Source organism: Alcanivorax sp. (genome assembly GCF_002726155.1).
Lineage (GTDB): Bacteria > Pseudomonadota > Gammaproteobacteria > Pseudomonadales > Alcanivoracaceae > Alcanivorax.
Genome location: NZ_PBSH01000030.1, coordinates 57,672 through 114,783 on the forward strand (window position 1 = coordinate 57,672; position 57,112 = coordinate 114,783).

General features: G+C 58.5%; 54 protein-coding genes, 1 tRNA gene and 1 other RNA gene (2 of these 56 only partly in view). 37 read left to right on the top strand and 19 right to left on the bottom strand.

Going from position 1 to position 57,112, the window contains the following annotated elements:
* A protein-coding gene (locus CL546_RS08755; protein WP_290494164.1) for a TetR/AcrR family transcriptional regulator crosses the window boundary here: on the top strand, positions 1–235 show its final stretch. 380 nt of this gene lie to the left of the window's left edge; only the last 235 of its 615 coding nucleotides appear in the window; its start codon lies beyond the left edge, outside the window; it ends in the stop codon at positions 233–235.
* A 47-nt stretch (positions 236–282) separates the two neighbouring features.
* Here CL546_RS08755 and CL546_RS08760 read toward each other — a convergent pair whose 3' ends face one another.
* Entirely contained in the window at positions 283–624 is a 342-nt protein-coding gene (locus CL546_RS08760; RefSeq protein ID WP_290494166.1) for a hypothetical protein, read from the bottom strand.
* Between CL546_RS08760 and CL546_RS08765 the strand changes: the two genes are divergently transcribed.
* Positions 605–1,960, top strand: coding sequence for a WS/DGAT/MGAT family O-acyltransferase (locus tag CL546_RS08765; protein WP_290494168.1), 1,356 nt, complete (start codon positions 605–607; stop codon positions 1,958–1,960). The genes CL546_RS08760 and CL546_RS08765 overlap by 20 nt on opposite strands.
* A 107-nt stretch (positions 1,961–2,067) precedes the next feature.
* Here CL546_RS08765 and CL546_RS08770 read toward each other — a convergent pair whose 3' ends face one another.
* The gene (locus CL546_RS08770) at positions 2,068–2,643 is read right to left on the bottom strand and encodes an outer membrane beta-barrel protein (protein WP_290494170.1); all 576 of its coding nucleotides are present in this window, start codon (positions 2,641–2,643) and stop codon (positions 2,068–2,070) included.
* Between the two features lie 223 nt (positions 2,644–2,866).
* Between CL546_RS08770 and CL546_RS08775 the strand changes: the two genes are divergently transcribed.
* The 13 genes from CL546_RS08775 (at position 2,867) to CL546_RS08835 (ending at position 16,378) form a co-directional block, all read left to right on the top strand.
* Positions 2,867–3,586, top strand: a complete 720-nt coding sequence (locus tag CL546_RS08775; RefSeq protein ID WP_290494172.1) for a YebC/PmpR family DNA-binding transcriptional regulator — start codon at positions 2,867–2,869, stop codon at positions 3,584–3,586.
* A gap of 6 nt (positions 3,587–3,592) precedes the next feature.
* Positions 3,593–4,087, top strand: a complete 495-nt coding sequence (locus tag CL546_RS08780) for a CinA family protein (protein WP_290494173.1) — start codon at positions 3,593–3,595, stop codon at positions 4,085–4,087.
* Between the two features lie 203 nt (positions 4,088–4,290).
* Positions 4,291–5,325, top strand: a complete 1,035-nt coding sequence (gene recA, locus CL546_RS08785) for a recombinase RecA (RefSeq protein ID WP_290494175.1) — start codon at positions 4,291–4,293, stop codon at positions 5,323–5,325.
* Positions 5,318–5,788 (top strand): regulatory protein RecX, encoded by a 471-nt coding sequence (locus CL546_RS08790; RefSeq protein ID WP_290494177.1) that lies wholly within the window; start codon positions 5,318–5,320, stop codon positions 5,786–5,788. The genes recA and CL546_RS08790 overlap by 8 nt, the downstream gene beginning before the upstream one ends.
* Before the next feature lie 224 nt (positions 5,789–6,012).
* Positions 6,013–6,780, top strand: a complete 768-nt coding sequence (locus CL546_RS08795; protein ID WP_290494179.1) for a sulfite exporter TauE/SafE family protein — start codon at positions 6,013–6,015, stop codon at positions 6,778–6,780.
* A 184-nt stretch (positions 6,781–6,964) separates the two neighbouring features.
* Entirely contained in the window at positions 6,965–9,565 is a 2,601-nt protein-coding gene (gene alaS, locus CL546_RS08800; protein WP_290494181.1) for an alanine--tRNA ligase, read from the top strand.
* A gap of 156 nt (positions 9,566–9,721) precedes the next feature.
* Positions 9,722–10,948: an aspartate kinase gene (locus tag CL546_RS08805; RefSeq protein ID WP_007150585.1), complete on the top strand. Its 1,227-nt coding sequence runs from the start codon at positions 9,722–9,724 to the stop codon at positions 10,946–10,948.
* Between the two features lie 211 nt (positions 10,949–11,159).
* Positions 11,160–11,348 (top strand): carbon storage regulator CsrA, encoded by a 189-nt coding sequence (gene csrA, locus CL546_RS08810; protein ID WP_035229872.1) that lies wholly within the window; start codon positions 11,160–11,162, stop codon positions 11,346–11,348.
* Between the two features lie 106 nt (positions 11,349–11,454).
* A tRNA-Ser gene (locus CL546_RS08815) sits at positions 11,455–11,544 on the top strand.
* A 181-nt stretch (positions 11,545–11,725) separates the two neighbouring features.
* Entirely contained in the window at positions 11,726–12,760 is a 1,035-nt protein-coding gene (pyrC, locus tag CL546_RS08820) for a dihydroorotase (protein ID WP_290494186.1), read from the top strand.
* Positions 12,761–12,765: 5 nt separating this feature from the next.
* A complete protein-coding gene (locus CL546_RS08825) occupies positions 12,766–13,800 on the top strand; it encodes a CobW family GTP-binding protein (RefSeq protein ID WP_290494187.1) in 1,035 nt (344 codons plus the stop codon).
* Positions 13,801–13,844: 44 nt separating this feature from the next.
* Positions 13,845–14,174: a DMT family transporter gene (locus CL546_RS08830; RefSeq protein ID WP_290494188.1), complete on the top strand. Its 330-nt coding sequence runs from the start codon at positions 13,845–13,847 to the stop codon at positions 14,172–14,174.
* 47 nt (positions 14,175–14,221) lie between these two features.
* Positions 14,222–16,378 (top strand): acetyl-CoA hydrolase/transferase C-terminal domain-containing protein, encoded by a 2,157-nt coding sequence (locus CL546_RS08835; RefSeq protein ID WP_290494190.1) that lies wholly within the window; start codon positions 14,222–14,224, stop codon positions 16,376–16,378.
* 58 nt (positions 16,379–16,436) lie between these two features.
* Here CL546_RS08835 and CL546_RS08840 read toward each other — a convergent pair whose 3' ends face one another.
* From CL546_RS08840 to CL546_RS08860, 5 genes are all read right to left on the bottom strand, one after another.
* On the bottom strand, positions 16,437–16,967 hold the full coding sequence (locus tag CL546_RS08840; RefSeq protein ID WP_290494192.1) for a DUF4282 domain-containing protein: 531 nt from the start codon (positions 16,965–16,967) through the stop codon (positions 16,437–16,439).
* A complete protein-coding gene (locus CL546_RS08845; RefSeq protein WP_290494194.1) occupies positions 16,961–17,998 on the bottom strand; it encodes a DUF2804 domain-containing protein in 1,038 nt (345 codons plus the stop codon). The genes CL546_RS08840 and CL546_RS08845 overlap by 7 nt, the downstream gene beginning before the upstream one ends.
* Positions 17,995–18,807, bottom strand: a complete 813-nt coding sequence (locus CL546_RS08850) for a DUF1853 family protein (RefSeq protein ID WP_290494196.1) — start codon at positions 18,805–18,807, stop codon at positions 17,995–17,997. The genes CL546_RS08845 and CL546_RS08850 overlap by 4 nt, the downstream gene beginning before the upstream one ends.
* Complete coding sequence (locus CL546_RS08855) at positions 18,807–19,367, bottom strand: PadR family transcriptional regulator (RefSeq protein WP_007149877.1); 561 nt, start codon at positions 19,365–19,367, stop codon at positions 18,807–18,809. The genes CL546_RS08850 and CL546_RS08855 overlap by 1 nt, the downstream gene beginning before the upstream one ends.
* 231 nt (positions 19,368–19,598) lie before the next feature.
* A complete protein-coding gene (locus CL546_RS08860; protein WP_290494198.1) occupies positions 19,599–20,288 on the bottom strand; it encodes a hypothetical protein in 690 nt (229 codons plus the stop codon).
* A 171-nt stretch (positions 20,289–20,459) separates the two neighbouring features.
* Here CL546_RS08860 and CL546_RS08865 point away from each other — a divergent pair, with 171 nt between their 5' ends.
* From CL546_RS08865 to CL546_RS08885, 5 genes are all read left to right on the top strand, one after another.
* On the top strand, positions 20,460–20,927 hold the full coding sequence (locus CL546_RS08865) for a YbjN domain-containing protein (RefSeq protein WP_039926142.1): 468 nt from the start codon (positions 20,460–20,462) through the stop codon (positions 20,925–20,927).
* Positions 20,928–20,946: 19 nt separating this feature from the next.
* On the top strand, positions 20,947–21,612 hold the full coding sequence (locus tag CL546_RS08870) for a 2OG-Fe(II) oxygenase (RefSeq protein WP_290494200.1): 666 nt from the start codon (positions 20,947–20,949) through the stop codon (positions 21,610–21,612).
* Positions 21,561–23,645, top strand: coding sequence for a hypothetical protein (locus tag CL546_RS08875; protein WP_290494201.1), 2,085 nt, complete (start codon positions 21,561–21,563; stop codon positions 23,643–23,645). The genes CL546_RS08870 and CL546_RS08875 overlap by 52 nt, the downstream gene beginning before the upstream one ends.
* 169 nt (positions 23,646–23,814) lie before the next feature.
* Complete coding sequence (locus tag CL546_RS08880; RefSeq protein ID WP_290494202.1) at positions 23,815–24,264, top strand: Hsp20 family protein; 450 nt, start codon at positions 23,815–23,817, stop codon at positions 24,262–24,264.
* Positions 24,265–24,545: 281 nt separating this feature from the next.
* Positions 24,546–25,064, top strand: coding sequence for a hypothetical protein (locus CL546_RS08885; RefSeq protein WP_290494203.1), 519 nt, complete (start codon positions 24,546–24,548; stop codon positions 25,062–25,064).
* 146 nt (positions 25,065–25,210) lie between these two features.
* On the opposite strand, the gene gap is transcribed toward CL546_RS08885, so the two are convergent.
* A complete protein-coding gene (gene gap / locus CL546_RS08890; protein WP_290494204.1) occupies positions 25,211–26,242 on the bottom strand; it encodes a type I glyceraldehyde-3-phosphate dehydrogenase in 1,032 nt (343 codons plus the stop codon).
* Positions 26,243–26,468: 226 nt separating this feature from the next.
* Between gap and ffs the strand changes: the two genes are divergently transcribed.
* The 5 genes from ffs (at position 26,469) to CL546_RS08915 (ending at position 31,077) form a co-directional block, all read left to right on the top strand.
* Positions 26,469–26,565, top strand: an RNA gene (gene ffs, locus CL546_RS08895) — signal recognition particle sRNA small type.
* A 144-nt stretch (positions 26,566–26,709) separates the two neighbouring features.
* On the top strand, positions 26,710–28,632 hold the full coding sequence (dnaX, locus tag CL546_RS08900) for a DNA polymerase III subunit gamma/tau (RefSeq protein ID WP_290494206.1): 1,923 nt from the start codon (positions 26,710–26,712) through the stop codon (positions 28,630–28,632).
* A gap of 106 nt (positions 28,633–28,738) precedes the next feature.
* Positions 28,739–29,056: a YbaB/EbfC family nucleoid-associated protein gene (locus CL546_RS08905; protein ID WP_007149395.1), complete on the top strand. Its 318-nt coding sequence runs from the start codon at positions 28,739–28,741 to the stop codon at positions 29,054–29,056.
* A 23-nt stretch (positions 29,057–29,079) separates the two neighbouring features.
* Positions 29,080–29,679, top strand: a complete 600-nt coding sequence (gene recR, locus CL546_RS08910; RefSeq protein WP_290494209.1) for a recombination mediator RecR — start codon at positions 29,080–29,082, stop codon at positions 29,677–29,679.
* A gap of 255 nt (positions 29,680–29,934) precedes the next feature.
* The gene (locus CL546_RS08915) at positions 29,935–31,077 is read left to right on the top strand and encodes an acyl-CoA dehydrogenase family protein (RefSeq protein WP_290494211.1); all 1,143 of its coding nucleotides are present in this window, start codon (positions 29,935–29,937) and stop codon (positions 31,075–31,077) included.
* Positions 31,078–31,225: 148 nt separating this feature from the next.
* Here the strand turns inward: CL546_RS08915 and CL546_RS08920 are convergent, their stop codons facing one another.
* Together CL546_RS08920 and CL546_RS08925 are read right to left on the bottom strand one after the other, a co-directional pair.
* Entirely contained in the window at positions 31,226–32,218 is a 993-nt protein-coding gene (locus CL546_RS08920) for a putative solute-binding protein (protein WP_290494213.1), read from the bottom strand.
* Between the two features lie 118 nt (positions 32,219–32,336).
* The gene (locus CL546_RS08925) at positions 32,337–33,422 is read right to left on the bottom strand and encodes a helix-turn-helix domain-containing protein (RefSeq protein ID WP_290494215.1); all 1,086 of its coding nucleotides are present in this window, start codon (positions 33,420–33,422) and stop codon (positions 32,337–32,339) included.
* A gap of 204 nt (positions 33,423–33,626) precedes the next feature.
* Between CL546_RS08925 and CL546_RS08930 the strand changes: the two genes are divergently transcribed.
* The 6 genes from CL546_RS08930 to CL546_RS08955 are packed head-to-tail and all read left to right on the top strand — an operon-like array spanning position 33,627 to position 42,593.
* Complete coding sequence (locus CL546_RS08930) at positions 33,627–34,394, top strand: hypothetical protein (protein ID WP_290494217.1); 768 nt, start codon at positions 33,627–33,629, stop codon at positions 34,392–34,394.
* 19 nt (positions 34,395–34,413) lie between these two features.
* Positions 34,414–36,039 carry a GH3 family acyl-acid amido synthetase gene (locus tag CL546_RS08935; RefSeq protein WP_290494219.1) on the top strand — a complete coding sequence of 542 codons (1,626 nt, stop codon included), beginning with the start codon at positions 34,414–34,416 and terminating at the stop codon, positions 36,037–36,039.
* Complete coding sequence (locus CL546_RS08940; protein WP_290494220.1) at positions 36,036–37,127, top strand: GNAT family N-acetyltransferase; 1,092 nt, start codon at positions 36,036–36,038, stop codon at positions 37,125–37,127. Before CL546_RS08935 ends, CL546_RS08940 begins: the two co-directional genes overlap by 4 nt.
* Positions 37,124–38,128 carry a hypothetical protein gene (locus CL546_RS08945; RefSeq protein ID WP_290494222.1) on the top strand — a complete coding sequence of 335 codons (1,005 nt, stop codon included), beginning with the start codon at positions 37,124–37,126 and terminating at the stop codon, positions 38,126–38,128. Before CL546_RS08940 ends, CL546_RS08945 begins: the two co-directional genes overlap by 4 nt.
* Positions 38,125–39,306, top strand: coding sequence for an efflux RND transporter periplasmic adaptor subunit (locus CL546_RS08950; RefSeq protein ID WP_290494224.1), 1,182 nt, complete (start codon positions 38,125–38,127; stop codon positions 39,304–39,306). Before CL546_RS08945 ends, CL546_RS08950 begins: the two co-directional genes overlap by 4 nt.
* Entirely contained in the window at positions 39,303–42,593 is a 3,291-nt protein-coding gene (locus CL546_RS08955; RefSeq protein ID WP_290494226.1) for an efflux RND transporter permease subunit, read from the top strand. Before CL546_RS08950 ends, CL546_RS08955 begins: the two co-directional genes overlap by 4 nt.
* 170 nt (positions 42,594–42,763) lie before the next feature.
* On the opposite strand, the gene gpmA is transcribed toward CL546_RS08955, so the two are convergent.
* A complete protein-coding gene (gene gpmA / locus CL546_RS08960; protein ID WP_039926133.1) occupies positions 42,764–43,510 on the bottom strand; it encodes a 2,3-diphosphoglycerate-dependent phosphoglycerate mutase in 747 nt (248 codons plus the stop codon).
* A gap of 220 nt (positions 43,511–43,730) precedes the next feature.
* Here gpmA and rnd point away from each other — a divergent pair, with 220 nt between their 5' ends.
* From rnd to CL546_RS08985, 5 genes are read left to right on the top strand one after another with little or no spacing between them, the layout of a single operon-like run.
* Complete coding sequence (gene rnd / locus CL546_RS08965) at positions 43,731–44,804, top strand: ribonuclease D (protein ID WP_290494228.1); 1,074 nt, start codon at positions 43,731–43,733, stop codon at positions 44,802–44,804.
* Positions 44,804–45,121, top strand: a complete 318-nt coding sequence (locus CL546_RS08970) for a YcgL domain-containing protein (protein WP_156790342.1) — start codon at positions 44,804–44,806, stop codon at positions 45,119–45,121. The genes rnd and CL546_RS08970 overlap by 1 nt, the downstream gene beginning before the upstream one ends.
* Entirely contained in the window at positions 45,114–45,572 is a 459-nt protein-coding gene (locus CL546_RS08975; RefSeq protein ID WP_290494231.1) for a YcgN family cysteine cluster protein, read from the top strand. Before CL546_RS08970 ends, CL546_RS08975 begins: the two co-directional genes overlap by 8 nt.
* Positions 45,573–45,622: 50 nt before the next feature.
* Complete coding sequence (locus tag CL546_RS08980) at positions 45,623–45,970, top strand: hypothetical protein (RefSeq protein WP_290494233.1); 348 nt, start codon at positions 45,623–45,625, stop codon at positions 45,968–45,970.
* Complete coding sequence (locus tag CL546_RS08985) at positions 45,967–46,419, top strand: HIT family protein (RefSeq protein WP_007148530.1); 453 nt, start codon at positions 45,967–45,969, stop codon at positions 46,417–46,419. The genes CL546_RS08980 and CL546_RS08985 overlap by 4 nt, the downstream gene beginning before the upstream one ends.
* An 18-nt stretch (positions 46,420–46,437) precedes the next feature.
* On the opposite strand, the gene CL546_RS08990 is transcribed toward CL546_RS08985, so the two are convergent.
* The 7 genes from CL546_RS08990 to CL546_RS09020 form a co-directional block, all read right to left on the bottom strand.
* On the bottom strand, positions 46,438–47,172 hold the full coding sequence (locus tag CL546_RS08990) for a class I SAM-dependent methyltransferase (protein ID WP_290494235.1): 735 nt from the start codon (positions 47,170–47,172) through the stop codon (positions 46,438–46,440).
* Positions 47,165–47,527 carry a PilZ domain-containing protein gene (locus CL546_RS08995; protein ID WP_039926129.1) on the bottom strand — a complete coding sequence of 121 codons (363 nt, stop codon included), beginning with the start codon at positions 47,525–47,527 and terminating at the stop codon, positions 47,165–47,167. Before CL546_RS08995 ends, CL546_RS08990 begins: the two co-directional genes overlap by 8 nt.
* A 5-nt stretch (positions 47,528–47,532) precedes the next feature.
* Positions 47,533–47,685, bottom strand: coding sequence for a hypothetical protein (locus CL546_RS09000; RefSeq protein WP_290494238.1), 153 nt, complete (start codon positions 47,683–47,685; stop codon positions 47,533–47,535).
* Positions 47,686–47,810: 125 nt separating this feature from the next.
* Positions 47,811–50,138: a TRAP transporter large permease subunit gene (locus CL546_RS09005; protein ID WP_290494240.1), complete on the bottom strand. Its 2,328-nt coding sequence runs from the start codon at positions 50,136–50,138 to the stop codon at positions 47,811–47,813.
* 184 nt (positions 50,139–50,322) lie between these two features.
* A complete protein-coding gene (locus CL546_RS09010) occupies positions 50,323–52,653 on the bottom strand; it encodes a TRAP transporter large permease subunit (RefSeq protein ID WP_290494242.1) in 2,331 nt (776 codons plus the stop codon).
* A gap of 195 nt (positions 52,654–52,848) precedes the next feature.
* Entirely contained in the window at positions 52,849–53,865 is a 1,017-nt protein-coding gene (locus tag CL546_RS09015) for a putative solute-binding protein (RefSeq protein WP_290494244.1), read from the bottom strand.
* 60 nt (positions 53,866–53,925) lie between these two features.
* Positions 53,926–54,954 carry a hypothetical protein gene (locus tag CL546_RS09020; RefSeq protein WP_290494246.1) on the bottom strand — a complete coding sequence of 343 codons (1,029 nt, stop codon included), beginning with the start codon at positions 54,952–54,954 and terminating at the stop codon, positions 53,926–53,928.
* A gap of 174 nt (positions 54,955–55,128) precedes the next feature.
* Between CL546_RS09020 and CL546_RS09025 the strand changes: the two genes are divergently transcribed.
* Positions 55,129–56,490, top strand: coding sequence for an ABC1 kinase family protein (locus CL546_RS09025; protein WP_290494248.1), 1,362 nt, complete (start codon positions 55,129–55,131; stop codon positions 56,488–56,490).
* Between the two features lie 192 nt (positions 56,491–56,682).
* Here the strand turns inward: CL546_RS09025 and CL546_RS09030 are convergent, their stop codons facing one another.
* Positions 56,683–57,112: the final stretch of a putative solute-binding protein gene (locus CL546_RS09030; RefSeq protein WP_290494250.1), read on the bottom strand. Its footprint extends 764 nt past the window's final position; 430 of the gene's 1,194 nt are visible here — the last part of the coding sequence; its start codon lies off the right edge, out of view; its stop codon occupies positions 56,683–56,685.

Below are 57,112 nucleotides of genomic sequence, written 5' to 3' on the forward strand. Positions count from 1 at the left end.
GCTATTTGATCCATCCTTTCGAGTGGCCGTCTCCGAGATTGAGCAAACCCTGATTGATGTCGTAGAGCGTGCCTGGCTGTTGGCGGGAAATCGGGCAGATGAGTTCAGCCCGCTTCATTATTCCGTTGTGGATGGCGTGTTTCGTTATCTGATGCAACGCCAGACGCTGGGCGATAGCCGGGATCAGGCTGAGCTGGCAGAGGCTATCCGGGTAGTCATGGACAAGCTTCTCTAGCGCTGCGGCTTTCACCCCCTGTTTTCTTTCCCTCTTCTATCATGCTGTCACGGCCCTTCTCCGTCCGTCTGACTATTCTGACGGAAACGCGGGTGGATTGATGAGCAGGGCGATTGATACCGAATTCCCCGTTCTTTCTCCCGCCGTTTTTGTGCTACTGCGCTTTCCAAGTTTTCCAGCGGCGGGTAGCCGGCGTGCGTCATATGGGCTGTCAGATTCGCCGTGTTGTCATGAACGGCTTGCTTTTGCTTACCAAATACAACTAATTCGCTAGTGTTTTTCTTCATGATGTGGCGATGATAGGGGTTTGCAGGAACCGTTTGGAAAGCGCTAATGGCGTGAAAAGCATAACAATAAGGAGCAGGGAGAATGGCCCGTAAATTGTCCATTATGGATTCCGGTTGGCTGATGATGGAAACCCGTGAGACCCCGATGCATGTGGGTGGATTGGCATTGTTTGCAATACCGGAAGACGCGCCAGCGGATTACATGGAAAGCATTTACCGCTATCTGGTAGAGGTGAACGGTATTTGCCGTCCTTTTAATCAGAAGATCCAGTCGCACTTGCCCATGCGCATGGACGCGGCCTGGGTGGAAGACAAGACGTTCGACATTGATTATCACGTGCGCCATTCCGCCTTGCCGCGCCCGGGGCGAGTGCGCGAGCTGCTTTCGCTGGTGTCGCGGCTGCACGCCCAGCGTCTGGACCCCAGCCGCCCATTGTGGGAGAGCTATCTGATCGAAGGGCTGGAGGGGAACCGCTTCGCGCTTTATACCAAGATGCACCATTCCATGGTGGACGGGGTGGCCGGTATGTACCTGATGCAGTCACGTCTGGCTAACAGTGCCGAAGATCGCCTGCCGGTGCCCTGGTCGGGCGAATGGGATGCGGAGAAGAAACCGAGGAAGAGCAGCGGCGCCCCTGCGGCAACCACGGGCATGAAAGGCACGGTGAGCAATCTGCGCCGGGGCAGTGGCCAGCTGGTGGATCTGTTGCGCCAACCCAAAGACGGCAATGTGAAGACCATCTATCGGGCGCCGAAAACCCAGCTCAACCGGCGAGTGACCGGCGCCCGACGCTTTGCGGCTCAGTCCTGGTCCCTGCCGCGGATCAAGGCCGCTGCCAAGCAGCATGGCGGTACAGTGAACGATATTTTCCTGGCAATGTGTGGCGGGGGGCTGCGGCGTTACCTGTTGAGCCAGGAGGCGTTACCAGACCAGCCGCTGGTGGCTCAGGTGCCGGTGTCGTTGCGCAGTGCGGACCAGGCGGGCGAGGGGGGTAATGCGATTACTACCGTACAGGTCAGCCTGGGAACGCATATCGCAGAGCCCCTTAACCGGCTGGCAGCCATTCAGGATTCCATGAAAGGGGTGAAGTCCCGGCTTGGCGATATGCAGAAGTCCGAGATCGATGTGTATACCTTACTCACCAATGTGCCGTTGTCGCTTGGCCAGGTGACAGGATTGTCCGGGCGGGTAAGCCCCATGTTCAATTTGGTGATTTCCAACGTTCCTGGGCCCAAGAATCCGCTGTACCTCAACGGCGCCGAAATGTTGGCTTCTTACCCTGTATCGTTGGTGCTGCATGGCTATGCGTTGAATATTACCGTGCTCAGCTACAAGGACAGCCTGGAATTCGGCGTCATCGGTTGCCGCGATACGCTCCCGCATATACAGCGCTTTCTGGATTACTTCGAGGAATCGCTGGTGGAACTGGAAGGCTGATCCGGTAACCGTTTGTTGAGGGTCGGGATTGCGCCTTTAAGGCCTTGTGGTTGAGTAGCTGCCTACGGGGTAGGCGCTACTCAACAGTGATGCAGGGCTTGGCGCTTTTAATCCCGGAAGAACCAGCGCACGCCAACCTCGTATTCAGTCAGGTCCAGATCATCGTAATCGCGCAGCGTGGCAGATAGCCCAACTTGCGGTGTGACTTTATAAATGGCTTCGATAAGCGAGGCGGTATCACGAAAGAGCACATCGGATTCGCCGATTTCGAGGCCGACCTGCCATTTATCGTTGAATTCGTGTCTGAGGCCGATGTGGTGGTACCAACCGCGTTCGGTAGAACCGTTTTGCAGCTCAAGTTCGTTGTGGTCTGAGCCCAGAAAAATCGCAGTTTGGGCGCTTAACGGATAATGAACGCCGAGACCAAGCACCGACCAGGATTCCTGCTGAGCGTTTTTTTCCGGCAACCGGACATTACCCGCATGGTAGCGACCGCGCGCATGGAGCCAGCCGAAAGCCGAGGCGCTGGCCTTTAATGTGCCGGAACTGCTGTCGCCGAAACCGGAGTAGTCCGTATTTTGTAGGGAGTAGCCGATGTCGACGTAGTCGAAAGTTTCTGAGGCTTGTGCTAATGGGCTAAAGAGAATGGCCGCTGCAAATGCAACGCGATAAAGGCTGTGCACGATGAAGTCCTTGTTTATTGTATTTATGCGGAGGGGAGGATAGCGGAAATGGTTTGAGGATGGGAAAGTAATTACCGGGTAGAGTGGCTATCCATCGCGTTTACCCTGTCAGAAAAGGTGCGCTTGTGGTCTGTGCGCTGCTTTCTCCCTCCTTCCCTTGTTCTTCTCTCCCTGATCTTCCCCTAAAATACCCGGCAACCAATCTCTCTGGAGCAAGATTCGTATGGGCCGCGCCTATCAAAACCGCAAAGAATCCATGGCGAAAACCTCGGATATGAAAGCCAAGGTGTACAGCCGTTATGGTCGGGAGATCTATGTCAGCGCGAAATCCGGCGGCCTGGACCCCACGGCGAACCTGGCGTTGCGCAGCCTGATCGATCGTGCCAAGAAGGATCAGGTGCCCGGCCACGTGATCGACAAGGCCATTGAGAAAGCCAAAGGCGGGGGAGGCGAGGATTACTCTCCGGCTCGCTACGAAGGCTATGGCCCGGGCGGCTGCATGGCGCTGATCGAATGCCTGACGGACAATCCGAACCGTACTTTTGGCGATGTGCGAATGGCCTTCACCAAGACCAAATGCAAGATCGGCACCCAGGGTACGGTGAGCCACATGTTTGACCACGTGGCCATTTTCGTCTTTGCCCACGAGGATGAGGACGCGGTGCTGGAAGCCTTGATGGAGGCAGATGTGGATGTCAGCGAAATCGAAGATGACAACGGCACACTGACCGTCTTCACACCCAATACGGAATACTTCAAGGCCAAGCAGGCGCTGACGGAAGCCTTCGGTGAACTGGACTTCGACGTGGATGAAATCCAGTTTGTCCCGCAGAGCTACACCACCATCAGTAGCGAAGATATGGAGATGTTCGACAAATTCATGGCCATGCTGAACGATCTGGATGACGTGCAGAACGTGTATCACAACGTGGATCTGGGTTAGCCGCACATGCCAATTCGTGACGAAGAGATACTCACCGCTGCACAAGCCCTGGCCGGGGCTCTGGCCGAACAGCGGTTGATATTGACCACCGCTGAATCGTGCACCGGCGGAGGCATTGCGGAAACCCTGACCGGTATTGCCGGCGCGTCCGCGTGGTTTGATCGGGGGTTTGTGACGTATTCCAACGAAGCCAAGCAGGAAATGCTGGGCGTGCTGCCGGCAACCCTGGACACCGCGGGTGCCGTCAGCGAAGCGACGGCGCTGGAAATGGCCCGGGGCGCGATTAGCCACTCCCGCGCCCATGTCAGCGTGGCGGTGACCGGTATCGCGGGGCCGGACGGGGGCACCCCGGACAAGCCGGTGGGCACAGTCTGGATTGCCTGGGGGCAGAAGCTGGGTTATGCCGAGGCCCGTTGCTTCCAGTTTGCCGGTGACCGCAATGCCGTCCGTCAGCAGACCATTCATGAAGCCATACTGGGCTTGAATGCCCGCCTCAAGTAGCCACAATCAGGCTATTCATCGTTGCCCCGCTAAGGCGGGCTTGCAGCAACAGTGATGTGGACAGAAACAGGGTGGTTGCAATGGACAGCCAATGCTGTTCATAATACTGTCCATATTGTCAGTGCTGGCCGAAAGGTCAGATAAGACAGATCAGATACGGTTGGCGTCAATGAATGACGCACCGCAAACGGAGAGGGGTCACAATGAGCGATAAAGGTAAGGCGCTGTCCGCCGCGCTGTCACAGATTGAGCGCCAATTCGGCAAAGGGTCCGTCATGCGCATGGGTGATCGCAAGCGCGAGCGCATGCCATCCATTTCTACCGGGTCACTGGGGCTGGACGTTGCCCTGGGGATTGGCGGGCTGCCGAAGGGGCGGATCGTGGAAATCTACGGCCCTGAATCCTCTGGTAAAACCACCCTGACCCTGAGCGTGATCGCCCAGGCCCAGAAAAAAGGCGCCACCTGCGCCTTTGTGGACGCGGAGCACGCACTGGACCCGGATTACGCGGAAAAGCTGGGTGTGAACGTGGATGATCTGATTGTTTCCCAGCCGGATACCGGTGAGCAGGCGCTGGAAATCACCGACATGCTGGTGCGCTCCGGCGCAGTGGATGTGGTCATCGTGGATTCCGTCGCCGCCCTGGTGCCGAAAGCAGAAATTGAAGGCGAAATGGGTGACACCCACGTGGGCCTGCAGGCCCGGCTGATGAGCCAGGCACTGCGTAAAATTACCGGTAATGTGAAAAACGCCAATACCCTGGTGGTGTTCATTAACCAGATCCGCATGAAGATTGGTGTGATGTTCGGCAACCCGGAAACCACCACTGGCGGTAACGCACTGAAATTCTATTCTTCCGTCCGTCTGGATATCCGCCGTATTGGCGCGGTGAAGCAGGGCGATGAAGTCACCGGTAATGAAACCCGGGTGAAAGTAGTGAAGAACAAGGTGTCCCCGCCGTTCCGGCAGGCCGAGTTCCAGATTCTCTACGGTCAGGGCATCAACCAGTTAGGCGAAGTGCTGGACCTGGGCGTTCAACAGGGCCTGGTAGACAAATCCGGTGCCTGGTACGCCTACAAGGGCGACAAGATTGGCCAGGGCAAGCAAAACGCCTGTGAGTACCTGCGTGAAAACCCGGCCATCGCCGAAGAAATCGAAACGGAAATCCGGGCTCGTCTGCTGCCGGATCCCACCTCAGAAGCGCCGGTTGAAGAGGAAGCCGCGGCTGACGATGAGTAAGGGAGATCCGCTGACGGAGGCCGAGCTGCGCCAGCGGGCGGTTGCCCTGCTGGCCCGGCGCGATCATGGCCGCCGCGAGCTGATCACCAAGCTGCAACAGCGGCTGGGTGAGCAGCCTGCGCTGGCTGAGGTCTTGGCCTGGTGTGAAGAACACGGCTTTATTGATGACCGGCGCTTTGCCGGTTTTTTTGTGCGCGCCCGTATTGAGCGTGGACAGGGCGTCTTGCGCATTCGGCAAGAGCTTCAGCTCAAAGGCGTGGAGAACGATGTGATCGCCGAAGCGCTGGAGAATGCGGAGGTGGACTGGTTCGCCCTCGCCAGAGAGGTCCGGGCCCGTCGATTCCGGTACTACCCCGCGGACCAAAAAGAAAAGGCCCGGCAGTTGCGCTTTCTGCAAAGCCGGGGCTTTGATGCCGAGCAGAGTTTTGCGGCGCTGGATACTTCGGAAGACGATCTGGACTAATCGCCACATTCCACATTCCACATTCCACATTCCACATTCCACATTCCACATTGCGCCAAGGTTTCCCGTTGAAAGCGGGCTGTGCTGAAGGCTGTTGCGCGACGATCTTGCTGTAGGCGCGACAGGTGGGGTCGACCGCGACTGCAAGGCCGTGCGCTCAATGCGTTTTGCTGGTGGGTGGAGCAGGGTATCCTTGCGTTTTATGAGCCCGGATTGGGAACCCCATGGAATACCTTGCAGATCCCTGGTTGGCGGCCGCGTTATTAGGCGCCGGTGTGCTGGCGGGGTTTATCAATCCCCTGGCCGGGGGCGGTGGTCTACTGATCCTGCCGTTGTTGATGCTCACAGGCATGGGCGCTGCGCTGGCTAACGGGACCATGCGGGTGGCGGTGCTGATTCAGAGCGTGGAAGCGGTGCGCCAGTTCAACAAACGGGGGACCATGCCGTTCGCCGCCCTGCCGGCGATTCTGGTGCCAAGCCTACTGGGCACCCTGGTGGGCGCCGTCGCTGCGGCGTTTCTTCCGGAAAGCATCCTCAAACCGGTTCTGCTGACGACCCTGGTGGTGGTGGCTTTGCTGATGGTGCTGCGTCCGGCGCAAATGTCGCCGGGGCCGGATGCGATCCCGCTATCCCCGAACGCGAGCCTGTCCGGGTGGCTCGGCCTGTTTTTGGCCGGTGCCTATGGCGGTTTTGTGCAGGCGGGCGTGGGTTTTGTACTGCTGGCGGTGCTGGTTGGGCAACTGCAGTACGACCTGCTACGCAGTAATGCCCTGAAACTGGCGATCACTGGCAGTTTTACCGTGCTTGCCCTGGGGATCTTCGTCGCCCGCGATCAGGTTGCCTGGTTGCCGGGGCTGGTCGTTGCGCTGGGTAGCCTGTTGGGTGTGCGGCTGGGTGTGGGGTTCGCGCACCAGGTTTCCCCCCGTGTACTCAAACGCATCCTGCTGGTGATGGTGCTGGCGGTATGTCTGGCGGCAGCGATCAAGGGCTAGAACCGAGCTATGAGGCGCCAGCGACTAGTTTTTAGCTGTTAGATTAAAGAAGGGCCGACTTCTGGTTTCGGGTTTTTCTCGAAGCTCGAAGCTAGTAGCTTGCAGCTTACTGAACCATCGCAACCGGGCCTTGAGGGCGCTATACTCGGCCCTCTCTGACAGCCAGCCAATGATTGTTTCTCCTATGAAGAGTGCTGAACTACGCCAGGCCTTTCTGGATTACTTCGCCAGCCAGGGACACACCAAGGTGCCGTCCTCCTCGCTGGTGCCCCACAATGACCCGACGCTGTTGTTTACCAACGCGGGCATGAACCAGTTCAAGGATGTGTTTCTGGGCCGTGAATCCCGGGATTACACCCGTGCAACCAGCTCCCAGCGTTGTGTCCGCGCCGGCGGTAAGCACAACGACCTGGAAAACGTGGGCTACACGGCGCGTCACCACACCTTCTTCGAGATGCTGGGTAACTTCAGTTTCGGTGATTACTTCAAGCGCGAAGCCATCAAGTTTGCCTGGGAGTTCCTGACCGGCACCCTGGGGCTGCCGGAAGAGCGTTTGTGGGTCACCGTGCATGTGTCCGACGATGAAGCGGCGGATATCTGGCTCAAGGAAATGGGGGTCAGCGCCGAGCGTTTCTCCCGGCTGGACGAAGACAACTTCTGGCAGATGGGCGATACCGGCCCTTGCGGCCCCTGTTCCGAGATTTTCTATGACCACGGGGCCGATGTGCCCGGTGGGCCGCCGGGTTCCGAGAATGACGATCTGGATCGTTACATTGAAATCTGGAACCTGGTGTTCATGCAGTACGACCGCCAGCCCGACGGCGAGTTGCAGCCGTTGCCCAAGCCCAGCGTAGATACCGGCATGGGCCTGGAGCGTATTGCGGCAGTACTGCAGGGCGTGCATTCCAACTACGAAATCGACCTGTTTCAAGCGCTCTTGAAAGCAGCGGCTGCGGCTACCGGTTGTAGCGATTTGGAAGAGAAGTCCTTGAGGGTGATTGCGGACCATATTCGCTCGGCAAGCTTCCTGATATGCGATGGGGTGATTCCGTCCAACGAAGGCCGTGGCTATGTGCTGCGCCGGATCATCCGTCGTGCGCTGCGCCATGGCCACAAGCTGGGACAGGACAAACCGTTCTTCTCAACGCTGGTGTCCTCCCTGGTCGAGCAGATGGGCGAGGCCTATCCAGAACTGGGCCGCGAGCAGGCGCGCATCGAGAAAGCTCTGTTGGCGGAAGAAGAGCAATTTGGCCGCACCTTGGCGGCGGGAATGAAAGTGCTGGAAAGTGCTATCGAGCAACTCGATGGCAAGGTACTGCCCGGCGACGTGCTGTTTAATCTGTACGACACTCATGGTTTTCCGCCGGATCTGACCGCTGATGTGGCCCGTGAACGCGAGTTGAGTGTGGATATGGACGGCTTCGAAACCGCCATGGCCGCCCAGCGTGAACGTGCCCGTGGGGCGGGCAGTTTCGCCAATGACTACAGTGACCGCCTGAATATTGATGCGGTGACCGATTTCTCCGGTTACGAAAAGTTGGCCGACGACGATGCTGTTGTCGCCCTGTACAAGGATGGCGACGCGGTAGAAACGCTTAACGCCGGCGAAGAAGGCATGGTGGTACTGGCGCGCACGCCGTTCTATGCCGAATCCGGGGGCCAGGTGGGAGACACCGGTGCCTTGATGGGAGGCGATGACAGTGAAACCCGCTTTCTGGTCACCGATACCCGCAAGCGCCAGGCGGCTCATGTACATGTGGGTAAGCTGGAAAGCGGCACCTTGACCGTTGGCAGCAAGGTATCTGCCTATGTGGATGTGGATCGGCGCCGTGCGGTGATGCGTAACCATTCCGCCACTCACCTGATGCATGCCGCCTTGCGCGACGTGCTGGGTGAGCATGTGCAGCAGAAAGGCTCGTTGGTGGCGGCAGATTATCTGCGGTTCGATTTTTCCCACGGCGAAGCCGTCAGTGAAGCCCAGCGCGAACAGATCGAGATTCTGGTGAATCGCCAGATTTTGGCAAATACCGCTGTAACCACCGAATTGATGGACATTGACGCTGCCCGTGAAGCGGGCGCCATGGCGCTGTTCGGCGAGAAATACGATGATCAGGTACGTGTGCTGAGCATGGGGAGTGACGGTTTCTCCAAGGAGCTGTGTGGTGGCACCCACGTGAACCGTACCGGTGATATCGGGTTGTTCCGCATTACCCTGGAAGCTTCGGCCGCCGCTGGTGTGCGCCGTATCGAAGCGGTAACCGGTGAACACGCTCTGGGCGTGATGCGCCAGCAAGAGCGGGCGCTCAGCGAGATTGCCGCCACCGTGAAAAGCTCACCGGACAACGCCGCTGAACGGGTACGCAGCCAGGCACAGAAAGTGCGTGAGCTGGAAAAGGAAATCGAGCGCCTCAAGCAAAAGCTGGCCAGTGGCGCCGGCGGCGACCTGACCAGCGACGTGCAAGAGATTAACGGCGTGAAGGTGCTGGCGACACAAATCGACGGCGCCGATAGCAAGACGTTGCGGGTCACCATGGACAAGCTGAAAGACAAGCTGGGTTCCGCGGTGATTCTGCTGGCCGCTGTGGAAGGCGATAAAGTGGCTTTGGTGGCGGGTGTCACCAAGGACCTGACCGCCAGATACAAAGCGGGCGATCTGCTCAAGTTCGTGGCCGAGCAAGTGGACGGTCGTGGCGGCGGTCGCCCGGATATGGCCCAGGGTGGCGGTAATAATCCTGCTGCATTGCCCGGGGCACTGGAAAGTGTAAAGGGCTGGGTGGCCGGGTAGGGCGGTTGGGCTGGAAATACCGGGTATTTCTGGCCTGAAAAACCCACTTTGGGGGCGGAAAAGGTCGCAGATCAGGTCCGCCATACCACCTCAACATGAAATCCCGGCGCGTTTCTGTTAAGGTAGCGCGCTCTTTTTTGCAGAAAAAGCGACTTTATGGCTCTTATCGTGCAGAAATACGGCGGTACCTCAGTGGGTACGGTCGAACGCATCCAGGCCGTTGCCGAGAAGGTAGCTGGCTTCCATAAACAGGGTGACCAGGTGGTCGTCGTCGTCTCCGCCATGAGCGGGGAAACCAACCGGCTGATTGAGCTGGCCAACGGCGTTACCGACAAACCCTCTCCACGGGAAATGGACGTGCTGGTGTCTACCGGCGAGCAGGTCACCATTGCCTTGCTGTCCATGGCACTGCAGAAGCAGGGTCTCAACGCCCGCTCCTATACCGGCAGCCAGATTCCCCTGCGCACCGACAATGCTTACTCCAAAGCCCGTATCGAAGAGATCGACGACAAGAAAGTGCGCGCCGATCTTGATGGCGGCAGTGTGGTCGTTGTGGCCGGTTTCCAGGGCGTTGATGGTGACGGCAACATTACCACGCTGGGCCGTGGTGGGTCGGATACCACTGCGGTGGCGCTGGCTGCTGCGTTGAAAGCGGACGAGTGCCAGATCTACACCGATGTGGATGGCGTCTATACCACCGACCCCCGTGTGGTGGATAACGCCCGTCGCCTGGACAGCATTACCTTCGAGGAAATGCTGGAGATGGCGAGTCAGGGCTCCAAGGTCCTGCAGATCCGTGCTGTGGAATTCGCCGGCAAATACAATGTGCCGCTGCGTGTCTTGTCCAGTTTCCAGGATGGTCCTGGGACTCTTATTTCCGTCGAAGACGAGGTTGATATGGAAAAGCCGGTAATCTCCGGAATTGCCTTTACCCGTGATGAAGCCAAGATCATCGTGCGTGGCGCCCCGGATACTCCGGGTATCGCCTACAAGATCCTCGGCCCGGTGAGCGCAGAAAACATCGAAGTGGACATGATCGTGCAGAACGTGGGCAAGGACGGCGCCGCCGACTTTACCTTCACCGTGCACCGCAACGATTTCGTCCGTGCCCAGGAAGCCCTGCGCAACGCCTCCGAAGAGCTGGGTAACCCGGAAATCATCGGTGACGACAAGATTGCCAAAGTCTCCCTGGTGGGTGTGGGTATGCGCTCTCACGCGGGTGTGGCGTCCAAGATGTTCGAAGCCCTGGCCAACGAAGGGGTGAACATCGAGATGATTTCCACCTCCGAGATCAAGGTGTCCGTAGTCATTGCCGAGAAGTACCTGGAGCTGGCAGTGCGCGCCCTGCACTCTGAGTTCGAGCTGGATCAGCCCGGCTCCTGATCGGCATACCATCAGGTAGGTATGGGGCGACGACCGGTTGGTCTAGCCCCTCTCACGGCAAGACTTGAGAATCTGATTCAGGCATACTACCGGCCCCGTGCCAGGGGTGGGTAAATGGTCTCTGCACCAAGGAGTCGTCACGGACGGCAACCCGCGAGCCTCAGGTACGGAAAGCGCTCACGGAAATGAAAGGACCCCAGGAGGGATCATTATGTTAATTCTTACGCGTCGAGTTGGTGAGACCCTGATGGTGGGTGATGAAGTCACCGTCACTGTGCTGGGTGTAAAAGGCAATCAGGTTCGTATCGGTGTGAACGCGCCGAAAGAAGTTGCCGTACACCGTGAAGAAATTTATCAGCGAATTCAGCACGAAAAATCGTCAGATAGCGAGTCTGCCTGATTTTTGAGCTGTATTTTGTTCGCAAAATCGTTATGATGCGCGGCGAGTTTGGTGACGGCGCCGATTAAGAGCGTTCACTACCAAACCACAAGCAGTACCGCATTCCGGAGAGGTGGGTGAGTGGCTGAAACCAGCTCCCTGCTAAGGAGCCATACGGGAAACTGTATCGCGGGTTCGAATCCCGCCCTCTCCGCCATATTAGAAAGCGCCCCGCAATGCGGGGCGTTTTTGTTTGTGGCGCCGTCCTTGCTGTTGTTCTGGATAGATGCCGCCGCAAGCGGGCGCTCATGTTCCTCGTGCTCTGCCTCGACACCAACTTGCGCTACACTACGCCCCCGAAACGCCCCACGAATCTCCACGGTAAAGAAGGTGACGCCATGACCGATACCCTGACCATTGCCCGTCCTGATGACTGGCATCTGCATTTCCGCGACGGTGATTTGCTGGCGGAAACCGTGCCGGCCACGGCCAATGTATTCGGTCGGGCCATCGTGATGCCCAACCTGAACCCGCCGGTGAACACGGTGGCCCAGGCCGCAGAGTATCGTGAGCGCATCATGGCGCAGGTGCCTGCAGGGGTGAGTTTTGAGCCATTGATGGTGCTGTATCTCACCGACAGCACCCCAGTGGAGGAAGTGGAGCGCGCAGCCAACAGCGATTTTGTGCATGCGTTCAAGCTCTATCCCGCCGGCGCGACCACAAACTCTGCCAGTGGGGTCACCGACCCGGGCAGGATTACTCATCTGTACGAGGCCATGGAAAAGCACGATGTGCCGCTGCTGGTGCACGGGGAAGTGACCGATGCGGACATCGATATCTTCGACCGTGAAAAGGTATTTATTGATCGTTATCTGAATACCATCCGCAGCCAGTTTCCGGCGTTGCGTATTGTGTTTGAACACGTGACCACCTCGGAAGGCGTCAACTTTGTGCGCGAAGCCAACGCGCTGACTGCAGCGACAGTGACGCCCCAGCACCTGCTGATGAACCGCAACGATCTGCTGGTGGGCGGCGTGCGCCCGCACAATTACTGCCTGCCGATTCTCAAGCGTCGCCAGCATCAGGAAGCCATTCAGAAAGCGGTAATTGATGGCCACAGCCGTTTTTTCCTGGGCACGGATTCCGCTCCGCACGCCCGTAACAAGAAAGAAGCGGCCTGTGGCTGCGCGGGGTGTTACTCGGCGCGTGCGGCACTGCCGCTGTATGCCACTTTCCTGGAGCAGCATAACGCGCTGGACAAGCTGGAAGGGTTTGCCAGCCACTTTGGTGCCGATTTCTATCGCCTGCCGCGCCACACCGACACCGTGACCCTGCAACGCAAACCCTGGGACGTGCCCGCGGTAATCGATGCCGCCGGGGAGCCGGTGGTGCCGTTCTTTGCCGGTGAGCAGTTACCCTGGTCGCTGGGCTGATTGCTGTGGAAGAACGGATTCCGGTGGTGGTGCTCACCGGCTTTCTGGGTAGTGGCAAGACCACGCTGCTCAACCGCTGGCTGAACGAGCGCAGCGATGTAGCCTTGATCATTAACGAGCTGGGCGATATCGGCATTGATCAGCATCTCACCGGCACCGATGGAGTGTCGGTCTCGTTGCTGGCCGGCGGCTGCCTGTGCTGCGTGATTCAGGGCTCCCTGTCCACCACGTTGCGCAACCTGTTCATGGCCCGTAAAAACGGCGAGATTCCCGCATTCACGGCGGTGGTGATTGAAACCAGCGGCGCGGCCGACCCCTTCGGTGTGGTGGCGCCACTGGAACAGGACCCTTGGTTGCGAAAGCGCTTTGTTTGCCAGTCGGTGCTGACCGTGGTTGATACCTGCGCCGGTGCCGATGCGATTGCCGAGCACCCGGAAGTGTTGGAGCAAATCCACGGCGCCGATGTGCTGCTGCTTTCCAAGGCGGAACAGGCCGAGCCTCCTGCCGTCCAGGCGTTGCAGGCGCAGCTGCACGGCCTGAATGCAACGGCGCGGCAATACCGGCTGGATACCGACTTTCCTGATGCGACCTTGCTTGATGAATCGTTTCCACGTCGTTGCCGGGTGACTGGCCTGTTTGCCCCTGTGGGGGGAGCGAGGCTTGCCGCTCAGTCACTTGCGCTGGTTCCCGCGGAGAAGCAGGCGTCCCGCCATAATCTGTTCAGCGCTTCGATGCGGTGGCCTCATGGCCTGGACTGGCCATTATGGCAGGCCGCGCTTCAGCAACTGCAGGCGCAATGTGGCGATACATTGGTGCGAGTGAAAGGGTTGTTGCAGGTGAACGGGCTGGATGGCCCCATGCTGGTTCAGTGGGTGGCGCAACAGCCGCCGGAGATGACACCACAGAACCTGTGGCCGGATCAGGACACCGATTCGCGTCTGGTGCTGATTGTGCGCCACCCTCAGGCTGACTTCCCGGCCCGACTGCTGGCACACTGGGAAACGCTGTTGAATCAGTTACAGGTTGCCCCTTCGGCCTGAATGTCCGGTCTGATCAACGCTCGCCTGATTGTTGCGGAGTCCTTATGGGTTACCTGTATTTATCTATCGCCATTGTGGCTGAAGTGGTGGCTACTTCGGCGCTGAATGCGTCCCAGGGGTTCACCCGGTTGTGGCCATCGGTGATCACGGTGGTGGGCTATTGCGTTGCGTTTTATGCGCTTTCCCTGACCTTGCGCACTATTCCCATGGGGATAGCCTATGCGGTCTGGGCGGGAGTGGGTATCGTACTGATTGCCCTGGTGGGGGCGCTGTTTTTCAAACAAACCCCGGACTTACCCGCCATGCTGGGCATGGGTTTTATTATTGCGGGTGTGGTGCTGGTCACGCTGGTGTCCAGCACCGCCAGCCATTGAATAGCGCTAATGCATGAATTGCGCTGAATGAATGACAAGGAGAGGTCGTGACGGATCGAATCAATCAGGTAGAGCAGGCGGTAGACCGGGTCATTGAGGCCACTGGCGGCGAGATTCGCCTGGCCATGCCGCTTGGGCTGGGTAAGCCCAACCGGTTTGTGAACGCACTGTATGCACGTGTGGAAGCGGACCCGTCCCTGAGCCTGGATATCTATACGGCCTTGTCCCTGGGCAAACCGGGGGCCGGCAGCGAGCTGGAGAAACGTTTTCTTAATCCCTTTGCGGATCGCTTGTTCGGCGATTATGAAGCGTTGAGCTACCTGGCGGCGCAAAAGTGTGGAAACCTGCCCACCAACATTCGGGTGTTCGAGTTTTTCATGCAGCCCGGCAGCATGCTGGGCAGTGACGTAGCCCAGCAACATTACATCAGCAGCAATTACACCCATGTGGCGCGGGACCTCAACGCGCGAGGCGTGAATGTGGTGGCGCAATTGCTGGCTCACCGGCAGGTGGATGGTAACGACGAGTACAGTTTTTCCTGCAACCCGGAAGTGACGCTCGATCTGATGCCCTTGCTCAAGGCTCGCCGGGAAGCCGGTGAAACCATCGTGGCCGTGGGGCAGGTGCATCGGGACCTGCCGTTTATGGGGAACGATGCCCGGGTGGATGACTGGTTACCGGAGATGGATCTGTTGGTGGATGACCCGGAAGGGCATACCCGCCTGTTCAGCACCCCGAATATGCCAGTCAATATTCAGGATCATTTTGTCGGGCTGCACGCCAGCACCCTGGTGCGCGATGGCGGTACCTTGCAAATCGGTATCGGCGCCCTGGGCGATGCGCTGGTGCATCATCTGCGGCTGCGCGAACAGGATAACCCCCGCTACCTGAATGCGCTGAAGGCCTGGGCTGTGCCGCCGGAGCATGATGCCTTGATTCAGCGGGAAGGGGGCACAGGCGTCTTTCGTGAGGGCCTGTACGGTTGCAGCGAAATGATGACCCATGGCCTGCTGACCTTGATTGACGATGGCATCATTCGCCGCCCGGTCTATGACTGGGCACCGCTGCAGCGTTTGGAAATGCATAATCCGGCAACGCCTGGGCTGGCGCTGCTGGATGCCTTGCGCGAACAGTCGGCAATCAGTCGGCGGCTGGACCGCGCGCAGCTGCGCACCCTGAAACGGTTCGGTATTTTCCGCGACGGCATTAGCAAACACGGCGATGAACTCCAGCTACCCAACGACGTGACGGTACCCAATGATCTGGACGATCGCACCACCCGTGAAGCCCTGAAAGCGGTGTTCGGCGACAGCCTGGCCGGTGGCGTGGTGATGCACGGTGGCTTTTTCCTGGGACCCCGGGATTTCTACGCGCGCTTGCGGGAGATGACGGACCAGGAACGCGACAGAATCAACATGACGCGGATCAGTTTCATCAATCACCTCTACGGCGATGAAACCCTGAATCGTTTGCAGCGTCAGGATGCGCGCTTTATCAATACCGCGTTCACGGTCACCTTATTGGGCGCCGTGGCCTCGGACCAGATTGAAGATGGTCGCGTGCTCAGTGGTGTGGGCGGGCAATATAACTTCGTCAGCCAGGCCCATGAGCTGGAAGGCGCGCGTTCCATTTTGATGGTGCGGGCATGGCGCGAGCGCGGTGGTGAGGCCATGAGTAATGTGGTGTTCAGCTATGGGCACAACACTATTCCCCGACACCTGCGCGATATGGTCGTTACCGAATATGGTGTGGCGGATCTGCGTGGCAAGACCGATGAAGAAGTGGTCATGGCCATGCTGAACGTGGCCGATAGCCGTTTCCAGGTGGAGTTGATGGAGCAGGCCCAGGCGGCGGGAAAGCTGCGCCAGGATTATCAGATTCCCGAGGCGCACCGTCGCAATAATCCTGAGCATCTTCATGAGATTGCCGAACAGTACGGCAAGGAAAGCTTCCCGGTTTTCCCGTTGGGCACGGATTTCACCGAGGTAGAGCAGCGTTTGATGACGGCGCTCACCTGGCTGAAGGAGAAAGTCAGCCACAAGGAGTATCTGAAGTTGGGCCGCAAAGCGTTGTTTAACGAAGGCAGTCCAACCGAGTTTGCGGCGCAGCTGGATCGTATGGCGCTGACGGATCCGGATGGGGTGCGTGAGCATATTTTTCAGCGTTTGTTGCTGACTGCACTGGAAGCCACGCAGGAAAAATAGCGTTGGTCATTAGCCAATAACGGTGGGGCAGCGGTGCCGCCCCGCCGTTGCAAGGGCGTTATTTCTTTTCGTCTTTATGGCTGGCCGCAGGCGCTTTTTTCTCTGGGCGCGGGCGGCTTCCGGAGAGAGCGCGCCAGAAAGGAATGCGGCGTGTGACGGCAACCATTTCATCGACACTGTCGCTGATGCCGGACAGGCGATCCACCGTGTCACGCAAGCCCACCAGCTCGTCCACATGCTCGGAAATCTTGAACACCACCATGTAGAATTCCAGTAGTGCCCGCAACACCGATGCCGCCACCAGAAACGTGAGCGGCGCGGCAAAGAAAAAGTAAAAAATGCCGCGCCAGGTGGATGCCATAAAGGCTTCTACGCAAAGGTACAGCAGGCCCATGGCGATGGCGGTCAGGGCAATGCCGTAGACCCCCGGCATGACCTGAATAATCATGTATTTGTCGAACTTGAAGTTGAACAGTTCGCGCCAGTATTGAACCACCCAGAAGTAACCTCGGCGGATTTTTTCGTTGAATTTTTCCGGTGCGGGCGGCTGGAGAGTCTCCTCGCTGGCATCGCGTTGTTGATCTACCATTTTGCGTACTGCTCCTCGACAAAACCGTAGTGGCGTTCGATTGGCAGGCGGCGCCCGTTATCCAGGCGAAGCTCGCCATCGAAGTGACCAAACAGCTGGTTGAAATTGCTGGCAAACAGGCCCAGGTTGAGGCGCTCTTTGTGGTTTCCATTGGGGGTGAACTGAAGGTGTACCCGGCCGCACAGGCTGCGGATTGTCCAGGGTTGCATCAGCTCGTCACGGTTGTAATCAAATATCACTCCGCCGGTGGGGACCATGGCATCATCGATCCACAGGCAGTTCTCTGAAAAGGTTGTCTCATTGACACCACAGGACAGGTTGAGCCCGACCCGAGTATCACCAACCCGGGTAGACAGGCAGGCCCAGTTCCAGAATGTTTCACGGCGCATATAACCGGCGGAAAAATCATGGTGGCCGTTGGCGTCGATGGCGCTCAGGTCCGTGTGTTTGCCCTGACGTTGTAATGAGCCGGTGACGGCTTTACCCGCGACCTTGTTGGCATAGACCCAGCCGTTAATGCCGGTACGGGTGCACAGGGACATGGGCTGGTATGTGGGGCCCTCGTCCATATGGGCTTCCAGTGCCAGGTCATCCAGCTTGATTGACAGGCTTTTACTCAATGCTCCTTGGGCGTCTTGCTGGTAGCCCAGTCGGATATCCACGTTTTTTTGCCGGAATACGCTTTCGCCCTGTTGCGGTGATGAGGACATGCGCAGGTCCCTGCCCAGGGGGGACCGCCAGGTGTATTCGTGCAGGGCGCCAGTTTGCGGTTCAAACAGGTAGAAAAAAGCCATGCCCAGGTAGCCGGTATGGGCAAAGGCGCAGCCGGCCAGCAGCTCAGCACTGATGATGCCGAAATACTGGAACTGCTTGTAATGAAAATGCCGGGCAAAGGAAGAGGCTGGTTTGCCCATCGGGGTGCGGTAATCCGCCGCACGGCCGTTAATGCTTGCCACGGTTTTCGGGAATACACCGAAAGCAACTCGACCCTGGTTGTCCACCAGTGCCGGCGGTTGTTGTTGAAATGTCATGGGGTTGGCCAACTGACAGGAACAATGAAGCCCGGTTGGTCATGGTGAGGGCCCGTGACCATGAGCGCGCGTGAATGGCTTTCAACATAGTCAATCACGGTGGCGCGATCAACGAAATTGGTACCTTTGTCTGACATAAATGGCGTGGGCCAGAGCGGTCGCTCAATGATTGACCAGGGGCCGTCTTCCAGCTCGTCGGTGGTGCGCCACCAGCCTCGTTCGTGGCCGGGGCTTGGTTTCACATCGCCGGGTGGAATAGCGCGATGATAGAAGAGCCTGCCGCGGGTCAGCAGAGCCTGGCCGTGCACCTCCCAGCCTTGTTCGGCCAGCTGGCTGCGGGCAATGCCGGATTGCGAGCGAGGCAGTTGTTGTTGGTAGAGGTAATGGGCCTTGCGGGACAGGGTGTCGTGGCGATTGGGGCCATACCATTGCTCGGCGGTGGCCAGGTAGAACTTGAGCGCCAGCTCCCAGTGCCACAGTTCGCCGCTGAGCCGGTCGCGGACTAGCATGTCCAGCTCGCCCAGGGTGCGTCCTTGCTCGCGAATGGGCAGGTTGCTGGCAATGCGCTCCAGTCCCGGGCTGGCATCCACCAGTGCCGCGACCCACTGCTCGAAGATCAGACCCAGGCGCCGTGGGGCGGAACGAGACTGTAATTGAGCTGTGGCACGATGAAGTAATGCCGGATCTGCTTGCAGCTCTCGCTGCAGCAGGTGTCCGGCATCCTGGAAGGGGGCGCAGGGCAACAGGGCGGGAGCCTGAACCAGCCAGCCGAGCTGGCGGAGCAGGGTGTCTGTTGCGTTGAGGGTCATTACACCGATGTAGGCACCGATACGGGGCGTTCTTCACGTTTTTTCAGGGCACTGCGAACCTCGTCGGCCCAGTGCAGCCAGGCCTGCTGATCAAGAATGCCCCGGCGCAGGGTTAGGTAGGTAAACAGGTCACGGTCGCGGCTGGTGTCATCCAGTTTGCTGGCCAGTGACTCGAAGGTGTTCAGCCGTTCACGGCGCAGGTCGGCCTGGTCGTCCAGTTCCCGCAGTATGGACGCGCTGTCGGACAGATCGCCGCCGGCAATCTTGACCATGAACGCATCGCGGATGCGCGGTGGTGCGGCTGGCTTGCGAAGCCAGCGAATTAACTCGTCGCGTCCTTCATCCGTGATCCGGTACAGTTTCTTGTCCGGTTTGCCGTCCTGGGGGATATGGCGATATTTCACCATGCTCTGGTCGTTCAGCTTCCCCAGCTCCAGATAAATCTGTTGGTGGGTGGCGTTCCATACCAGCCCAATACTGTTGGCAAATTCGCGAGCGAGGTCGTAACCGCTGGCTTCCTGGTCTTGTAGCAGGACAAGTATGGCATGGCGCAAAGACACGGCTCACTCCTCGTTTTTTTGTGATGTAATACCAATTTGATAGTAGAGAGCTGTGTAGTTGCTGCGCAATCCGTTGAATAAGTAGTTTTGTAAAAACTTGGTGAAGTTAGCCTACAAGACCCGGTAAGTGTAAGTATTTGTTATCAAAAGAGATGCACTGTGTAGGCCGTGTAGCGGATAAAAGAAAACGACGTTGCACTTCCATGTCAGTGCAACGTCAGCGGGGTTGTCTTAGCGGGTGCGAGGGGGAAAGGAGAGCAGCATGCTTTCCTGATACTGCGCCGAAGCGAGCAGCTGCTCCGGCCCCAGCTTGGGGATCAGGTTGCTGATCAGACTCCGGCTGGCCTTGCGGGTGGTTTCCACGCCCACGTTGGCGACTTTGCGTAGCACCGGGCCGAAGCCAAGCAGGGCCATGGGGCGCTGGAAGTACCAGTCGATCGCTTCATCGGTGAGCGTGAGCAGGTAGGCCGCCAGTTCGCGGCGGGCCTTGTCTTCTTCTCCCTGCTGGCACAAGCGGATGACCTCCCTGCACTGGGCGCAGTGCGCCTCGCTAACGGGGAAGGCCACATACCAGTGGTCGCCATCGGTGGCAGGGTGACGCACCTGATCCATATAGTCTGCGGCGGCCTGGTTCTGCGCCAGGTCCATTTTTTTTGCACTGCGGCCGATCACCAGGTGAGTGGTTTTGCTGATGGTACTACAGGTCATGTTGACCACTTTGAACATGCCGGGGCTCAGATCCGCAGCCTGTGCCGCGCGGGTGATGAAGGCGGCCAGGGCTTCCTCGATAAACTGGGCCATGATGGCCTCAATTTCCTTGGGTTCCGGGCGTTTGGCGCCACTGTTCATGCGCTGGATAAAGGCGTCGGTACGCTGATGAAGGCTGTCACTGGAGCGGAAGGCCACATGGGGAGTTGTCATTCTTTTATTCCTTTCAGGCAATCAGGCTCAAAGGTGCCATCTTACCCAGCGGGTATTCAGGGATGAATGACCCAAAGTGGTGGCCGGGTGGCTATTTCTTTTTCCCGGCGAATGGCAGATGATTCGCGACCGGCAAGAAACCCGCTTGATGGCGGGCCTTAGGAGAATGTCATGTTAGGCGTCGTGAACGCGGATGCGGACCAGGTAAAACGCTGGTTGCAGCAGGCCAATATCCAGCACTATATCTGTGAGCACTGCCATGCGCTGCACCTGTCTGAGTTGCAGGGCCGTGAAGGGGTGGTGGATGCGCGGCTATTCGTGGAAGACGATGGTATCTTGCTGACAAGTGAACTGGAGGTGCGCCCGGCCGCTTTGTTTGCAGTACAGGCGGAATTGAGCCGGCTGAACATGGCGTATCCGTCGGTGAAGCTGTTTCTGGACGTGAACGATGATTCCCTGCCTCGTCTGGTAGTGTGCGATCTGCTACTGGGGCGTAACGGGGTGACCTTCGAGCAGTTCATCTATTTTGTGCAGGCGACGGTGGATGCCACCTCGCAACTGCTGGATGAATGCCAGGAGGAAGGCTGGCTGCTATGGCCAGACGACTTTGATCCTGACGCCGGTGGAGCGTTGCACTAACAACGAGAGGGCGCAGCCTGTGCATGATAATGCGGATCTGTTGGGCGGGGTGGGCGGCAGCCCACTCGGTGGCCTGATTGATGGGCTGGCCCGGCAGGGTTTCGCCGTGGCGCCCGGCTATTTCCCGGCGGCGCTGGTGCGGGCCTTGCGCGAGGAGGCGTGTTACAAGGACCAGCACGGTGAATTTCGCCTTGCCGGCATTGGCCGTCGCCAGGAACACCAGAAGGATACCCGCGTTCGCAGTGACCGCACCTGCTGGCTCAAAGGCGACTCGCTGGCCCAGTGCCAGTTGTTTGAAGGGCTGGAAAGCCTTCGGCTGGCGGTCAATCGCGAGCTGTTCATGGGCCTGTTCGAGCTGGAGTCCCACTTTGCCATTTACGGGCCGGGGGATTTCTACCAGCGCCACGTGGATGCCTTTAACGGCAATAATGGCCGTTTGCTCTCTGTGGTGCTCTATCTCAACGATAACTGGCAAAGCGAATGGGGTGGGCGCCTTCGTATCTGGCCGGAGGCGGATGCGACCTGTGTGGCCACGGAGGTAGAGCCCCGTGCAGGGACGCTGGTGGCGTTCCTCAGCGAGAAAATTCCCCACGAAGTCTTGGCAGCTACCCGGGAACGCTACAGTATTGCCGGATGGTTCCGTTGCAACAACACTACCGCCGACTGGCTCGATCCGCCGCGCTGATACTGGGCTGCCTGCTACTGCCGCATCCGGCAGTGGCGGCGTTGTGCGCCGAACCGGGTCGTGACGGTGCCATGTTGTCTGGCAGCACCCTCAATGGTTATTTTTCCGGCCCGGACAACCTGGCGTTGCCCCCGGGCACCCGTACTCTGACGTTGTCCCATTCCCGTGGCCGGACTGTTCTGCAGCCCGGCGATCTTGCCCTGTTAATGCAGGTTCAGGGCGCCCCCATCAACACATCAAACTCCCCGGTCTACGGTCAGGTGCGTAGTGATACGCCTGCAGTCTGGGCGCAGGAGTGGGTGCGCATTGAGCGGGTGGATGCCGATCAGGTGCGCATTCTGGGTGCGGGTCCGGGGGCTGGGCTGCTCCATCATTATGAAAATGCCCCAGCTAACGAGGAACAGGGCCGTCGGCGCTGGCAGCTGGTGCGGGTGCCACAATTCGACAGCCTGAGCCTGGAGCAGGATGTGGCGGCGTTGCCCTGGAATGGCACCACCGGCGGGGTGCTGGCGATGGATGTGCGCCGCCAACTGGACCTTAACGGCCACACCCTGTCGGTGCGCGGAGCGGGTTTCCGCGGTGCGCCGGCAGTGTCCTTGCAGGGGGCGCTGGGGCGGCCGGATGACTGGCGCTACAGCACGCCCAGCGTGGACGATCAGGCGGTGGGCTATGGCCACCATGGCAGCAAGGGGGAGGGCCTGGCAGGTACCCCTTTACTGCTATTGCCCGCTGCGACAATGGGCTACCCCCAGGGTGATATGGCCAGGGGCGCGCCCGCCAATGCCGGTGGCGGGGGCAATGGACTGGACCTGGCGCACCGGCAATTGGGTAATGGCGGTGGTGGCGGTAATGGTGGCGCCGGTGAACAGGGTGCGCCGGAGCCGGGTGGCGGAGAGGGCGGCCACAGGGTGGCGGCAGGCTGGATACTGGGCGGCGGCGGTGGGGCGGCCGCCCGGCGCAGCGGCGAGGGAGGAAACGGGGGAGCGGGTGGCGGCCTGCTGGTGATTCGGACGGCGCGGCTGGTGGGCGATGGCCTGCTGGATCTGCGTGGTTTGCCGGGGCGCACGATCACAGGCACAGGCCGGGAGGAGGCCATTGGCGGCGGTGGTGGTGCTGGCGGGACCCTCTGGCTGGATACGCCTGCTGCAACGACGGTATCGGCAAGCATTGAACAAACCGGTGGCGCGGGTGGTGGTGCCGGTGGCGCTGGCGGGTCAGGTCAGCCGCTGGCCGCCCGGGATGGCATCATGTCGGCTCTGCACCCGTTACCGGTTTCGGGAGTAGCGGCGGGCTATCGCTGTCGACCGGCGGGCCACTGGATTACCGGGCAGTTGTTTGAGGACAACGGCGCCGGCGAGCCGGCCCTGGCGTTTAACGGCCAGCCGGATCCGGGGGAGCGCCGTTTGACGGGGTGGGCTGTGAGCCTGGTCGGTGCGGGCAACGACCCCGACAGGATCAGCACAGTGGAAGGTGGGCATTTCCAGTTCCGGCTTTCTGAAGCTCGCAGCCAGGGGCAACCACTGGTCCTGACCCTGGCTCTGCCTGAACATTGGCATGCCCCGCAATTGCCGCGCCTCAACGATCAGGCGGGCGAGCATGTCGGCGGGGCGCTGCGTTGGGGGTTGCGTGCGTTGCCGGATCAACATTCCGGGCCGTTGTCATTGGGGCTGGTGTCCGAGCCACTTTGGCGGGGGCCTGACAATCAGCATCTGGAATCGGGCAGCACTGCGGTGCTGCGGTTTGAATACCGTGCCAGCCTCAGTGGGCAGGTGCAGTTCGCCAGCGCCCATCCGGCGGTGCGCAGTTTGCTGATGGACCGCCACTGTTCTGGCAACAGCGAACAATGGCAGAGCGGCAAAAGCCCTGCCTGGCCGGTTACGGCGGGTGAGCGGGTCTGTGTGCGCGTACCGATTCTGTTTCAGGGAGAAGGCACGGCCATTTCCGTGACCGCAACCACTGTCGCTGCCGGTGCTCCTGACGGATTCTCGCTGCCTCCCCAGGCCGTCACGGTAAAAATCCTTCCTGCCCCTTGAAAGTGATTTGCAGGCCCCCATTTTCTTATCCAGTGACAACTGGCCGGTTGGAGCAATGCAGACAGTCTTGATGACTGCCGGCGGCTCCGTGTCACATCAACCATTTTTAAACCGTTTTCCAGCGGACGCCTGCGGGGTCTGCTGGTGAGATTGGAATGAGGATAGTGTGATGAATACCGGATTTTCCCTTGCCCCGTTGTTTCGCCATTCTGTGGGCTTCGACCGTTTCGATGAGCTGCTGGACGCGGCGCTGCGTGCTGACCAGTCCAATGGCTACCCCCCTTACGACATCATCCGCGAAAGTGATGGCCGCTATCGTATCGTCATGGCCATGGCCGGCTTTGCGCGCAGCGACCTGGATATCACTGTGCAGGAAAATGAACTGCGCATTCGCGGTAACCTGAAAACGGAACAGGACAGTGAGCGAACCTGGTTGCACCGCGGCATTGCCCGCCGTGCCTTTGAGCGCACGTTCAAGCTGGCCGACCACGTGGAAGTGGAAGCGGCCGGGCTGGAGGATGGGCTGCTTACCGTGACCTTGACCCGCGTGGTGCCGGAAGAGAAAAAGCCCCGTGTGATCCCGGTTGACGGCGCTTCGGCACCTACAAAAAGTAATTAATCGCTCACAGTTTGTGACGCGGTTTTTGTGACACAGTAAAGGGGCCGTTATGGCCCCTTTTTGTTAGTTTCGGGAGTAGATAAAGGCAAAGGCTGCGCCAATAACCGGATGGAACAACCGGTTGGTGTGGTTATCGCAAAAGGATCTGATCACGACAGTGAGCAGCATTCGGAAACACTGTCGGTCAGGAAGACTGGCGCACAATTCAGATTGCGTATTTCACACGACGCGCACAAAGCGGTGGATTGTTCGCCATTTGTTTGCCACAGGGAGAGGCAGCAATGAAACGACTCTACTATTTCACGAAATCCCTCGCGTCCGTTCAGGGCATTACCGGTGAACTGCGTCAGGCAGGGATCGGTGAAAATCGTCTCCATGTCATGGGCACCGACACCATGGCTATCGCCCAGGCTCATGTGCACGGCACGACCACCTGGGAAGAAACCGACATCATGCATTCCGGCTTTCTCGGTGCCATTATCGGGATGGCTGCGGGCTTGTTTGGCGGTTTCTTGCTGGCAGGCGCGGACCCCTGGGGAACCAATCTGGACAGCGGCGCCATCATTGGCATGACCTTGTTTGGCACCTGTTTTGGCGCCTGGCTGGGCGGCTTGCGAGGCGTGTCTTCAACCAATCATCACTTGTCGCCGTATCTGGACCGTGTGGAGCAGGGCGATTACCTGATGATGGTAGATGCGGATGATGACCTGCAGGCGACCAAAGTGGAAAAAGTCATGAATGGCCACCGCCACGAAGCCGAAGAAGCGGGCCGGGAAGAGCATTTCAGTCCGTTTGATTGAGTGAACGCCGGAGGCCAGATGCAGGACGCCGGGCAAAGAAATCACCGCCAGGACGCTTGACGCGACAAGTGGTCCTTACACTGATTGGCGTCAGGCGTCAGGCGTCAGGCGTCAGGCGTCAGGCGTCAGGCGTCAGGCGTCAGGCGTCAGGCGTCAGGCGTCAACGTTTCCATCCAATACGCCGCCACATCCAGCATGCGGTGACTGAACCCCCATTCGTTGTCGTACCAGGCCAGCAGTTTCAGCTGTGGGCCCAGTACCCGTGTGTGATTGGTGTCCACCACGCACGAATACGGCAGGTGATTGAAGTCGCTGGAAACCAGGGCCAGATGGTTCATCGCCAATACGCCCTGTAAATCCCCATGGGCGGCATTGCTCAGGTTCTCATGGACACCTTCCACCGTGACGGGCTGTTCCAGCAGTAGCGTCATGTCCACCAGCGACACGTTCAGCGTGGGCACGCGCACCGCCATGCCGTCCAGTCTACCGGCCAGATGCGGGAGTACTTTGCCCACCGCCCTGGCGGCGCCGGTACCGGTGGGAATCATGTTGACTGCCGCTGCACGCGCGCGCAGCAAATCGCCGTGGGCCTTGTCCACCAGGTTCTGGTCGTTGGTGTAGCTGTGGATCGTGGTCATCAATCCCTGTTTTACCGTGAAAGCCCGGTCGAGCACATCAACCAGTGGCGCCAGGCAGTTGGTGGTGCAGGAGGCGTTGGAAACGATCTGCTGGCTATCATCAAGCATGCCGTGGTTAACGCCGTACACCACCATGGCATCGGCATCGTCCACCGGGTAGCTCACCAGCACGCGGCGGGCGCCAGCGTTCAGATGACCCTGAAGTTGTGCGTGCTGCTTGTAGCGACCACTGCACTCCAGCACCAGATCCACAGCGTGTTCGCCCCAGGGCAGTTGATCCAGGTCGGTGGTGGCGTAGCAGGGGACCCGGCAGCCATCAATCTCCATGGCGTCGCCGTCGTAATGGACGGAATAGGGCCAGCGGCCGTGGGTGGTATCAAAGGCCAGAAGGTGAGCAAGCACATTGAAATCGGCCAGGTCATTGATGGCGACCAGTTCAAAACGCTCCCGTGCCGGGTGTTCACTGAGAGCCCGAACCAGGCAGCGACCGATGCGGCCGAAACCATTGATGGCAATGCGAATGGTGGGATGGTTGTCCATGGTGCCTCCCTGTCCGCGGATAGGCCGGGCAGGGCGCTTGCGCCTTGTCTGCGGCCCTGCTCTTGTTACTTCGAGTGTAGTCCTGCGGCTCGAGTGGAGCCAGCCTGTTCAAGGTTTAGCCAGCTGATTGCCGATGCCCTGCTGTTCTCTTGCAATAGCCGTGGGCATTCGCCACAATGCGCGCTCGTTTCGCGGCTGCCATGCCCGAAACGCGTTATGGTCGACCCGTCGGTCCCCCCGCAACGATAAGCTGCGAACCCCGCCAGGCCCGGAAGGGAGCAACGGTAGCAGTGGACTTGTGTGCCGGGGTGCGGCTGGCGGGAAGACCGCTCTAATCTCTCCGCTACACGCCGTTCGCTTTCACGTAACACGCTTCTCCCACTGTCCTCCCCCCGGGAACTTCGATAGCATAAGCGCTCTGATTCCAATCCCTTTGTATTGGTGGCCATGATTGCCGCTGGAGTGCTATGAGTTATCAGGTCCTTGCCCGTAAATACCGCCCCCGTACCTTCGATGAACTGGTGGGGCAGGAGCACGTTTCACGGGCCCTGATGCACGCCCTGGATCAGGATCGCTTGCACCATGCCTACCTGTTCACGGGGACGCGCGGGGTGGGGAAAACCACCATTGCCCGTATTCTCTCTCGTTGTCTGAACTGCGAACAGGGTGTCAGCGCTCGTCCTTGCGGCGTATGCCCCACCTGTCAGGAAATTACTGACGGGCGCTTCGTGGACCTGATCGAAGTGGATGCGGCCAGCCGAACCAAGGTGGAAGACACCCGCGAGCTGCTCGATAACGTGCAGTACGCACCGACCCGGGGCCGCTACAAGGTGTACCTGATCGATGAGGTGCACATGCTCTCGGCGCATTCGTTCAATGCGTTGCTGAAAACCCTGGAAGAACCGCCTCCCCATGTGAAATTCCTGCTGGCCACCACCGATCCGCAGAAACTGCCGGTGACCGTGCTGTCCCGCTGTTTGCAGTTCAGTCTCAAGGCGTTGCCGGCCGAGCAGATTGCCGGGCACCTGAAAGCCTTGCTCGACAAGGAAATGATTCGCTACGAAGAGCCGGCACTGCTGTCGTTGGGTAAAGCGGCTCAGGGTTCCATGCGCGATGCGTTGAGCCTGACGGATCAGGCGATTGCCTTCGGCAGTGAGCAACTCAGCAGTGAGGCGGTGAACGCCATGCTGGGCACGGTGGACCGCAATCACGTACTGACGCTGCTGGTGGCGCTGGCGGAGCAGGAGCCCGGTGGTGTGTTGCAGGCGCTGGCGACGGTCAGCGAGCATTGTCCAGGCGAGCTGGCCTTGCTGGATGAACTGATCAGCCAGCTTCACCAGCTGGCGGTGTGCCAGGCGGTGCCGGGCAGCTACGACGAGACCCAGCAACAGCTGGCGGCCGCACTGACCGCAGAACAGATTCAACTGTATTACGATGTGGCCTTGCGTGGTCGCCGAGACCTGCAGGATGCACCGGATAGCCGTGCAGCACTGGAAATGCTGCTGTTGCGCATGGTGCTATTTACGCCTAAAGGCGTGCTGGTGCAGGGGGACAGCCCCGCCGCAAAAAAGCCTGAAGCGGCAGCGCCGTCGGCAGAGCCCGGCGGTAAGCCGGATTTGCGTGCCTTGCTGAACAGCCCGCCTGCCACTGCGACGTCGTCTGCGCCTGTTGCTACCCCGGCGGCCTCGGAGCCAGCTCCGTCCGTTGCCGTGTCTGCCCCGCAAGCCGCTCCCGTTGAGGCGGTTGCAGCCCCTGCATCTGCAGAGGATGCCCCGCCCTGGGATGAGAGCCCGGTTCCGTCTTCTCCGTCGTCAACTCAGTCATCCCGTTCGGCCTCTGCGGCTTTGGCCGAGGTGGAAGCGCGGCAAGCGGAGCCTGCTGCCGAGAGCCCGCCAGTGGCTGCTGTGCTGCCACAGAGTGAGCCTGAGCCTGCTCCGGAACCGGAACCGGAACCGGAAGAAAGTCTGGCGCCACTGGCAGAGCCGACCACGGAAGCGGAAGTTGCCACTTGGTGGGCGGCCTTGCTGTTGCGTCTGGATGTGGATGGCACGGTGCGTAATATCGCCCGCAATGCGGTGCTTATCAGCCGAGAGGAAAGTGTCTGGACGCTGCGGATCAGCCCTGGGCATCAGGTGCTGGTTAACCGGGAGCGGCTGGAGGAACTGAGCGGTGCGCTGGGTAATTACTTCCAGCGTCGTATTCAGGTTCAAGTGGAATTTGAACAGCAGCCGGGGGCGACCCCGGAACTAATGGCCGAAGCACGCCGGAAGGAATTGCTGGCCCAGGCCAAGGCTACCCTGCACGCCGACCCGGTGGTGCAGCAGTTGGTTACAACCTTTGCGGGGCGATTGGACGAAGAAAGCGTCACTCCGAAAGAGACAGTGGAATGAGAAACGCTGCACGCGATGTGCAACACGCAACACGGTAAAACCGCTTTTGTTTTTTGGCCGTGTTGCGTGAAGCGTGCAGCCTGATGCGTTATTAGTGGAGTAAACCATGGATTTCGATATTAACAATCTCATGCAGCAGGCCCAGGCCATGCAGGAGAAAATGAAGAAAATGCAGGACGAGGCCGCCAACAGTGAAGTGGTGGGCGAGTCCGGTGCGGGCCTGGTGAAGGTCACCATGAACGGTCGGCACGATGTGAAAGGCGTGGATATTGATGCCAGCCTGATGAGTGAAGACAAGGAATTGCTGGAAGACCTGCTCGCCGCTGCCGTGAATGATGCGGTGCGCCGGGTGGAAAAACAGCAGCAGGACAACATGCAGAACATGGCAGGGGGCTTTCCCTTCCCGCCAGGTTTCAAGCCCTAAGCCATCGACGGGACGCCGAGACTGTGAAACACGCGCCGCTGGTGGACCAGCTGATCAATGCCTTTACTTGCCTGCCCGGAGTCGGCCCCCGTTCTGCCCAGCGCATGGCCTATGCACTGTTGGACCGCGGCCGTGAATCCGGGCGGCGGTTGGGGGATGCCCTGCATGCCGCCATGGACGGTGTGCAGCATTGTCAACGATGCCGCAATTATGCAGAAGCGGAACTCTGCCCGGTATGCGATGACCCCCGCCGGGATGCGTCGCTGGTGTGCATCGTTGCGACCCCTGGGGACGTGCTGGCGTTTGAGCAATCCGGCGAATACCGGGGGCAATATTTTGTGCTGATGGGAGAGTTATCGCCCCTGGATGGTGTGGGCCCCCGTGAGTTGGGACTGGATGTGCTTGAACAACGTCTCAATGAAGGACAGATCAGCGAGTTGATTCTGGCGACCGGCACCACCGTGGAAGGCGAAGCGACCGCGCACTATGTGCTGGACCTGGCCCAGGACGCGGGGGTGGGTGTCAGTCGTATTGCTCAGGGCGTCCCCATGGGGGGGGAGCTGGAATTCGTGGATGGTGCCACCCTGGCGCAGGCGCTGAAGGGGCGTCGGCCGTTTGAATAAGTACAGCAAAGCTGTAGCGCCGCACGACACAACAACCCACTAACGACGCCGTTTCTTCAGCAGAACCCCACCCGATTCTCCGGCCAGCCCCCTGTCTTCCGGCCAGGCAGGCTGTTCCAGCTTTCTGTTGTGACGAGCCATCTTCCCGTATTTTTCGTTTTGTGCGCGGAGCGTGAAGCCTGTTGCGAATTCATGCTATGTTAGCAACCAAGCAAGCGCTAGGTTGTGCGCAATGGATGAACGAAAGGAGGCCCTGTGAGCGCCCTGAACTATTTCAATGAAACCCACCAGATGGTGCGCGATACCGTCCGCAAATTCGTCGAACGGGAAATTCTCCCGGACGTGGATGACTGGGAAGAAGCCGGGGAGTTTCCCCGTGAGTTGTACAAGACGGCGGCGGACGCAGGCATTCTCGGCATTAATGCCCCGGAGGAATTTGGCGGTACAGGCGAAGACGTCTTCATGAAGATCGCTGCCTGTGAAGAGCTGGTGCGCTGTTCTTCGGGTGGGCTGTGCGCAAGCCTTGGCTCCCTGGATATCGGTCTGCCGCCGGTTTGGAAGTGGGGTAGTGAAGCCATGAAGCAGCGGGTTATTCCTGAGGTGATCAGTGGTGACAAAATCTCTGCTCTGGCCATCACGGAACCCAATGGGGGCTCTGACGTGGCGAACCTGCAAACCCGTGCCGTGCGTGATGGCGACCACTATGTGGTGAACGGCGCCAAGACCTTTATCACCAGTGGTGTGCGAGCAGATTATTACACCGTGGCGGTTCGTACCGGCGACAAGGGATACGGCGGCATCAGCCTGCTGTTGATCGAGAAAGGGACGCCGGGCTTTACGGTGGGTCGCAGGCTGAAAAAAATGGGCTGGTGGGCCTCTGACACGGCCGAATTGTTTTTCGAGGATTGCCGGGTGCCGGCGGAAAACCTGATCGGCCCGGAAAATGGTGGCTTCTATTGCATCATGAGCAATTTCCAGATGGAGCGTTTGATTCTGGCGGTGACGGCAAACAGCACCGCCCAATTGGCGCTGGATGAAGCCATGAAGTATGTGAAAGAGCGGGAAGCCTTTGGTCGTCCTCTTGCCGGCTTCCAGGTGACTCGCCACAAGCTGGCGGAAATGGCGACGGATGTGAAAGCCAGCACCGAGTTTACCTATCGTGTGGCCGCAAAGATTGCAGCCGGTGAAAACTGTGTGCTGGATGTGTCCATGGCGAAGAATGTGGCAACCCGCTGCGCGGATCGGGTGACTTATGACGCGGTGCAGTTATTTGGTGGCAGCGGTTACATGCGCGGCACGGTGGTAGAACGTTTGTTCCGCGACAACCGCATTCTGTCCATCGGCGGTGGCACCCATGAAATCATGAACGAAGTGATTGCCAAACAAATGGGGCTTTAAGAGACGCGACACGCTTCATGCTGCACGCAACAGCGCGGGCCGAGAGTGTCGCAATCTGAAACGAAAGAGGCCGCGTCCATGAGTTTGGGCGCGGCCTCTTTGTTGTAAGCGAGCCTTGCGTGCAGCATGCAGCGTGTCGCGTCTCCCTTTAAGTACACTCCGCCCGTGCCGGCGCCATTTTGCAGCGCACCTTGCGCAACAGAGTCAGCATAGCCGGGTCGTAGTAACCTTCGTCACGAAGCTGGTTGCGGGCTTCCTGCATCATCACTTCGTACTCGGCCTTGTCGGCATCGGGGATTTCTACCCACCAACGCTTGTCCACGTGCTGAGCTTCTTTGTCCAGCTGATCGGTGATGCGGTGCAGGTTGTTGTAGAAATACTCACGGGATTTTTGCGCCATGTCTGCCGGGAACTTGTCTTTCTTGGCGATCAGCTGAATGGTCAACTGGGCCAGCGGATAATTGATGATGCCACCGTCCGGGCTCAGGCCCTTGTAGAGTTCCAGCGCGTTGTAGGCAACCAGTGGCGCAGCGATCACGTCTACCACCCCATTGTTGAACTTGGTGGAGAAATTGGTGATGTCCGAGGCAACCGGAGTAGCGCCGACCTGGGAAACCAGCTTGGCCTGGGTTTCATCATATTCCAGCACGGCGACTTTCTTGCCGGCCGCTTTGGCCAGGGAATTCACCTGGCGATCGTTAACGAATACATACGCAGCACCGGCAGGCGCAATCCCCATGATCTGGTAGGAGCCCTGTGACAGTTTGTCTGCGCTCTGTGGGTGAGAGAGCACCTGAAGGACCACTTTCATGTGATCCATGGAGGGGATGGCGCCAATGGAATCCACCGTGCCGGCGTATTTGTTGAACGCCCGGCCGCGGATACCGGTAATCAAGGAGGCATCACACACACCGGCTTTCAGGTCCTCAGCAGCAATAGCTTCGTTGGTGTAGGGCACCAGCTCGGTTTCCAGGCCCCAGTCCAGTGCGGCGGCTTTCCAGTCTTTCATGGCGCCCATGACCGGGCCCACATTGCCGACAATATCGAATACACAGATTTTGCGTTTAATCGTCTCTGCCTGCACGGAGAGGGAGGCAGTGAGCGCACAGGCCGTGACAACGGCGGTGAACAGCTTCTTCATCAGTCTCTTCCTGATTGTTATTGCTAGTATGTTGGCTGACGCCGGGAGCGTTTCCCGATACTAGTGCCAGGATCGGGGAACGCAAAAACACCAAGCGTCAGGAATGCGGGATATTAAGTCAATGGCCCGGCTGAGAGGGGGGGCCGCCGTCGGGTACATTTGGTTCTTCTGCGCTGTCCCAGTAAGGAGGCGGTGCTTTGGCGTTGCGGCGGATTTCTCCGGGGGTGTGTCCTGTCCAGCCCCGGTAGGCCTTGCTGAAACTGGCCTGATCGCTGTAGCCCAGATACTCAGCAATTTTTTCCAGTGCCATATCGGTGTCCACCAGGTAGCGGGAGGCAAACATTTCACGAATTTCATTGCGAAGGCCGCTGAAGGCAAATCCGGACAGGCTTAAATGGCGGCGCACAGAGCGAGGGCTCATGCCCAGCTTGGCGGCTACCCGTTCCAGGGTGCTGTCTCGGCCGGGAGCGTTGCGGATTTCATGGCGTACCTGAATGACTACCTTGAGACTTTCATCGCCCCGGGCCTGCTCCTGAGACTGGGCCGTAGCCAGATAGTTGGCCACCGTGGCGTCATCATCACGAGCCTGACGACCCGATAGGGGAAGCAGTACGCGGTTGTGCTCACAGTTGAATTTCATTTCGATGCCATCGCCCAGATGCTGGAAACTGGAGGCTTTGGCTGGGCACGGAAAATCATATTCAAACGTGAAATGGCGACAGACAAGCGATGCCAGTGCATGAATGCTGCCCATGTAGATGTTGGTAACGAAGGGTCTTAGCTCACCCAAGTCCCAGTTGTCATGCAGGCGAATGGAGATGTCTTCGCCCGTGCAGTGAATCTCCATATCCATGATAGGTAATGAAACGCGAAGATATTGCACCACCATATTAACCAGCTTGCGGTAATCCTGTTGGCGAAGCAGGGCAAAACCCAGCAGGCCATGGCCCTGTAAATCCAGTTCCTGGCCAAAGCGAAATGAGGCGGTGTCGTCTTTGAGAAGAGTGTCGGCATGGCGGAGCATGGTGAGTAGCTGCCTCATGGTCACAAAGGCATCAGGGTTATTCAATACAGCGGGATCAATGTTGGCTTCTTTGAGTACGATAGTTCCACTTATTCCCTGTTTTTGTGTGAACCGTAAAAAACGGCGGGCATAGCGAATAGAAATTAGCGGAACGTCCAGTGCCATTCCATTGTTTTTCATTTTTTTTGCCTCGGCCATGTGGCCTGACATTGTTGTTATTTTACTTGTGATACGCGTCTCATCGGACGCGTTATTGTTACTGGTTTAAACCAGTGTTGCCATTTTTAACAAAAAAATGGCCGCTTTGACTATTAAGTAATTCACGGCCCGTGTAGATCATGAGCACCGCTTTTTAAGGCATAAAAATAATCATGGAGCGGGAAAATGCAACGGGAAAATGCATCTAACCTGAAAGCCAGATATCTGCCTCTGTCCAAGGTATCGGTACCCATAATGCGAAGAATGTATGAGATTTACTCCGGGTACTACGAAAATATAAGTCTGGATCTTTTTTGTCAGGATATGGTGGAAAAGAGCGGCGTATTTTTAGTGGAAGAGAAAGCAACCAAGCGAGTGGTTGGTTTCTCTACCTTGAAGATTCTCGACATGAACGTAGAGGGTCGCAGGGTAAAAGGCGTGTTTAGTGGCGACACCATCATTGAAGAAAAATACTGGGGAAGCAAAGCACTTCAGGTAAAGTTTTTCTTCCGTATGATCCGCGAAAAAATACGCCACCCTTTCCGCCCCATGTTCTGGTTGCTCATTTCCAAGGGATATAAAACCTATTTGCTACTGGCGAATAATTTCCATAATTATTATCCCAACCCTGAGGGAAAGGATCAGCGTTTAGCGCCGCTGGTCGATGCGTACTGCCAATCTCTCTTTTCTGATTATTACTGCAATCAGCGTCGTCTTCTAGATTTTGGCGAAGGCTATACGCACCTGAAATCCGATGTGGCCGGTATTTCCGATGAAATGCGGCTGGGTAATGAAAAAATCCAGTTCTTTGAAAAACAGAACCCCTCCTGGCAGCGCGGTACGGAATTGCCCTGTATCGGGCAGGTGAACCTGAAACTTCTGGTTAGCTATCCGTTCCAGCTATGGCAAAAAAAACGCCGTAAATCCAAGCCCGCAGTGGCATCTGCGGCCTGAGAATAAGCCAGGAAAAACCATGTTTGGACATCGTCTTCTTAAACTGGCCGCCTGGCCAGGTGAGCGTCGTTTCTCGGTTGGCCGTGAGCGGTTGGAATCGGTACAGCGACAGAAACAGGCCGCGCTGCTCAAGCGTGTGGCAGCCAGCCCGCTGGGGCATCGAAACGGCATTCGGGGTGACTGGTCGTGGGAGACGTTTGCGGACCGGCAGCCGGTTACGGACTATGAGCAATGGGCGGATGCGATTACCTTGTCGCGCGAACAAGGTGATTGTCGCTTGATCGATTCCCCGTTGGTTCGCTGCCAGCCAACCAGTGGCTCCACGTCCGCGATTAAGTGGATTCCCTATACACGCCAGTTTCTCGGTGAACTGGATGCGGCGATCAGCCCCTGGATTGTGGATTTATACCGGCAGTACCCCCGGCTGGTGCAGGGGCGCCATTACTGGTCCATGTCCTGGGTGCCCACCTCGCTGCGCGACAATATGCGCGAGGATGTGAATGACGACATTCAGCTGATGTCCATGGGCAAGCGCTTGCTGGCCGGAGCGACCCAGTGTGTGCCGCAGGATGTGGCGCTGGCCAGAACCTCCGATGATTCCCTGTTTGCCACCCTTGCCTATCTGGTCAGCGATCCCGGCTTGTCCATGCTTTCGATCTGGAGTCCCACTTTCGGCTTGGGGATGCTGCGTGCCATGGCACAGTGGCGAGAGGAGCTGGCAGAGGTGCTTAGCACCGGATCCTGGGGGAATCGCATGCTCGGCGGTGCGGTGGATTCCTGTCCTTGGTCACCGCAAACGGGAGCCTTGTTGCGAGAGTGGGACGGTCGATTGAGCGCGGACTTCCTGACGGCGTTGTGGCCGAAATTGGCACTGGTGAGCGCCTGGGATACGGCAGCTTCCACGCCGTGGGCGAAAGAGCTGCATGCTTTACTTCCCCAGGCCGCGTTTCAGGGTAAAGGACTGTGGGCCACCGAAGGCGTGGTCACCATTCCCTATGCAGGACGTTATCCGCTGGCGTATCGCAGTCACGTGTATGAATTCCAGGACCCTGCCGACGGCCGTATCTTCGCGCCCTGGGAATTGGAGGCCGGGCAGCAGGTGATGCCGTTGCTGAGTACCGGCAGCGGCTTGTTGCGTTACCGGCTGAAAGATCTGGTGGAAGTGGATGATTTTGTCGGCGGAATCCCCAGCCTGCGTTTCCTTGGGCGAGCAGGAACCACCGATCTGGTCGGCGAAAAAATGACGGCGGCAGCTGTAGATGGTGCCATGGCAGCCTTGGCGTTACCGGAGGAATTGCTACCGGTATGCACGGTGGCGGTGGATCAATCCGTGCAGGGTTTGCCTGGCTATGTGCTGTTGCTGGAAGGGGAAAACCTGGCCGCTGCCCAACATATCGCGGTGCAGATGGAGTCGGCGCTGCAATTGCATTTTCATTACCAGCTGGCACGCAATCTGGGGCAGCTCGCGCCGTTGCGCTGCGTTATTCATCCGGGCATGCGTGAGCGTTATCTGCAGCATTGCCGTCAACGCGGCATGATCGAAGGTAATATCAAGATGGAGTCCCTGCAGTACTGGGCAGGAGCGGTGCCGACCTGGCTGGAAGCGCGCTCGGAACAAACACAGGAATCCGGAGTGACGGCATGAGCTACCGCATCCGGCCTGCCTGTGACCAGGATAACGGGGCCATCCTGGCGTTGCTGCAGGGGACACCCCAGCACGGCGCGGTGACCCTGAATTTTGAACGGCATCCGGATTACTTCCGGGGCGCCCAGGTGACCTGCGAACAGCCGGACGTGTGGGTGGCTGAGCCCAAGGGGGGCGCCGGTGAACTGGGCGCTGTCTACAATGTGGGCTGGCGGCACCTGTGGGTGAATGGCGAAGTCAAAGCGATTCGCTATGCGCACGATTTACGTATCGCGCCGCAATTCCGTAATGGCCTGGTGCTACACCGCCTGTTTCGCCAGTTGCGCAAGCAGCTGTCCGAGGGCGAGTGGATGCAGACCACGGTGCTGCGCGACAACGAGGCCTCTCTGGGATCGGTGGCCAGTGGCCGTGCCGGGCTGCCCACCTATTACCCCCACGGCACGATCGAGACCAGCCTGGTGTATACCCGGGCGCGCCATCACCGGCTGCCAAAAGATGTGCAAATCCGGCAAACCGGTGAAGCCGACCTGCCCGCCATGGCGGCGTTGTTGCAACGCGAAGGGGCCAGCAAACAGTTCTTTCCCTACTGGGATGTCAGCCGGGTACGCGGTGATGCCTATTGCTATGGACTGAACCCGGAAAGCTTTCTTGGGCTATGGGTCAAGGGGCAGCTCAAGGGGGTGCTGGGATTCTGGGATCAGCAGGGCATAAAGCAGACGCGCGTGTTGGGTTATGCCCGGGGCCTGCGGTTTCTACGCCACCTCTACAATACCCATAGCGTGTTGCGCGGTGGCATGAAGTTGCCTGCGCCCGGCGGCATCCTGTCTTACCTCACCTTGCACAGTGTGGTGGTGGAAGATAACCAGCCTGATTTGTTACGTCTGTTGCTTGACCATGCCGTGGATCGTTTTCATGGCCGATATGATGCGCTGGTGTGTGGTTTTTTTGCCCAGGATCCATTGGCAACGGTACCGGCCCGGTACCGCCGTCGTCTGTTATTGAGCGATCACTTTCTGGTGAGTTATGACGGCGATCCCCGTGAGCAACTTGATGATCGCCTGCCCTATGTGGAAGTGGCACGCCTGTGAATACCGTGTCGACCCGCACCCTGTCGTCCCGGCCGCCGGTGGATTATATCGGCATGTGGTATCGCGCCCGCGCCGTATTGGGTATTGATGATCGTATCGAATTTATTTTCATCGATCCGCGTAGTGGTGAACGCGATACCGTCGCCCTGCGTCATCGGGACCATGATGGCGTGGGCGGTATTGCCCAGGCCCTGAAACAACGCGGGGTGGCACAGCCTCCCATGCCGCTGAGCCGCCAGAAGCAGGCACCGCGTTGGTGGCAGCGTTGGCAACGGTTGCCGGACGACCTGCCTGCGCGGGAACCGGTGTGGCGCCATTGGCAGGAGTCCCCTGGACAAGCCGAATCTGAAGAAGTCGAAGACAGCCCGGTCTGCGTGCAATGGTTGAATCCGGCGCAGACCCGCGCGCTGTATCAGCGGGCTCACCAGAACAAGGTGTCGGTGAACAGCTTGTTGTTACTGGCGTTGCACCGGGCGGTCTGCGACACCTTGATGCTGCACGGTATTGCCGGTAGCTGGTGCTTTCCGGTGAACATGCGCGGTGTCGTGCCCATGCTGCGCGCGGATATGAACCTGTCCAGCGCGTTCTATCTTACCGTGGACCATGAGGACAAGGCCGCCAGGCTGGACCGTTCCGTGCGTGGCTACCTCAAGGCCAATGTGCACTGGCGGTATTGGCATCTGGCGCGTATTGGGCGTTTGATCGGCCAGCGGGGCGTGAACTGGTTGTGCGGGCGCCTGCAGAAAGGCACCCGGTACTGCGGGTCTTTTTCCAGCCTGGGTGAGTGGGAGATCGATTTTGCCTCCGCAGGGATGCGGGAAGATACCGTGTTTGCCTGCTGTGGTCCGGGCAGCCCGAGCCATCCAGTTGCCAACGGTGTGATTGTGGTAAATGGCTGCATGAGTCTGTCCCTGAAAGTGCACTCATCCCTGGGCGCGCCGCAAGCCACGGTGCGCCAGTGCTTACAACGCTGGGTTAACGGGCTGGGAGTGGTTGAATGAAGTTGCCTGCTGGTTTGCGTTCCCTCAGCTTGCGAGCACTGGTGGCATTGCTGGCCAGCCTGGCCATGGCGATGGCCGTTTTTTCGCTTTATCTGGTGCCCCCGGCGCCGCCGCCGGCCAAGGCTCAGGATAGTGTGTTGGCCCTCAATACCATGACTGTGGACTGGCAGGATGTGGTGATCCCGGTGTATAGCCAGGGGCAGGCCACGGCGCGCCATGATCTGCCCTTGAGTCTGGAGGTCTCCGGGCGAATCCAGGAAGTGGCGCCGGCGTTTGCTGATGGTGGGCGAGTGGCTGCGGGCGATGTGTTGCTCAAGCTGGACCCGGAGCCCTTTGCGCTGGAGGTGACCTCACGTCAGAACAGCGTCCATGCGGCGCGCCTGCACCTGGCTCAGACCCGGGCCAAGGCCCGGGTGTCAGGGGCTTCCGGGCGCTCATCGGCGTTGGGCCGGTTCGAGCCGCAGCTGGATGAAGCGTTGAGCCGGCTGAGTGCCGCCCGTGCCAGCCTGCGTCAGGCGGAGCGTAACCAGGAACAGACCGAATTGCTGGCGCCGATCAGCGGGCGCCTGAAAGCCGTGCAGGTGATGGCAGGGCAACACGTGCAGGCGGGCAGCAAGTTGGCCCAGTTGTACCAGGAAGATCAGGTGGAAATTCGCCTGCCGGTCCGTGATGAGTGGCTTGGCTTGCTGGGTATCGTGCCTGGCGATGACAGCACACTGGAGGCGGTGAGTGTGATCCTGACCGGCCGTTTCGCCGGCCGGGAGGGGCACTGGGAAGGCAAGGTGGTGCGCCGTGAAGGGGGGCTGAACCGCAACCAGATGATGTACCTGATCGTGCAGGTCACCAATGACGGCCAATCATTGCCGTTGGAGCCCGGTGTACTGGTGCAGGCGGAACTACGCGGTGTGGCAACGCCGGCGGTGGCGGTGTTGCCCCGTTCTGCCCAGGCAGGGGATCAGTTCGTCTGGGTGCTGGACGAGGACCAGCGTCTGCGTCGTCAGTCGGTGGCGATACTGCATCAGGACAGTGACAACCTCTACCTCCACGATGGAGTCAACAGCGAGACCTCGGTGGTGTTGGCCGGGGATCTGCAATTGCTGGAAGGCATGCGGATCGATCCGCGCCCGGCTCAGCCCGGCCTGGCCCATAACAGCGGGAACAGCGAGGGACATCCATGAATCGTTCCATTGCCTGGTTCGCCAGAAATGGGGCGGTTGCCAACCTGTTGATGATGACCCTGCTGGTGGCCGGGCTGCTGGCTATTCCTCATACCCGTCAGGAAACCCTGCCCAATGTGCCGCTGGACCGCATCGGCATTTATGTGACGTATCCCCAGGCCACCCCGCAAACCGTGGAATCGCTCGTGTGTACCCCGGTGGAAACCGCGGTGGACGATGTGGAGGGCGGCACTGAGCTGATCAGCGAATCCCGCGAGGGGTTATGCAGCGTTCAGCTGGATGTGCTGGAAGGGCATGATACTGGCGATGTACTGGAGCAGATCCGCACGCGCCTGGATGCTCTGGATAACCTGCCGTCGGGGGCCGCGCGCCCGCGAGTGCAGGAGTTGATTGTGCGTAACCGGGTGGTGAGGTTGCTGCTCAGCGGCTCCCTGTCCCGTACGGATTTGTACCAGCTGGGCAACCGGGTTCGCCGGCAACTTCTCAACCACGATGCTATTTCCAGCGTGGATATTGAAAACCTGCCGGAACGGGAAATGGCGCTGCTGGTCTCCCGCGATGACCTGTATCGCTACGAGTTGACGCTGGATGGGATTGCGGCTGCAGCCAGCCAGAGCGTGCAGCGCATCGCCGGCGGTGTGCTGCGTAGCGACAAGGGAGACTGGCTGCTGCAGACCGGCGAGCAACCCGGTGATGCCCGCGCTTATGAGCAACTGGTAATCCGCCAGTCGGAGCAGGGGGACTTGTTGACCCTGGGCGATGTGGCCCAGGTGCAGGACGGTTTTTCCCGAGACACCCAGGCCGCCTGGCTGGATGGCAAACCGGCGGTGGCATTGGATGTGTACCGAGTTGGCGATCAGAACGTGCTGGATGTGGCCGGAGCTGTGCGTGACTACCTGGCAGAGGCAGATCTACCTCCCGGTGTCGGGTTACAGGTGTGGAGCGACGATGCTCGCCAGTTCAGTGAGCGCTCAAACCTGCTCTGGCGTAACGCCTTGCAAGGGCTGGTACTGCTGACATTGATGCTGGCCGTCTTCCTGACGTTGCGGTTAGCGGGCTGGGTCGCATTGGGGATTCCCGTGTGCATGCTCGGTGCCTGCGCCATGCTGCCGTTGCTGGGCGAGTCCTTTAACACTATCTCTTTGTTCGCCTTTATTCTGGTATTGGGGATTGTGGTGGATGATGCGGTGATTGTGGGCGAAAGCATTGATCACCAACGCCGCCAGGGGCTGACCGGGGGGCAAGCGGCTATCCGTGGGGCACAACGGGTGGCGAAACCGATTTTGTTTGCGGTCATGACCACGCTTTTTGCCTTTGCCCCCTTGCTGTTCCTGCCGGGGCCGGAAGGGGCATTGATGCGGGTTATCCCTATCGTCTCGATGACCATCCTGTTGCTGTCACTGGTGGAGTCCCTGTGGATTCTGCCGGCCCACCTGAGCCACGATCGCCCGGCACGGGGGCTGTGGCTGAAATCCGAACAACTGGCCACGCGCCTTAACGATGGTCTGGAGCGCTGGCTGGACCGGCGTGCCCGGCCTATTTTGCAACGCTGCTTGCACTGGCGTTATGTGTTGGTGGTGGTATTCGTGGGCCTCTTTATTTTCTGCTGTGCGTTGGTTAACAGCGGTTGGTTGACCATGGTGTTGTTCTCCCGGGTGGAAGGAGACCGGGTGATGGCGGAAGTGGTGTTCCCGCAGGGCACCGGTGATCCTCGTCTGGCCCGGGAAGTCAGAGAGCTGGAGGATTCCGCCCAGGCGCTGGCTCGCCAATTGGCAGGGGAGGTTGATGGCGATCAAGCCGAGGCACCGATCCACATCGATGCGGTGTTTGCCGAACAAGGCGTGCGCCAGAAAACCTCCAATGCTAGTGATCCCGGTGCGCGATATCGCGTTCGGGTTACCTTGGCGATTAGCGGTGATACCAGCGTCATGCCACCCCGGGAAATCGCACGGCGGTGGCGCGATCAGCACGGGGTGATCGCCGATGCGCTGTCGGTGAAATTCCATGCCAGCCTGATGCAGGTAAAACCGGATATTCATATCAATCTGTTCCACCCGGACCTGACGACGCTACAGCGGATGAGCGAGCAGGCGGCGTTGGCGTTGGCGCGCATGGACGGAGTCCATGAGGTGGCCAATAATCTGCATGCCCAGCGAACCATTGTAGATATCAACTTGCGTGAAGAAGGGGAGCGAGCCGGTTTGCGGGCCGAACAAGTGGGGGCGCAGGTGCGCAATGCGTTCCACGGCATTGAGCTGGATCGCTGGTTTGAACAGGACCAGGAGGTGCCGGTGATGCTGCGGCTGGCTCAGGACGACAGTCGCCAGATTACCGATCTGGAGCGAATGCCGGTGCAATTGGCGGACGGTGAAATGACCGTGCTCGCAGCCGTGGCCTCGCTATCGCGTCGGCAGGCGCCGGCCATGATTAGCCACTATGACGGTCGTCGCAGTGCCACGGTGAGTGCCTTTGTGGATGAACACACCACGTCTCCGGCTCTGGTCATGGCAGAGTTGCGCAGGGCGCTGCTGGATCCGATGATGGCAGCGGACGATAACGCCGGCTGGACGGTGGCGGGAAAGCAGGCGGCGATCAAGGATTTCCTGTCACACTTGTCGATCAGTTATTTGATTGCGCTGGCGGCGATTTTCTTCTTGCTCACCATTCTGTTCGGCGGTTATGGCCAGCCCCTGCTGGTGATGGCGGCGATTCCGTTTGGGCTGGTGGGGGCCTTTATGGGGCACTTTCTGCTGGGTTACAGCGTGACACTGTGGTCGCTGGTGGGAATCATCGCGGTGAGTGGCGTGGTGGTGAATGACAACCTGGTGTTGCTCGATGCCATCAACGACCTCCGGGAAAAAGGTGCATCGTTACGGGAGGCGGTGATCGACGGCGTGAGTGGACGGTTACGGCCGGTGATGTTGACGTCGATCACCACCTTTGCCGGTGTCGCACCGCTGATGCTGGAAACCAGCGTTCAAGCCCGCTTCCTGATTCCCATGGCCGTCTCGCTGGCTTTCGGGGTGCTGTTTGCCACCTTGGTGAGCCTGCTGCTGGTGCCTGGTTTGTTGGTAGTATCCAGTGATGTGAAGGGGCTGGTCACGCGCTGGCTGGCCCGCTGGCGAGCGCCGCAGGCATCAGAACAGGATACCGTGGAGATGGCCTATGAACGCGGCCGTTTGTATGCCGGTTGGGGAGGCGCCAACCCGTATCACGATGCCGTGCTGGGCTCCGCCTGGGAGGCGGGCCGGCAGGATTACATGCAAGGCCAGGCAGGCGTGCAGTGATGCAGGTTTCTGGCGGGGCTTTGCGCGTCAGGCTTTTGGCGTCAGCCGTCCAGCAAACCCCATAAACGCAAGAGGCCGCACCCCAAACAGGGGCGCGGCCTCTTCGTTAACAGCAAGCTTTGCGGTTGTACGCGTCGTTGCGTGCCGCGTGAAGCCTGTTGCGCCTCTCTTTACGCCTTACCCTGATTGGCCACCGCTTCAGCAGCTTTCGCGGCCGCTTCTGCGTCGCCCAGGTAGTAGTTCTTGATGGGCTTCAGGTTGTCGTCCAGCTCGTAGACCATCGGTACGCCGGTGGGGATGTTGAGCTTGACGATTTCCTCGTCGGAAATGTCACCCAGGTATTTCACCAGCGCGCGCAGGCTGTTGCCGTGGGCGCAGATCAATACCTGTTTGCCCGCTTCGATTTGCGGCTTGATGTCGCTTTCGAAGTAAGGGACGAAGCGATCGACCGTGTCTTTCAGGCTCTCTGACAGGGGAATCTGCGCTTCGCTCAGGTTCTTGTACACCCGGAAGTTGCCGGCGTAGCGTTCGTCGTCCCGCTCCATTTTCGGCGGTGGTGTGTCGTAGCTACGACGCCAGATATGGACCTGGTCATCCCCGTACTTGGCGGCCGTTTCCGCCTTGTTCAGGCCCTGCAAGGCACCATAGTGGCGCTCGTTCAGGCGATAGTCGCGGATCACCGGGATCCACATCTGGTCCATGTTGTCCAGAATGCTCCACAGGGTGCGCACGGCACGCTTGAGCACTGAGGTGTAAGCCACATCGAACTCAAAGCCGGCTTCCTTCAGCAGCTCGCCTGCGGTGCGGGCTTCCTCGCGGCCTTGCTCGGTCAGATCCACGTCTTTCCAGCCGGTGAAGCGGTTTTCCTTGTTCCATACGCTCTGGCCGTGGCGGACCAGTACCAGTTTCGTGCTCATTAGCGTCATTCCTGTGCGATTTCAATGCGGCGCAAAGAGTAGCAGAAATGCGCCGGGAAATTGAGCGCCACAGCCCGTATAATCGTCGCAAATTCTGTTGTCGCTGCCGGCAAGGCCTGTCCTGTGTATTTTTTTGCAGGCTATTTTGCCCTTTTCATGCGCAGCGATGACCTGTGAAAGCCGCTTCAAGGGCTTTTCCATTCCCGGATAAGGCGAAAACATGGCGTATCTTTGGTGCGAGGACAATCAGGCAATAAGTGAATGGCAAGGTGGGCTGACGGCGGGGACCCCGCTCTATCTGGACACGGAATTCATGCGCGAGCGTACCTTCTGGCCGCAATTGGCGCTGGTGCAGGTACACGACGGTGAACAAATTCGCCTGATTGATACCACCCGGGTGGATGGCCCCACGCTGTCTCCGGTATTTCAGCAGCACATCCTGGTCATGCATGCCTGCTCGGAAGATCTGGAAGCCATTGCCACCTTTACCGGCCAATACCCGGCCGCCATCGAAGATACCCAGATTGCCGCGGCACTGAGCGGGGAAGACATGCAGTGGGGCTACCAGAAAGTGGTACAGATGCTGCTGGGTGTCGATTTGCCCAAAGGTGCGACGCGCACCAACTGGCTGAAACGGCCATTGAGCGACGAGCAGCTTCACTACGCCGAAGATGATGTGAAATACCTGCCGGAAGTGGCGGCGATTCTTGCCGAGCGGCTGGACAAGCTGGGGCGCCGGGCCTGGTGGCAGGAAGAGTGCGAGCGGTTGTTGAACCAGGCGCGTAGTGTCACGCCTGCCGAGGATGCCTGGCGTAACGTGAAGGGGGCCGGCCTGCTGCAGGGGGAAAGTCTGGCGGTGCTAGCGGCACTGACACCCTGGCGAGACCAGATGGCCCGGGAGCGGAACCTGCCCAAGAGTTTCGTGCTCAAAGATGCCCAGCTACTGGACCTGGCCCGGGCCAGTCGCAGTGACCGGGGCTTGCTGGCGGATCTGGGCTTTCATCCCAAGCAAATTCGTCGCGATGGTGATGCCTTGCTGGCGTTGATGGAAGAGGGCCGCCGGCAGACTCCGCCGGACCCGTTGCCGGGCCCGCCGGATGCGGCCCAGAAGAAACTCGCCAAGACCCTGCGCAACCGGGTAGGCGTGATCGCCGAAGAGATGGACATGAAGCCGGATGTATTGATGCGCCGGCGTTGGCTGGAAGCTCTTATCCGTCACCCGGACCGGGTGCCGGAGCCGTTGACCGGGTGGCGCCATGACATCGTCACCCAACCCCTGCTGGAGTTACTGTAGTGAGTGAGGGCGTGTTGAAAGGCAAGCTGTTTTGTTCGATCTACAAGAGCCGCCGCAAAAGCGGTATGTATTTGTATGTGGATCGTCAGAAGGGTCTGAAAGAGGTGCCAGAAATACTGATGGGGCAATTTGGCCATGCTGAACATGTGACCGACATGATCCTTAACCCGGAGCGGCCTTTGGCCCGGGCGGACGTGGAGCAGGTCATGGGTAAAATCCGCGAGCAGGGCTTTTATCTGCAGATGCCGCCGCCGCCGGATGAAGACCTGTTCATGGCCGATGGCCATCCGGACAAACCGGCCGGACGTGATGCCTGACGTGACCCTGCCACTGCGTGCGCACTTCTGGACCCTGCCGTTGGGTGAGCTCAATGCCCGCGAGTGGGAGGCGCTGTGCGATGGTTGTGGCCGTTGTTGTCTGGTCAAACTGGAAGATGAAGATAGCGGCGAGTTGGCGTTTACCAATCTGGCCTGTCGCTTTCTGGATAGCAAAAAATGTCAGTGCCGGGTATATCCGGAGCGTTTTCAGCGGGTCCCTGACTGTATTCAAGTGACTGAAGCCATTGCCCGGGATACGGACTGGCTGCCGTCCACTTGTGCGTATCGTTTGCGTGCCCATGGCCAACCATTGCCCGGCTGGCACCCGCTGCTCAGCGAAAATGCGGGCAGCGTGAAACAGGCAGGTATAAGCGTGGCCGGCCGAGTGGTGTCCGAGCAGCTTGTGCCGGAAGACGATTGGGAAGAGCATATTGTTCACTGGATCGACTGAATGCAGGTGAGTGCCTGGCAGTGGGTTCAATCACACGTGTAGGAGAAGTTGTGACAACACAAGCATATTTATGGGGCTGGTTTGCCTACCTGATCGGCAGCGTCGGCGTATTGTTTGTCTGGTGGTGGCTGACACGCCCGCTGTCACGGTGGGGCAAAGTGCCACTGCGCACCGTGTTGACGGCCCTGTTGCTGACCCCCTGGTCTGTTTCCCCGCAACATGACGAATGGGCGCCGGCCTGGGTGGTCAGCCTGTTTGATGGGCTTGCGCAGGAAGACGTGAGCCTGTGGCGCGCTGGTGGGCCGCTATTGGCCATGCTGGTGGTGGCATTGGTGGTGGCCGCATTTGAACTGTGGCGGCAGCGGCGCAAACAAGCGGCCATGCCGGTTCAGCAATGAGCCAGTGTATTTTCTGCCAGATCCAGGCGGGCACGTTGCCCGCCAGCGTGGTTTACCAAGATGAGCAGGCCATGGTGATTCTGGATCTTTTCCCGATCCGTGAAGCCCATTGCCTGGTCATTCCGCGTGAGCACGCGCCTCTGCTGGAAGGGCTGGACGCTGCGGTAACACACCACTTGATGGATCTGGCGCGGCGGACCATTGTCGCCCAGAAGCGGGCCGGCCTTGCAGTAAAGGCGCACAACGTGGTGGTCAACGATGGCCGTGAAGCCAATCAGCATGTGCCTCATGTGCACGTGCACGTGATTCCCCGTCGCGGCGGCGATACGCTGGTAACGGCGCTGACCTGGGCAACCCGTCTACTCAATGTCTTCGGCATGGCGAAACGGCGCAAGCGCCTGGATCGGCTGGCAGGCCTGCTGTCTGAGCACTTCCCCGACAGTGCCTGACGCTCGCTTGCGTGCCGCTTAATGGGTGCGCGGCTTTCGCCAGGCGCGCACCCGTAGCGGCCAGTGCACGGTGCGTGTCTGTGGCCCCCATTGTGTTCGCAGCGCCGCACTGAAGGGCGCCAGCGGACTCTGGCCTGCTCTGGCTGCGTGTACCAGCGCGGACCAGGTATCCAGATAACCGATAAACGTCTCCACGGACCATTCCCGTTCTATGGTGGTATCCGCAAAGTGCAGGGCTGGCCAATGCAGCTGTGCCTGGGGATAGCCCGCCACCACATCGGCGCGTTCCGCCGGCCACCATGGGCTCAGTGGGCCATCATGGAATGCCTTCACCAGACCTTCCAGACCTTCCACATCGCACAGGCCATAACTGATCAGGGCCAGTACCCCGCCGGATTTCAGAACCCGCTCAGCCTCGGCAAAGAAGGCGCTTTTGTCGAACCAGTGAAATGCCTGGGCAACGGTGATCAGGTCCACACAGGTATTTGGCAGGGGAAGCTGATGGGCCTGCGTCGCCAGAAAGCTTGTGGCTGAGGCTGGCGCAGCCTGAAGTTGCCGAAGGCTGATATCAGTGCCGATCACATGCTGGAAGTGGGGTTCCAGGCCGCGGCTGGCCTGGCCGCTGCCACAACCCACATCCACAGCAAGATGGGTGGCAGGGCTTTGGGCGCTGAGCCATTCAAAAAGCGTATCGGGGTAGGTGGGACGAAACTGCTGGTAGTGCTGGCCGCGTTGAAACAGGCTGTCAGTCACTGAAATAACCGGTGGTATCAAAATGCGCCGCCCACAGGCGCCCGTCGGCCCGCTCCAGGTCCAGGGCGACACCGGCCAGCAAATGGCCTTCCGGGGCTGCGCACCAGGCAATGGTGCCGTAAAGGTGGTAGGTGCCGTGCTTTTCCAGCAGGGCAACCCAGAGCTCAACATCCGTATTGGGCTTGATCGGCGCAGGCAGCTCCACGCTGATTCCGGCGAGGGAAATATCGTGGGTGGTCAGATACAGGCGATCTTCCGGCGCCACGGCATCCGATCCGGCGGGCAGCAAGGTAAGAGACAGGTTCTCTTCACGGCTGATCCGGGGGTGGCGTCGGTTGTCCATTGCTGTAGCCATATGACTTACCCGTAAATCATTCTGTCAACAACGTAAGCGGCGGCGGCCATGGTGGCAACCACCCCGAACAGGAACAGCAAGAACAACAGGGCGGGCTTGATCGTTTTGGGAAGCGCTTCGGTTTCGCGTGAAGCGCGGGGTTCCTGCGTTTTACTCATCAGTTATCTCCCTGACATATCCGCATACTTTACAGTATCAGTTATTCCGGGACGATAGGAAACTGGGGCCTTGCAGGGCTGGTAACTTGAGCCCTGCAAGGGTTTTTGGCAGTTTGCGACGCTGATCACCCTGTGACGTCTATTTTCTGAAATAGCCAGTGATGCAGGCTGTCAGAGAGCAGCGGCACAAAGGCAACCAGCAACAGGGCCGTGAGCATGACGGCAATGGGCAACAGGTATTTTTCGTAGCGCCGGTAGAAAGAGCCATTGATGACTTTGGCGCTTTCCACCTCGTCATCACCGACGACCTGGCGCGTCAACAGGTGGTTAAGGGCGACGGGTGGAGACAGGTAGCCCAGCTCGAAGGCAACGAGGCTTATCATCCAGAAGTGCAATGGGGCGATGCCGTTATCGAAAGCCACCTGGGCGATGGTCGCGTTCACCAGGATGACCGCCCCAAAGGGATCCATGATCATGCCAATAATAACCATGGTTACCACCAGCAGCGTCATGGCGACCCAGATCGAAGGGAACGTTTCCGGCAAGGCTTCCATGATCCCGGAGCGTTCCAGTAGCCCCCCCATGCTGACGGTCAGTGCCATCAGCATGAGCAGCGCACCAATATGACCGGTGGTTTCATTGGTGGAGAAGCGCAGAGAGCTTTCCAGGTTGGTTCCAACCCCTTCTTCCTTGGCTGGCAGTTCTGATACCTCGCCGCTGGGTTTGAACAGATAATGGATAAGCAGACTGATGCCGAGAATCAGGTTTCGCCAGAACAGCCCGGTTAACGTATCGGAAAGTTGGTTGGCGGAGGTACCAGATGGAATATTGCCGGCATCCAGTGCGTTGCTGACCAACCAGGCGTCATAGCTTGAATGGATCAGTAGTAGAGCCAGTACGGCAGCGCACAGGTGCAGGAAATGACGGCTGAACTTCTCATAGATAAGCACGGCCAGCATGATCATCGGCAGGATGATGGGCGCATAGTTTTCGTTAAGTTGGGCCCCCAGGATATCTCTGAAAACCACCACCACGGTGCCAATGACAATGACGTAAGGCAGCAGGGGGACAAGCCGTTTCAGGCTTGCGGGAACCGCTTGTGAGAATCGGGCGATGCGTGCCGGTTCGGTGCGGGCAAACTGACTGTAAATGAAGAACAGTAATAGCGATAAACCGAAGACCTTGATGCCAGAAGTGAACAGTTCATCTGTGGTCACGCTGTTATTCAAGGCGGCGATAATGACCACCAGCAAACAGGGGCGCAGCACAACACCCATGGACCCGGACATGGCCGCCCCGGCCAGTGCCAACTGCTTTCTCGCTCCGGCACGGACCAGCTCATGGTAAACGGTTGCACCGGCCGCGATGATAAAAATGCCGGATGCGCCGGTATAGGCGGTGGGGATGGCGGTAACAGCAAGAATCACAAAGCACATCAGTTCGGGGGACATGCGCCAGGGGCGCAGCACATCGAAAACCAGATGCACCATCTTCGTCTGCCGCAGCATCATCCCTACCCAAATATAAAGGCCGAGGCTGAGAAACATGGTGGAAAATTCCATCATCATGCCCAGGTAGACGCTGGTGCCGTGCAGGTAGCCCTGAGACATGAACTGGATGCTGGCACTGAGGCACATATACGCGTACAGCGGAATCGTTAGCAGTGCCTTGCCCCAGCTACCGCCTTCTTCCAGATCCTTGGGTGGGAAAAAAAGCTGCCAGAGAGACGCGGCGCTGAGAATGGCGAAGCCGCCTATCCAGAATTGATGTAAATAAAAGTGGTTTACCTGGACGCCATCGGTCATCGCCTTGATTTCCTCACTGCGATAGATCAAGGCAGAAGCCAGAAGCAGCACGTTGGCAGTGAGCTGGCCGAAGGTGGAGACCAGATGATCCTTGCGGGTGCGTGCCGGACGCAAAGCGATATGGTGACGGGTCAGCGTGGCCGTCGCCGCGCAAATGAGCAGCAGCAAGCAAAGGATCAGCCGCTTGTAGTCACCCAGAATGCTGACAACTTGTGCCACGCCTCCTTCCAGGGTGCGAAAGGCAATGACGCCGGGGGTGACCTTTTCCTGGACCATTTGGTAGTTAGCCCACTTTTCACGGCACAGCGTTTGTGCGGACTCCAGGGATTGGCGCAACGCCTTTTCATCGATTTCGGTGCCAAAAAAACCGGCGAGGGGGTCGTCGGCCATTTTCTGTTTCTTTTCGGCAATGGCGCGTTCCAGCTCCCTGTCCAGGTCAGCATCCGCGTTGCAGGTGGGCTCATTCAGGGCGCCTGCACTACGCAGTTGAAAATAGTTGTCCCAGGTGTTTTCACCGATCGAGAGAAGTTGGGAATGAATAACCTGCCCGGAAGCCAGGAAAATCGTCAGCAATAGCAGCAGCAGGGTCGGCAGGGAGGAAAACCACTCTCGGGCGGTACGCTGTTCCATGCGCAGGGATGTGGCCATGTGTTGTCCTTGTTATTTTCTTGTGAGCAAAGATTTTGCAAATTAGCACGCGGGCATAGGTATGGAAAGGCAGTGCTCGATGGCGCAGGAAGGAGGCGGGCCGCAAAGAGGCGGGGGAATAACGTTGCTGACCTCAAAACGCAAAAAGGGCCCGAATGGGCCCTTTTTGCTGTGTCGGTTAGCGTTAGTGAACGCCGACCTGGATCTTCTGGAACAGGAACTCGTGGAGCGAGTCCGACATCAGCGGTACGTAAGAGACCAGCAGCAGCGCAGTCAGCATCACCGCGATCGGCAGCAGGAATTTCTCGTAGCGGCGGTAGAAGCTGCCACCCGGTACCTTGGCGGATTCCACTTCCTCGTCCCCGACCACTTGCCTTGTCAGCAGGTGGTTCAGTGCCACAGGGGGCGACAGATAACCCAGCTCAAAGGCCACCAGGGTGATCATCCAGAAGTGTAATGGCGCAATACCATTGTCAAAGGCAATTTGGGCAATGGTTGCGTTGACCAGAATCACCGCCCCGTAGGGGTCCATGATCATGCCGATAATCACCATGGTGACAACCAGCAGGGTCATGGCCAGCCAGATGCTCGGGAACGTCTCAGGCAGCATTTCCATGACGCCGGAACGCTCGATAATACCGCCGACACTGACCGACAGGGCCATCAGCATCAGCAGGGCGCCAATATGGCCGGTAGTCTCGTTGGTCGCAAAGCGCAATGAGCTTTCCATCTTGTCGCCCACGCCAGGCTCTGGCTGATAATGCGGATCCATATCCGGGGTTTTCACCAGATAATGAGTCACCAGGCAGGCGCCAAGGATGACATTACGCCAGAACAGTCCCCAGAACAGGCCTTCCAGTTGTTCTGCAGAGGTGCCGGTGGGAATGGCGCCGCTGTTCAGTGCTTCATTGATAATCCACAGGTTGTAGCAGGAGTGGATCAGCAGTGGTACCAGGACCACGGTGAACACGTGCAGGGATTTCTGACTCAGTTTTTCGTACGCCAGGATAGACAGCAGCATCACTGGCAGAATAATCGGTGCATAGTTTTCGTTCAGTTCCGTATCCAGCAGATCACGGAAGAGTACGACAACCGTCCCCATGATGATCACATAGGGCAGCAGCGGGATCAGTCGTTTCAGGCTCTGGGGAACCGCTTCCGAGAACGGCGCAATACGTGCCGGGGCAGTACGGGCAAACTGGCTGTAAATGAAGAACAAGAACAGTGACAGACCGAAGATTTTCAGGCCGGAAGTGAAGAGCTCATCGGTGGTTACACTGTTGTTCAGAGCCGCGATGATAACCACCAGCAAACAGGGGCGAAGAACCACACCCATTGAGCCGGACATGGCCGTGGCTGCCAATGCAAGTTGCTTGCGAGCGCCGGCACGAACCAGTTCGTTATAAATGGTGGCACCCGCAGCGATAACGAAGATACCGGAGGCGCCGGTGTAGGCTGTGGGCACAGCGGCAACCGCCAGAACAACGAAACACATCAGCTCTGGTGACATTTTCCAGGGACGCAGCACGTCGAACACCAGGTGCGCCATCTTGGTCTGGCGCAGCAGCATACCAATCCAGATATACAGCGCCAGGCTCAGGAACAGCGTAGACAACTCCATCATCATGCCGAGATAGACGCTAATGCCGTGGTAGTAACCCTGGCTGATGAACTGTGCACCGGCGGTAAGACACATGAAGCTGTACAGCGGAATGGTCAACATCGCCTTGCCCCAGGTGCCGCCTTCCTCAAGGTCTTTGGGTGGGCGAATCAGCTGGTAGAGAGCGGCCAGAGACAGCAGCAGGAAGCCCGCGATCCAGAACTGGTGCAGATAGAAATGGTTAACCTGAACCCCGTCGGCCATGGCGCTGACTTCTTCGCCACGGTACAGCCAGGCTGACATGAGTAGCATGACGTTGGCGGCAAGCTGCCCCACGCTGGAAACAAAGTGATCTTTTCGCGTGTGTGCCGGGCGCAGCGAAATATGATGGCGACTCAAGGTGGCGGTCGCGGCACAGATCATCACCAGCAGGCAAAGCAGCAGGCGTTTGTAGTTACCCAGGGTGGTAACAACTTTGGCAACGCCGCCTTCCAGAGTTCGGAAGGCAATCACACCGGGGGTGGCCTTCTCCTGAATAAGCTCGTAACGCTCCCACTTGCCTCGACAGTTCGCCCTGGAAGATTCCAGCGACTTGCGCAGCGCGGTTTCGTCGACGTCTGTGCCGAAGATACCAGCGAGTGGGTCGTCAGCCATTTGCTGCTTTTTCTGCTTGATGGCTTTTTCCAGCTCCTGGTTCAGGTCTGGGTCACGGTTACAGGTGGGTTGTTCCACCATGCCCGCGCCACGCAGCAGGAAATAGCCTTCCCAGGTATTTTCGCCGATTTTCAGTAGCTGAGAGTGAATGACTTCGCCGGAAGCCAGAAAAATAGTCAGCAGAAGAAGAATCAGGGTGGGAAGGGAGGATAACCATTCCGCCACGGAACGGTTTGCAACAGTCAGAGAAGGTTTATCCATTGTGCACCCGGTTATTGTTATACCGCCGAGAAAACCGAAGAGGTGAGGGCATCAGAGAGTTCAGCGCCTTATCCTCCGCATTGTGTAGCGGTGTAAACGTTTTGTTTACCTGTTGCCCGAAGAGCGGGTAACAGAAACTCTTGTCGTTAGGGAAAAACGGGGCCAGCAGGCCCCGTTGGATCGTATATAACTGTTTTACTCGACAGGATTGACGCATTCTGCGCGGGACGCTTCGTGCTTGCAGCGTACCTTGCGTAACAGAGACATCATGTCTTTGCTGTATGTGCCGTCTTTGGTGAGGGCGATGCGCGCTTCGCGCAGCATTTCGTCATAGCGCAGCTTGTCGGCTTCGGGAATGCGAATCCACCATTTCTTGTTCACTTCGCTGTTGGCGTTTTCGATCACGCGCATGGCACGGTCAAACTGACCCAGCATGTATTTACGCGATTGTGCTGCGAAGTCGGCGGGGAATTTGTCTTTCTTCAGGATGACCTGGGCGGTCAGCTGACCGAGGACATAATCAATGATGCCACCATCAGGTTGCATGCCTTTATACAGTTCCAGAGCGGAATAGGCCGCAATCGGGGCAAAACAAATATCCACGGAGCCGTTATTGAAACGTCCGGAGAAGTTGGTGATGTCTGACATTACCGGAGACATGCCCACGCGGGATGCCATGTTGGCCTGGGCTGTATCGTATTCGAGTACCGCAATGGATTTGCCGGACAGTTCGCCAACAGTATCGATGGTGCGATCTTTCACGAACAGGTAGGCCGCGCCCATGGGGGCAACGCCACCTACTTCGTAGGGGCCGGAAACCAGTTTTTCATTGATGGCCGGATTGCCGCTGGCGAGCACGGTGATAACAGTGCGCATGGCGTCATAGCTGGGGATCGCGCCGATGGAGTCCATGCTGCCAGTGTAATTATTGAACTGACGACCACGGATCCCTGTGAGGACGGCGGCATCACACTGGCCGGCTTTCAGGTCTTCGGAGGCAATTTTTTCATCAGTGTAGGGCTTGAGTTCAAGATCCACACCCCAATCCAGGGCGGCGGTCTTGTAGTCCTTCATGATGTTATAGATATCGCCGTTGGCACCGATAATATCGAATACGCACATGGTGCGTTTCTCGGCGGCCTGGGCGGCGGGGGTGAACGTCAATGCCAGAGCGGCAGTGGCGGCTGCAGTTAACGCTTTAACGTAGCGCATAATTGTCTCCTGGTTACTTCTTACAACTTATTCAAAAGCGGCCCGAAGGCCGCAACAGGCTTATAGCAAATCGTCAATATTAACGGAGGGGCCGGATTGGGCTTGGTCATCCCAGAAGGTGCCAATGCCACCGATGGGGGTACGTTTACCGGTATTTTCAGTCCACTCGCGATCTGAGATGCCCTGAACGATGAAGCCGGCAATGGCATCCAGCATGGCGTAATCCGGGTTCAGGTTCTGGTCGTTGGCGGCGTAGTCGCGGATGGCCTTGCGCAGACGCTCATCATTGCCTTTGCTGAACGCGCTCATGGCGTAGAGGGCGCTACCCAGACGGATACCGTTGTCGAAACCGGCCTTGGCTGAGGCTTCCAGTTCGGCCCATGCGTCGGCGTTTGGCGGAGCCAGCATCGGCAGCAGGTTCCAGACTGCAGCACGGGTGCCGCGGGGCACGCCCCACCACTTGTCGTTCTCCAAGCACTTCATGTTGCGCTCGACCTTGGCGGCGAGATCGCGGGGAACGCCTACTGCACCATCGGATGCACCATCATTGAGCAGGGCTTGAACGCCGGAGATGTTGCCGACCATCCATACCAGCTCGTCGAAGTCGGTTTTCAGTTTCGGGCATTCGCCGTCTTTCATATCGCCGTAGGCTTCAACCATGTAGTTGTAAGCCTTGTACTGGCGATCAGCGGCAACAGCGGACCAGCGCTTCTGCTCAATGCGGGCATCCTGAGCTTCACTTACCCGTCCATCTTTCACTGAACGCATGTAGCGCAATTCAGCGTCGAGGGCGATTTGTTCGGCACAGGTGGCGGCGGTAGTGAATACCATGGCGCCAAGCTTGCTGGGGTCAGAGCCAACTCGCTCGAAAGACATCAGTAGCGGGGTTTGGGCTTCACCGGTGACACACGCCATGCGTACGTCGTTGTAGGTCATCATGTAGGGCAGCATTTCGGATCGACCGAAGCTGATGAGGACATCGCCGGTGGTTTTGTAGATGACGCCACAGCCTTGCAGAGCCAGGATGGCGCCCCCTACCAAGGCCAGACCGGAATGTCGTAGCATTTTTTTCATGGAAAGAGAACCCATTCGTTAGCTCCTTGTTATTGTTCTCACATAGCGCGGTCAAAGGTACGAAAGTCCGCCAATTGGCACAAGCGGCAATTACAAAAAAGCCTGCAAACAATTACAAACAATAAATTTGCTATATCATGGATTGTGTTCATCAACCCATGGAATCTACAGGGAAAATACGATTTTATTATGAGTGACCACAGTGGCGTTAAAGACATGCGGGCCTGGCTGGCGGGCGAACGGAGTGGCCTTTCCCTGGCATTGAATACCGCCCGGGGTGGACTGCGTATTCTCGAAACGCTTGGCGTCCTGGGTCGCCAGGGGCTCGGTTGGGCTCTGGGGGATCGCCCGCCAGTGCCGGCTTTGCTGCGTACGACCTTCGAATCCCTGGGGACTACTTACATCAAGTTAGGGCAGTTTATTGCCAGCTCCCCATCAATTTTCCCTGAAGAGTATGTAGAAGAGTTTCAGCGCTGCCTGGACCGTACGCCCCCCCTACCTTTTCATTACATTCGCGAAACCATTGAATCCGAGCTGGGCGCCAGCCTTGAATCGCTCTATCAATTTGTGGATCCCAAACCATTGGCCAGTGCGTCAATTGCACAGGTTCATGCAGCAAAGATGAAGAACGGCCAGGACGTGGTTATCAAGGTTCAGCGTCCGGGTGTGAAGAATGTACTGCTCACAGATTTCAATTTTCTTTATTTCGCCGCGCGGATTACCGAGCAATTGGCGCCGGGTTTGTCCCGGTCGGCCATTTCCGGGGTCATTGAAGAATTGCAGGCCGGCATGCTGGAAGAGTGTGATTTCATCAAGGAAGCGAACAACCTGAAGGCGTTCAACGTGTTTTTGCGCGATACCGGGAATACCCAGGCGGTGGCGCCGGAGCCGATCATGTCGCACACCACAGGCAAGGTGTTGACCATGGAGCGTTTCTTTGGCGTGCCGCTGACGGATATGAATGTACTTAAAAAGTATACCGACGATCCGGCAGGCACCTTGATCTCCGCCCTTAATACCTGGTTCTCCAGTCTTATGTTGTGTGACTTCTTCCATGCGGATGTGCATGCCGGAAACCTGATGTTGCTGGAAGATGGCCGGGTAGGGTTTATCGATTTTGGTATCGTCGGGCGGATACGCCGTGAAGCCTGGGATGGCATGGCCACCTTTTTTGACGCCATTGGTCGCGGTGATGTGCGGCAGATGGCAGAAGCCATGGCCGTGATTGGCATGACCCGTGAAGAGGTGGATGTCGAGGCGCTGGCCCGGGACATTGAGGGGCTGCAAGGCTCGCTGGGTCAGGTGGACCCGTCTTCACTGGTGCAGGCGGACCGCAACGACAAGGAGGTGAATCGTCTGCTGATGGATATCGTCAAAATTGGTGAGAGCCACGGTATTCGTTTCCCGCGAGAGTTTGCCTTGTTGCTGAAACAGTTCCTCTATTTCGACCGTTATGTGCAGGTGCTGGCACCGGAAATGGATATGTTCAGTGATAACCGTGTAGACATGTTCGGTGCCGTTGACGAAATGCCGGGTGGTTTTCTGCACTAATAGCAGCAAGCTACGACCTATGAGCCACAAAAAAACCGTACCTTCTCGGGTACGGTTTTTTTGTTTGGGCCTTGATGCGAGTGACGAGTAACGAGTTTTGAAAATCAAGAGATGGCGTTGTCAGCCTGGTGTTACTGCTTTTTGCTCTTCGAAACTCGAAACTCGAAACTCGAAACTCGAAACTCGTAGCTATCATTCCACCGGATTACTGCATTCCGCCCGGCTGGCGTCCAGTTTGCAGCGAATTTTGCGCTGCAGGGTCAACATGCTCGGGTCGTAATATCCCTTCTTGCGCAGTTGCAGGCGAGCCTCCTGCATCATGATTTCGTATTCCTGTTTGTCTTCCTCGGGGATCTGGATCATCCAGTGTTCGGGGACCTTGGCCGCTTCGGCTTCCAGACGCTCCATGATCAGGTGATAACTGTTGTAGAACTCTTCGCGCACCAGTTGTGCCACTTCGTTGGGGAACTTGTCCTTGCGGCCGATCAATTGCATGGTGATTTGCGCCAGCGGGTAATCGATGATGCCGCCGTCTGGATCCATGCCTTTGTAGAGTTCCAGTACTTCGTAGGCGACCAGCGGTGCGGCCAGAACGTCCACTACGCCGTTGTTGAATTTGTTG

What these genes read in the sequence shown, in the direction of transcription:
- pyrC (WP_290494186.1), top strand. Translation starts at nt 11,726, where the DNA reads ATGACCGATACCCTGACCATTGCCCGTCCTGATGACTGGCATCTGCAT.
- CL546_RS08775 (WP_290494172.1), top strand. Translation starts at nt 2,867, where the DNA reads ATGGGCCGCGCCTATCAAAACCGCAAAGAATCCATGGCGAAAACCTCG.
- CL546_RS08795 (WP_290494179.1), top strand. Translation starts at nt 6,013, where the DNA reads ATGGAATACCTTGCAGATCCCTGGTTGGCGGCCGCGTTATTAGGCGCC.
- CL546_RS08950 (WP_290494224.1), top strand. Translation starts at nt 38,125, where the DNA reads ATGAAGTTGCCTGCTGGTTTGCGTTCCCTCAGCTTGCGAGCACTGGTG.
- gpmA (WP_039926133.1), bottom strand. Translation starts at nt 43,510, where the DNA reads ATGAGCACGAAACTGGTACTGGTCCGCCACGGCCAGAGCGTATGGAAC.
- CL546_RS08780 (WP_290494173.1), top strand. Translation starts at nt 3,593, where the DNA reads ATGCCAATTCGTGACGAAGAGATACTCACCGCTGCACAAGCCCTGGCC.
- CL546_RS08985 (WP_007148530.1), top strand. Translation starts at nt 45,967, where the DNA reads ATGAGCCAGTGTATTTTCTGCCAGATCCAGGCGGGCACGTTGCCCGCC.
- CL546_RS08955 (WP_290494226.1), top strand. Translation starts at nt 39,303, where the DNA reads ATGAATCGTTCCATTGCCTGGTTCGCCAGAAATGGGGCGGTTGCCAAC.
- CL546_RS08830 (WP_290494188.1), top strand. Translation starts at nt 13,845, where the DNA reads ATGGGTTACCTGTATTTATCTATCGCCATTGTGGCTGAAGTGGTGGCT.
- CL546_RS08790 (WP_290494177.1), top strand. Translation starts at nt 5,318, where the DNA reads ATGAGTAAGGGAGATCCGCTGACGGAGGCCGAGCTGCGCCAGCGGGCG.
- CL546_RS08805 (WP_007150585.1), top strand. Translation starts at nt 9,722, where the DNA reads ATGGCTCTTATCGTGCAGAAATACGGCGGTACCTCAGTGGGTACGGTC.
- CL546_RS08860 (WP_290494198.1), bottom strand. Translation starts at nt 20,288, where the DNA reads ATGACAACTCCCCATGTGGCCTTCCGCTCCAGTGACAGCCTTCATCAG.
- CL546_RS08925 (WP_290494215.1), bottom strand. Translation starts at nt 33,422, where the DNA reads ATGAAAAACAATGGAATGGCACTGGACGTTCCGCTAATTTCTATTCGC.
- recA (WP_290494175.1), top strand. Translation starts at nt 4,291, where the DNA reads ATGAGCGATAAAGGTAAGGCGCTGTCCGCCGCGCTGTCACAGATTGAG.
- dnaX (WP_290494206.1), top strand. Translation starts at nt 26,710, where the DNA reads ATGAGTTATCAGGTCCTTGCCCGTAAATACCGCCCCCGTACCTTCGAT.
- gap (WP_290494204.1), bottom strand. Translation starts at nt 26,242, where the DNA reads ATGGACAACCATCCCACCATTCGCATTGCCATCAATGGTTTCGGCCGC.
- CL546_RS08940 (WP_290494220.1), top strand. Translation starts at nt 36,036, where the DNA reads ATGAGCTACCGCATCCGGCCTGCCTGTGACCAGGATAACGGGGCCATC.
- CL546_RS08905 (WP_007149395.1), top strand. Translation starts at nt 28,739, where the DNA reads ATGGATTTCGATATTAACAATCTCATGCAGCAGGCCCAGGCCATGCAG.
- CL546_RS08850 (WP_290494196.1), bottom strand. Translation starts at nt 18,807, where the DNA reads ATGACCCTCAACGCAACAGACACCCTGCTCCGCCAGCTCGGCTGGCTG.
- CL546_RS08880 (WP_290494202.1), top strand. Translation starts at nt 23,815, where the DNA reads ATGAATACCGGATTTTCCCTTGCCCCGTTGTTTCGCCATTCTGTGGGC.
- CL546_RS09010 (WP_290494242.1), bottom strand. Translation starts at nt 52,653, where the DNA reads ATGGATAAACCTTCTCTGACTGTTGCAAACCGTTCCGTGGCGGAATGG.
- CL546_RS08920 (WP_290494213.1), bottom strand. Translation starts at nt 32,218, where the DNA reads ATGAAGAAGCTGTTCACCGCCGTTGTCACGGCCTGTGCGCTCACTGCC.
- CL546_RS08975 (WP_290494231.1), top strand. Translation starts at nt 45,114, where the DNA reads ATGCCTGACGTGACCCTGCCACTGCGTGCGCACTTCTGGACCCTGCCG.
- CL546_RS08875 (WP_290494201.1), top strand. Translation starts at nt 21,561, where the DNA reads ATGGTTCCGTTGCAACAACACTACCGCCGACTGGCTCGATCCGCCGCG.
- CL546_RS08840 (WP_290494192.1), bottom strand. Translation starts at nt 16,967, where the DNA reads ATGGTAGATCAACAACGCGATGCCAGCGAGGAGACTCTCCAGCCGCCC.
- CL546_RS09025 (WP_290494248.1), top strand. Translation starts at nt 55,129, where the DNA reads ATGAGTGACCACAGTGGCGTTAAAGACATGCGGGCCTGGCTGGCGGGC.
- CL546_RS09005 (WP_290494240.1), bottom strand. Translation starts at nt 50,138, where the DNA reads ATGGCCACATCCCTGCGCATGGAACAGCGTACCGCCCGAGAGTGGTTT.
- CL546_RS09000 (WP_290494238.1), bottom strand. Translation starts at nt 47,685, where the DNA reads ATGAGTAAAACGCAGGAACCCCGCGCTTCACGCGAAACCGAAGCGCTT.
- CL546_RS08760 (WP_290494166.1), bottom strand. Translation starts at nt 624, where the DNA reads ATGGACAATTTACGGGCCATTCTCCCTGCTCCTTATTGTTATGCTTTT.
- CL546_RS08845 (WP_290494194.1), bottom strand. Translation starts at nt 17,998, where the DNA reads ATGACATTTCAACAACAACCGCCGGCACTGGTGGACAACCAGGGTCGA.
- CL546_RS09020 (WP_290494246.1), bottom strand. Translation starts at nt 54,954, where the DNA reads ATGGGTTCTCTTTCCATGAAAAAAATGCTACGACATTCCGGTCTGGCC.
- csrA (WP_035229872.1), top strand. Translation starts at nt 11,160, where the DNA reads ATGTTAATTCTTACGCGTCGAGTTGGTGAGACCCTGATGGTGGGTGAT.
- CL546_RS08865 (WP_039926142.1), top strand. Translation starts at nt 20,460, where the DNA reads ATGTTAGGCGTCGTGAACGCGGATGCGGACCAGGTAAAACGCTGGTTG.
- CL546_RS08930 (WP_290494217.1), top strand. Translation starts at nt 33,627, where the DNA reads ATGCAACGGGAAAATGCATCTAACCTGAAAGCCAGATATCTGCCTCTG.
- CL546_RS08935 (WP_290494219.1), top strand. Translation starts at nt 34,414, where the DNA reads ATGTTTGGACATCGTCTTCTTAAACTGGCCGCCTGGCCAGGTGAGCGT.
- alaS (WP_290494181.1), top strand. Translation starts at nt 6,965, where the DNA reads ATGAAGAGTGCTGAACTACGCCAGGCCTTTCTGGATTACTTCGCCAGC.
- CL546_RS08765 (WP_290494168.1), top strand. Translation starts at nt 605, where the DNA reads ATGGCCCGTAAATTGTCCATTATGGATTCCGGTTGGCTGATGATGGAA.
- rnd (WP_290494228.1), top strand. Translation starts at nt 43,731, where the DNA reads ATGGCGTATCTTTGGTGCGAGGACAATCAGGCAATAAGTGAATGGCAA.
- CL546_RS08885 (WP_290494203.1), top strand. Translation starts at nt 24,546, where the DNA reads ATGAAACGACTCTACTATTTCACGAAATCCCTCGCGTCCGTTCAGGGC.
- CL546_RS08995 (WP_039926129.1), bottom strand. Translation starts at nt 47,527, where the DNA reads ATGGCTACAGCAATGGACAACCGACGCCACCCCCGGATCAGCCGTGAA.
- CL546_RS09015 (WP_290494244.1), bottom strand. Translation starts at nt 53,865, where the DNA reads ATGCGCTACGTTAAAGCGTTAACTGCAGCCGCCACTGCCGCTCTGGCA.